Consider the following 46,584-nt stretch of genomic DNA (forward strand, 5'->3'; position numbering starts at 1 on the left):
TCAATGACCAATAGTTTGCGCCGTGGCCGGCCATCAAAAAATGCGCCGACGCCGGGACAGGATTTACAACCGGCCCGTGGCACCACGGGTATGAAACTCATGAAGCTCCTCGCCGCCGCCGGCCTCAGATTGCACGCAGCTGCCCCATATCCGGAACCAAGATTGGGTTTCCCGGTCTTGACATTGACACCCCCGGGCAGCCCCAAGATCGCCCCGCGCTGCGGGTTGGGTGCGATCCGAAGCGACGCCACCAGCGCCGCCGTCTCGGCCTCAGCAGCCCGATCCCTGGAAGCGTCGAAAAACCACAGGATCCGGAACTACATCAGTGCGGCGTAGCAGTAGGACCGCATTGTGCAGACACTTAGGTCAGCAACGGCCAGGTACCCAACACCAATGCCGCAGCCCGTGACCGCCGCGCGCGCCGGGTCATCGACCTGAGCCACACGATCGCAGTAGGAAGGGCCACTTATACCGGGGTGCCCGCGCCGACCATCAGCTCCTATCTCTGCGAGAGGAATCACCGAGTAGGTTTTCCTAAGGATCGGATTTTTCGCTCGACACGGTCACCATGATCGGCAGCGCCGGTAGAACATCGACAGACCGCTCCACTGCTTCTCGGGGCCCCGATCTTGCCGGACCGGAGCTCGAATGACTTGTCGACCTGCAGCCGAGGTAGTACGTCTGCCCCAGACGCGGCAATCTTCCCTTCTCTTCGGCATTGCGGAGCAGGCAGAGAACACGTTACTGTACGAACGTTCGCATATGTAGTAGGAGAGGTGTTATGAGCGTGCCTGGCTGGATGGTTCCCGTAGCGATGCGGTTGTTGGACGCAGTAAGCCCTTACATCGCTGCCCGCCTAGCGTCAGTGCTGTTTTGGCATCTTGGCAGGCCATCTTCCGTCCGAGCCGTAGAACGAGAGGTCCACGAGTCCGCCGCCGTGGAACAGGTGGTGTTCGGCCGCACTGCAGTGACGGTATACACCTGGGGCACCGGTAACTCGGTTGTTCTGCTTGTGCACGGTTGGCGGAGCCGGGCGTCCCGGTTCAGTCATCTTGTGGAGGCACTGGTGAGCCGTGGTCACATGATCGTTTCGTTTGACGCTCCCGGCCACGGGGCGTCCGGGAAGGGACCTTCCAACGTAGTCGAATGGGCAGGCATCATTCGGGAACTGGAAGCACGCTATGGTCATTTCGACGCGGTTGTCGGGCATTCATTCGGCGTTCTTGCCGCTTTCCACGCGGTGCGGATGGGGGTCACCACGGGCCGAATGGTAACAATCGCTGGTGTGCATAGTCTTGAGCACCTCGTGACGTCCTTTACCCGAGTGATCCGGCTGCCGAAGCGGGCCCGTGTCCGCTTCCGAGACCGGATCAATCAGCAGGTGTTTGTCGACGGCACCTCCGAATGGGGGCAGATTGTGTCCCAGCTTGAGTCAGACAGCAGCTGGATGCCTCTTCTCGTGGTTCACGATTACTCGGATGCTGTAGTCGGCATCGATCAGGCTGGTCTCATTGCCGAGGGTCACGCTGATTCCGCTTCGGTGATGTACACCGAAGGGCTCGGTCACAACCGCCTGCTGGCCGATCGATGTGTTGTGGATGCCGTCACCGAATTCGTTTCAACTCAAGTCGAATCGCGAGTCCAAAACCCTGTACAACAGGAAAATGGAGTCTCGAACGGACCACCCCGGATCACGGAGGAGCCCGGCGTCGACGGCGCGTACTTAGGCGGCGCTGTCCGATGTACTGACACCAGGAAGAAACCAAGGCTGTGAAAGTAGCACTTTGTCTAGTTGACGGGAAAGTATGGACGACTGTAGAGCTCGGTGCGATTCCTTCATCGACGAGGCGGGCGCTGCGTGCAGGACTTGTCTGCCTCGGTTGCGGAGCTACCGTGGAGCTCCAGCGAGGACGCAATATAGGGCCTGCCAGGTTTTGTGCTGAACATGACCCGACCTGCCCTGCAGTGGCGTCTACGGCGAGCGTTTTCCGATTTCTGCAATAAGGACGCACTTCCACCATGCCCTCCTAGAGCCAGAAATACTTGACACAGTCACTCAGCCCAATCCGGCAAATACCAAGGAAGCGATACATTGAAAGAAGACCCCCTGAACACCCACTATGACGTTGTAGTCCTCGGCGCCGGCCCTGGAGGCTACGTCGCTGCAATCCGCGCCGCACAACTGGGTAAGAGTGTTGCCGTCATCGAAAAGCAGTACTGGGGAGGCGTCTGCCTAAACGTCGGCTGCATCCCGTCCAAAGCACTACTACGTAACGCGGAACTGGCGCACATCTTCACCCATCAAGCCCAACAGTTCGGCATCTCCGGCCAAGCCCTCTTCGACTACGGCGCTGCCTACGATCGCAGCCGGCAAGTTGCAGACGGCCGGGTCAAAGGCGTTCACTTCCTAATGAAGAAGAACGCGATCAGCGAGATTAACGGCCACGGCACCTTCACCGATCCCCACACCATCCAAGTAGCCCTCACCACCGGCGGCACCCGCAAGGTGACCTTCGACGATGCCATCATCGCCACGGGATCCACTGCCCGTCTCGTGCCAGGCGTCCAGCTCAGCGAGAACGTCGTCAACTACGAGACACAAATCCTCACCCGAAAACTACCAAATTCCATCGTGATCATCGGTGCCGGCGCCATCGGTATGGAATTCGCCTATGTCCTGGCAAATTACGGTGTGCAGGTCACCATCATCGAATACTTAGACCGAGCCCTCCCCAACGAGGACATCGAAGTGTCGAAGGAGATCGCCCGACAGTACAAGAAACTCGGCATCAGCCTCCTCACATCAACCAGAGTCGAGACGGTCACCGACGATGAAACCTCGGTCACCGTGACCTACTCGGCGCCAACCGGCGAACGGTCGCGCATTCGCACGGATAAGGTCCTCATATCGGTGGGCTTCGCACCCCGCACCACCGGATATGGGCTAGAGAACACCGGCGTAGAACTCACTCAGCGCGGTGCTATCGCAATCGACGACTACATGCGCACGTCTGTCCCCCACCTGTACGCCATCGGGGACGTCACTGAAAAGCTCCAGCTCGCACACGTGGCCGAAGCTCAGGGTGTCATAGCCGCCGAAACAATCGCCGGCGCCGAAACCTTTCCCATTGGCGACTACCGCATGATGCCCCGAACTACCTTCAGCCAACCGCAGGTCGCTTCCTTCGGCCTTACCGAACAGCAGGCTCGCGACGAAGGCTATGACGTCATCATCGCCAAGTTCCCCTTTACCGCCAATGGCAAAGCGCAAGGTATCGGAGACCCGACCGGGTTCATCAAACTCATCGCTGACACAAGGCACGGAGAACTCCTCGGAGCCCACCTCATTGGCGCCGACGTCGCGGAACTCCTCCCTGAACTCACCCTCGCCCAGAAATGGGATCTCACCGCAACCGAACTCGCACGGAATGTCCACGCTCACCCCACGCTGGGCGAAGCACTCCAAGAAGGATTCCACGGACTCACGGGGCACATGATCAACCTCTAGAACCACATCGAATACTCCCGGCTGGCCGGCGCACTACGTCTACTTGCCGAAGAACTGGACTTTGGCGAAATGCCCATGAGCTGGGGAGACCTTCTCAATAACGGTGTATCCGGCAGTTTCCTTTAGTTGTTCTCAGCTGCCGGGAATCGGTCGCCGAGGTGATGGCGAAGGCGTTCAAAGCGGGCTTCCAACGCAAGGCCCATCGCGTTCTTCCGGCACCGGCCGGATCGAGTGACCGGGTGACCAGATACATGAACTTTTGAATCGCCCCGGGTTTGCTTGACTCGGGCCACAACAAAACGGGCTGTTGCCTAGCAAATCGGACCACTCTAACGCCCGCACTCAACATACCAACGTGACAGCGAGGTTCACGATGACAGCTACAGGCTGGAGGGAATTCACCGCAGCACGATTCCTCCTTTGTTTCCAGCAGCAGGGACATGTCCGCCACCAGGTCTCCCGTGGTGCGGGAAGGCAGCACCTGGGCCATGAGCCAGCGCGAATAGCCGGAGGCCACGGTGAGCACACGAGGTGAATGCATGGCACCGTGCCCCGGTGGGAATGATTCGCTCGGTGGGAGGCAATAGGTCCCACGGGATCATTTCCCTGGGATCGAAGCTGCGGTGATTTGAGAGATCCGGGCCCTAATTTCGGCTGTCTTGGCGCGAAAGACCGAACGTCCTCCCGTGTAGCCAACCGACTGGCGATTTCGCGCACACACAGGCCTCCAGCCATAGCTGTCAAAGTTTCGCGGTTAGCTGGCGGAGGCTTTATGTTCCCGGGGTGCATCCCTTCGGGCCTGGGCGACCTCGATCCGTGCGGTGGCTTTCGCCTGGCGAATCGACGACGCCAGCCAGCTGCTGGAAGAAAATGACGCATCCATAGCGGAGATTGCCTTGACCGTCGGGTTCGCGACACCAGTGACCTTTTCGCCAGCGATTCCGGGCGGTCACAGGTGTGGCGCCGCTTGAATATCGCAGGGCGTTTCAATTGCGAAACTAGGCTCCCGCCCGCTTACCCCAGTCGTGATGCGGGCGCCGGCCGTTCAGGCCGTGTTCGTAGGCGAAGATGACGGCGTGCACGCGGTCGCGCAGCCCGAGTTTCATCAGGATACGGCCCACATGGGTCTTCACCGTGGATTCGGCCACGAACATGCGTTCCCCGATCTCCGTGTTTGTAAGTCCTCCGGCGATGGCCGAGAGGATTTCGCGTTCCCTCGGGGTCAGGGACGCGACAGCTTCATCGCCTCCGGCGGGTGGACCGGCGGGAAGCCGTTGGCTGAAGAGGTCCAGCATCCGGCGGCTGACCCTGGAGGAAATGGCGGCGTCTCCTCCGGCGACAGCCCTGATGGATGCAAGCAACTCGGCTGGTCCCACATCCTTGAGCAGAAAGCCGCTGGCACCGGCCCGGAGTGCCGCGAAGGCATACTCGTCGAGATCGAACGTCGTGAAGACAATAACCCGGGACCGCGGACACTCCTTAACAATCGTGCTGGTGGCCCCGATGCCATCCATGCCAGGCATCCGCACATCCATCAGCACCACATCCGGCGCAAAGGTGCGACACATTTCGATTCCCATCCTGCCGTCGGCGGCTTCACCAACGACCTCGATTCCGTCCTGGGCGTCGAGGACCATGCGGAATCCCATGCGGATGAGAATCTGGTCATCGACAAGCAGCACCCGGATCGGTCGCCGGGGTGAGGCAGTTACCGGTTCCATGAGGCTCCCTCCTGCGGGACGAACCGCGCGGTCACGGACCATCCACGGCCTACCATTGGGCCTGCCTCCATCGTGCCGCCATACAGTGCGACGCGCTCACGCATTCCCACGAGGCCGCGTCCGAGGTGGCCTGCGGGAATGACCTCGTGTTGGCCGTCGTCGGTCACCGAGACCGTAATCTCCTCGGCGCTGAACTGCAAGCCAACAACCACCGCCGATGCTTCCCTCGCGTACTTAAGCGCATTGGTGAGCCCCTCCTGGACGACGCGGTAGATTGCCAGCTGGATCCCGGGGTCGGCCGGAGGAACACCGGCTGATCGCAGGACCACTGGAAGGCCCGTGGAACGGAAAGGCTCCACCAGGGCCGGCACGTCCCCGACCCCGGGCGCTGGCACCACCGTGCCGGGTGGTTCCCCGGTGGTACCTACGTTCAGCACTCCGAGCATCCGGCGCATGTCCGACACCGCGGTGCGGCCCGTCTCGGCCACTTGACGCATGGCCGCGGCGGCGCGGGCAGGATCAGAGGGGGCAATCTCTGCAGAACCATGGGCGAGGGAAATCATCACCGCCAACCCGTGCGAGACGATATCGTGCATCTCGCGGGCGATCGCGTTCCGCTCCGCGGCTGCGGCGATACTGGCCAGGTGCTGCCGTTCCCGCACCAGCCGGTCCGCGCGGTCCACGAGAGCGGCCACGTAGCTGCGGCGCGAGCGGACGTTAAAGCCGACCAATGCCGCGATCACGAGCACTGCGATTGCCTGGCCGGCCTGGCCCGGGTCAACTATTGACCCGGGCAGGACCGCGGCCAGAAGGAGGACGCCGCTGGTCCCCAGCAGAGCACAGGCTGCATGCCGGGTCGACCTGTAAACGGCGACGGCGTACAGTGCCATGGCTGTCGCCACCGCTGCGAAGCTTGTCGGCGCCGGGAACGTGAAGAGCATGATGCCCGCGGCGACGGCCAACGAAAACATCGGAGCCCGCCGGCGGAAAAGCAGGGCAGCTCCGGAAACCACCACCGCGAGCAACTGAAGAATGAACCCCAGGCCATTCGTCTCGTGAACGATAGCGGTCGCGGCCAGCGCCGGCCCTGCATACGAGGCAGCGATCAGAAGGTCTGTGATTCGCGGGCCGGAGCGCCATCCGCGTTGCCGGATCGGTTCGTCCGGGGGACCCGCCGTCGGCAGAGCCAGTTCCTCCTTGCGCTCCCTGTCACCCGTCCCAGTCATGCCCCGGACTCTACCCGTCGTGACGTGCATAAATGGCCTCCTGTCCTCAGTCGGCGGGTACGGGTAGTTCCAGCGTGGAAAATCATTGGAGCGCAAGGACCAGGTACAGGGCTGCGAGGGCAGCTGAAACGGGGGTCATGACCAAGCGTTCGGGTTTGCTGCGGGAGATGGCGTTCATCAGGACGCCGAGCGCGAAGTATGCCGTCATCACCCATATGGTCACGGACGTAAAGGATTCGCCTATCAACGGCGGGGCCAGGTTGGCCTTGGCCAGCGCGGCATATGCGAAGAGGACGTACAAGCCTATGGAGACCGCACTTCCGATTCTGAGGTTGGCCGGGAGGACACGGTGTTGTCCGCCCCACGCCATCCTCCCGAGCGGGGCCCCATTTATTAGCGCTCCCTGGAAGACGGTCAGGCCTGCCAGAAGCGCGCAGGCGAGTATTGCGGAAAGCTGATCCAACGGCATTACAAACCACTCTCTTGTGCAGTGGCGGGCAATCGATGCGCCGGCTTGTGTCCGGCATATTCGCGAAAGCGGAGCATCATGGCGACCGCCATCAGCGGAATCATTGCCGCATGGCTGAGAGACATCATTGTCCCGGCTGTCATAACCCCCAGGAGGTAGGGGACCGCGGTCAGGGCTGCGGGAAGAAGCATCGCTGCCGACATTTCAGCGATAGCCTGCCAGGTGTGGCGCCGATGGCGCATGTACAGGACCATCGGCACGCTCATGTTGAACGCCATGATGATATTCGAGAGGACGGGCAGCCGGACCCACGGGTGGTCGACTCCGGCAAGGGCCACCGTCATCTCGTAGACGGGGTCAAGCACGAACATTCCCCCGTACATCAACGCAACCATCACACCGAGGTGCTTGGCGAAGTAGACGTATCCCGTCCGGTTCTTCGGGACGGCCTGCTGGGCCCCGCCAAGGGAGGCGGCCGGACGCTGATCGAGTTCGTGGATGTACCGGGTCATTTCATCTGTCCCTCTGCGCGACGGCTGATGGCGGAGCGAGTAACCACCGGCAGGGCGCCGATGAGGGTGGCAAGCAGCAGGCCGAGCACGATCAGGACCGGAACGCGTACATAGGTTTCACCGGCCGGCAGGTTCAGATGGGCAGTGGGATAGTCGATCATCTTGGCCGCCGACACGGCGGTGGCGCGGTCGGTATGTTGCGCCAGATATTCGAGGGCGCCGTCGAATCCGAGAGCTCCGTCGGCGCCGGCAAAGGCGTCGGCGGGAACATTGCGGGACGCGGCCCAGTCCCTCAACTGGGGGTCGATGTCCTGGTCCCGCGCCGCGCCGGGGGCGATGACCCTGTCCACCTGGGGTGCCTGGGTTTCCGGGACGGTGAGGAGGACCATACCGTGTCTGGTGGTGACGGCCTCCGTGGCAGCAACCGGCACGGCGCGGGCTGCGAAGGACATGTTATAGACCTCGAACGCGCTGGCGACGTCGGCTTCTCCTACTCCGTTGAAGAGCCCGACTGCGATCGTCGGCCGGAACCACGGGACGAGGGCGTTGAGTCCGACGGGGAGGTCAGCGGTGGTGAAGGACTGGACGGGTATTGATGCAGATGCCATGAGCGACCAGCCCGGGTAATTCATCAGGCGGCCTACGCGTTCGGCTTCGTCAGGGCCAGCCAGGTCCTCCATGACTTTCAGCGCGCCCGGAATGCCGGACGTGACACCGGCTGTGGTGGTGATCATGCCGTCCTGAACGTATCGCAGGCCTTCCGACCAATGAACCTGGGGATGGCTCTTCTTCAGAGAACCCAGACGTGACCAGTGGCCTGTCGCCCTATGGCCGTCGAGGACACCGCTCCCTGCCAGAACGTTCGATCCGTTGCAGACGCCCAGGATGCGGGCCCCGCGGCCTGACTGCTCCACGATCCACTCCCGCATCGCGGTTTCCTCCGGCCCCTCCGGAGCACCGACTGCGGGGACAACGACGACGTCCGGCTTCCGAGCCTTGCCTGATCGAACGTCCTCGAACGTGTACGTGGGCACTATCGCGGGGCCTCCGTCAATCGCTGCAGGAGCCGACTGCGCCGCAATTGTGTAGACGGAGAATTCGGGGGAGCTGGCAAACACCTCGTAGGGCGCAAGAACGTCGCTCCCCACGGTGCCCGACGAGCCCAGGACAACGGCGACAACGATCGCGCCCGAGGAGGACGGCCGGTTCACCGGGAATCCCTGCAGGCTCTGCTGAGGCGGCGCCACGTGGCTTTGTGCATCAGCCACCGCTACGCCCGCGAAGGCCAGCGCAGACACAGCGGCCAGGGATAATGCCACCGAGAGAGCGGTGTAGAAAAAGAGTCGTGAGCGGGAGGCCATGAGCGGGGTCTCGATTCTGTAGACGCGAGCTGCCACCGTGCGTGCGCCCTGCGTTGCTCTCACGCTACGGATTGCCCGTTTCCCAAACATCGGTCCAAGGGATACTTCCCAGCAAGTGCATGTGGTACCGGGGTACTACCCGTGTGCCATTTCGGCTCCGCCGGCTTACGAATGCCTGTGGCCGCCAGGTTGTTGCACGGCGTTGATGCGATGTCACCACCGGCATCCCGTTAGGTCAGGCAACTAAAAGAGACGTATGCCAACGTTGCACCAGCAACGAAATCGACAGTGGCGGTGCTCAAGAGCATCAGCTTAGGCAATCGGGCCTGACTCACCCGGGGCAGTCCTTTCGGCGATCAGGGCCGACGACAGTCGAAGTTTTATCGAGGCCGAGGAAGAGGCGGTGATGGCCATGAACCGACTACGGCAACATTGTAGGGACGGCACCGGCGGGACTAAGGACGGCCGCGGTCCGGATTCGGACGATACAGTCGCCGGTAGCTGGTGGGCGTCATTAAAAGCTCGCGCATGAAATGCAGGCGCATGTTTGTCGAAGTCCCAAGGCCACAGCGGTGGGCAATGGCTTCCACGGTCAGATCACTATTTTCTAGGAGCCTTCGGGCCTCCGCCATCCTTTGCCCCGTTAGCCACCTCAGCGGTGTCACGCCCGCTTCCGCCACAAACCGGCGGGCAAACGTGCTGGGTGCCCATCCGGCATGACCAGCCAAATCTCGAACCGAAATAGGCTCGGAGAGGTTCTTCCGAGCCCACACACAAGTCGCTCCGAAGAGTCCAATCGGGGCAGCGACAGGATTCTCGATGAACTGAGCCTGTCCGCCTTCCCTGTGGGGCGCAACAACCATGCGGCGGGCAATTCTGTTGGCAGCCTCGGTTCCGAAATCGTTTCTGACCAGATGGAGGCAAAGATCTATGCCAGCGGCAACACCAGCACTGGTACTAACTCCGCCCTCATCTACGTAGAGCACGCCGGCCTCGACGGTCGTCGACGGATACATCGCGGCCAGCCGTTCAGCATTCCGCCAGTGAGTTGTGGCCCGCTTCCCATCCAGGAGTCCCGCGGCTGCCAGAGCGAACGCACCCGTGCAGACGGAAATGATTCGCGCTCCGCGACGACTGGCCTGGCGCAGCGCATTACTCACCTCCTCCCGAGGGTCGTCCAACGGACTGAAACCCGGAACAACCACAGTGTCAGCAGCGCGAAGTAGGTTGAGTCCATGGGTTACTTGGATGGCGTAGCCCGTCGTCGTGGAAACGAGACCAGGTTCTGCGGCGCACACCTTGAAGGAATACCGCTCTCGCTCGTCTAGGTGGCCGAATACCTGGGCGGGTATAGCTAGATCGAATGCCACTACGCCCGGCAATGCCAGAGCCACGACGTTGTGCATGGCCATCACTGTACAGGTGAAAGAGGCGGTCGGCAGAATACTTTCGATATGCGGCAATTCTGCCCATTATTTTTCCAGAACTCGGCTGACAGGGTCGTACGTATGGAAATTTTCCCTCTTACAGCTCCGAGTAACAGCCGACGCGTCGTGGACCTGAGCCACACCATTGCAGAAGGCGTCATCACCTATCCTGGCCTCCCTGCCCCAACAATTGAGTCCTACCTTTCCCGAGCCGATTCGCCCTCCCGATTCGCCCCTGGAACGGAATTCTCGTTGGATACGATCTCTCTGATCGGCAACACGGGCACCTATTTGGATAGCCCGTTCCATTGCTTCGCAACGGGAGCAGACTTGGCCTCCTTGAACTTGGAGACCCTGGTAGGCCTTCGAGCTGAGGTAATCCATGTTCCAATCAAGTCCGGAAGGGGCATAACTCCTGCCTTGCTTCAGAACAGGGATCTGAAGGGCGCGGCAGTACTCTTCTACACCGGCTGGGATCGCTATTTCGGCACACCGGAGTATGGAGTTGGCGCGCCTTTTCTGACAGAAGACGGTGCCAGGCATCTGGTCCAGGCGGGGGCTGCACTCGTCGGGATCGATTCATTGAACATCGACGACAAGGATTCCAGCGGCGAAAGACCGGCCCATACACTTTTGCTGGCTGCTGGTATTCACATAGTCGAGCACCTCACCAACCTCGGAAACGTACCCGAGCAAGGGGCACGCTTCACGGCCGCACCTCCAAAAATCGAGAATTTCGGAACGTTCCCAGTCCGAGCCTACGCAGAAATCTGATCTCGCACCTGCGACGGCAAGCCGCTACTGACTGCGGTGTTTAGCCGTGGCAAACATTGACTCCTGAGGGACTTCAGCACGCTAGGACCTAGCCGCAGTGAAGCTGGAGCAATCACGCGAACGGCCCGCTCGCCTGCACATGTCCCGACGGCTGCCGTGGTGTGGGGGGGTGATCATGGGAACAGGGCAGGTCGCTTCACCGCTGGCGGTATGGTGGCTCACACCGTCCACTGTCTGTGCTTTCGCTCTTGCGGTTATCGCCTCGGTTTACATCGGTTTTGCTGTAGCGGACGGGCGTACCAAAGTGCTCGTGGTGGAAACCGGCGTTGCCGCCGTCTTTATTGTGGGCGCTGCATCGGCGATCACCGGCCCTGCCTGCATTTGGGGTCGCGTGGTTGGCAACACACGGGCTGAAGGACCTGTGGCAGCATCGTACGCAGTTCGTACGCAACACCCGGTGGTGGCCACCTTTCTGCGCCACTGTCGACTTCGTCGCCGCAACAGTTCTTGCGGTATTCCTCGTTACGGGAACAGGCTTCCATGCCTGACCGCGAGTCCAGTACGCATCAGCTGCCCCCTATTGGCGAGGAACCCACGCCTTTAGGATGGGGTGAGATCGTCAATCTGAGTTGCGACATCAGGAGGGCCGGTTTCTGCGCCCGGCTTTTGGCCGATGCCCCAGTTGGAGGGGCGGGTCCACGCAAACGTCTAAAAGAGGAAGACCACAGATGAGCAACGACATTGACCACATGGCCGACAATGAAAGCACCACAGGCCGGCGCCTCGACCGCAGTCAATATATTCTGGAGTTCTGTGACACTTTTGAGGGACCCGATCTGCAGAGCACGAAATGGATTCCGAGCTACCTCCCGCAATGGAGCAATACCGAACGAGCACGGGCCAGGTATCGCCTCGATTCCGGGGTACTGGCCTTAATGATTGAAGAGGACCAGCCTCCTTGGTCCCCAGAACACAATGGCGGCCTCCGCGTTTCCAACCTTCAAACCGGGCTGTTCTCAGGGCCACTGGGAAGCACCGCAGGCCAGCACAAGTTCACAGAGGGACTAATAGTCTGCGAGGCCCAGACTGAGCAGCGGCTGTACACCCCTCACTACGGACTCATTGAAGCCCGCGTTGCTGCCATCGCCGATCCCGCCTGCATGGTTGCGTTGTGGATGATCGGCTTTGAAGACGTCCCGGAACAATCGGCAGAAATATGTATCTTCGAGATCTTCGGCTCTGACATTGGCACTGACACCGCAATAGCAGGACTCGGAATACATCCTTTCGGCGACCCCCTCCTGCACGATGAGTTCCTGAAAATCCAGTTGGATGCTGACGTAACCGATTTTCACACTTACAGTGCTGATTGGACCCCGGACTGCGTCAACTTCTACTTCGACGACCAGTTCGTTGCCAAAGTCGAGCAGTCGCCGAACTACCCGATGCAGCTCATGCTCAATGTCTACGAGTTCGAGGGCGCACCCCCCTCTCCGTATCCAAAGAAGTTTCTGGTTGACTGGGTCCGCGGCTACCAACAGGCAGACCCGGCTGCGGCACGCGCAAAGCCCGCATCCACGGTAAACGTCTGAAGTTCAGAACGTGAAGTCGGGCCACGCTCTGGCGATCATCCAAACGCTCGAACGCCCGGAAGCGGTCGGCATCAATCCGGAACCGGGCACGAGCAGATGGCAAGTATGAAACTTTTAGCCACGGGATGGCCCAGGCGCTCTATCAGGGCAAGCTTTTCCACACCGAACTCAACGGCCAGCGCAGCATCAAGTTAGACCAGGACCTGGTGTTCGACCACTGCGACCTGCAGAACGCATTCGCCCTGGTGGACCTGCGTGAAAACGGCGGACCCGACAGCCGGCCCCGCCTTCGACTGTCCGCGGCACTTCGACTACAAACCCAGCCGCGCCTAGGACATCGACGGCGCACGGGACTCCCGTCGCCGCCAACATGCAGATTTGCCCTCAAACCCACCCTTCCGGACGAACGGCCTTACGCGAAACCTTCAGCTCAAAACCCGAACGCCAGACCTGTTACGAGTTGCATCATCCGCCAGCCGTTTCACCAACTAGCTGGGTTAGAACGGCTAGCCCGCGCCTTCCTCGTTCAGACGGGCCAGCAGCAGGGCCTCGGCGACGATCGCGTTCCGAAAATCGCCCAGGTGCAGCGATTCATTAGCGCTGTGGGCGCGGGAATCGGGATCCTCGACGCCAGTAACCAGGATCTGCGCATCCGGGTAAACCTCGGTCAGGTCCGCGATGAACGGGATGGATCCGCCGATCCCCATTTCAACCGCGGGTACGCCCCAAGCCTCCCCCAGAGCCCACATGGCAACGGACGCGGCCTTCGAGCTGGTGTCCGTCAGGAAGGAGTTGCCGCTCCCCCCCGGTGTGAACACTACCTGCGCGCCGAACGGCGCGTTGTCTTCTACGTGCCGGCGGACCATCTCCATTGCTGCCGCCGGATCCTGTCCGGGGGCAAGGCGGAGGCTGAACTTGGCCTGTGCGCGCGGCAGTAGGGTGTTAGAGGCGACGTCCACGGCAGGGGCGTCAAAGCCGATGATGGACAGTGCCGGTTTGGTCCACATGCGTGAGGCAATGCTCCCGCTCCCGGCGAGCTTCACGCCCTCGAGCACGGAGGCGTCGGCGCGGAACTCCTCCTCAGAGAGGTCCACGGCGACGTCGTCCCGGCTCACCAGGCCCTCGATCGCGACGCTGCCGTGGTCGTCGTGGAGGGTCGCGATCAGGCGGGCCAGCAGGGTCGGAGCGTCGAGTACCGGGCCGCCGAACATGCCCGAATGCACCGCGTGGTCCAAGACTTGGACTTCGATGGTGCCGTCCACCATGCCGCGCAAGCTGGTGGTCAGGGCAGGAATGCCCACCTTCCAGTTACTGGAGTCGGCCACGACGATCACCTCCGCGCGCAGCAACTCGCGGTGGGCCTCGAGGAACGACCGGAACGTAGGCGATCCCGCCTCCTCTTCGCCCTCAAAGAAGAATGTCACGCCCAGGCCCAGTTCATCCCCGAGCAAACGTGTCAGGGCCGAGTAGGCGGCAATATGAGCGAGGACGCCGGCCTTGTCGTCCGCGGCACCGCGGCCGAAGAGCCGCCCGTCGCGTTCGACTGCGGTGAAGGGTTCAGTTTCCCAGAGTGCGAGGCTGCCTGTGGGCTGGACGTCGTGGTGGGCGTACAGCAGCACGGTGGGCTTTCCCTCGGCGGCCGGGCGACGGGCGATGACGGCGGGCCCGCCTGGCGTCCCGTCCTCCTTGTCGCAGCGGAGAATCCGGACGTCGTCGAATCCGCTGGCCCGCACCAGGGCCGCGACTGCATCGGCGCTGCGGTTCAGCGGGGCCGGGTCGAAGCCTGGCCAGGCGATGCCCGGGATGGCCACAAGGTCCTTCAGCTGGCTGATCGTTTGATCGAACGATTCGGCGACGGCCTGACGGACCGCTACGGCATCGATGGTGGTGGTCTGCGGGTTCCCCGCGATGGATGAAGTCATGGCCAACACACTACCCGTGATCAATCAAATTTGCGTGCCAGCGCACATATATCTCACGGCAGAAGCTTTGTCGTCAGAGTCACCCGGACTGTTGATCTTTTTGACAACGAGTTCTTGGAGAGGGGGTTCAGGGTTGCTGACGGAAGCTTTGTTGCTGCGAAATCTGAGCTGATCTACGAGATCTCGACGGGGTGGGGGCCGGTACGGGGCCGTATACTTCGCCTGCGGCTTCCTTGGTCTTGGGAAGAACAGGGAAGATTGCAGAGTCCTGGCCAGTCGGCCTCGTTCAGACTCGGAACCGGCCCGTTAATAGCACCCAACCCTCGGAAGTCGGTATCGCCGAGTTCGGGGACTCTGACTTTACGAAACTAGCCGGATCATCCGCGGTAAATCGAGATTCAGCCATCGCTCGCTTTGAAGACCTTGAACGCGTGGCCACAGAGTTGTGCGAACCCATTGGGTACCGGTTTCCGCCCCTCCCTCAAGCGGAGGACGACACTGATGGCGACTATATCGAAACCATTGCGACCCAGATTCCACCAGCGCTCAAGCTGGAGTCACAGGACCTCATTTTGAACCTGGCTAGCCCGATGGAACGCCGTGGCATAGTTGTGGCCGTGAATTCGTGAAGGGCATGACGGCGCGTCACGAGCTTCTAAGCGACTTCAGCGACCAGTCATTGCCTTGGCTGATGGCTCGCCCCATAGCTGGGCCTCCGGAGCGGGGTAGTCCTAACCCTCGGACTCGATGCAGCACGAGGGGCCGTCCTTTTCGCGCGCGAGCTCGGACCGTTGCCGGACTAGGAAACAGGAATAGCAGGTGAACTCGTCCTCGGCTTGGGGAATGATCTGAACAATGAGTTCTTCGGAGACAAACTCCCCGCCGGGATTCAGGCCTCATCCAGTGCGTCGGATTCGTCCAGCTCCCGGCCGACGCTCTGGGCGTTCGGTGCATTGGCGGACTGCAGCGCCTCAAGGGAGCGGTCCTGGGATTCCTAGACGTCGGAACGTACTTCGTCGTAATCGGTTGCCACTTAGGTCATTCTCTTTTCTGGCGTTCTTAGCTGGTGAGATTGCAACGGACACCTTGCTCGGGTTTGAACTTGCCAGCCTTCAGTTCTGCGACACGTAACGGTCAGAAGGGACGTGGAAAAGCATGAGGTCGATGAAGAAGTCATCTCCATCGACGTCGAGGTGGTATTGCCGGCCGATGAAAGCGAAGCCGGGCCCGAACTCGCCAGCGTCTGCGCCATGCGCAGCGTCATGGCCTCCTTGATGGCATGTTCCTGGGCGTCTTCGATGAGACCAAGGAAGTCGAGTACCAGAGGGCCCTTGGCAACCTCCCGCGCCAGGTCGTTACCCTCCCCGGGCTAGTCTTGCCTCGAGGTTGTTCGGGGCCGCACCGCTCCGCGTCTGGAGGCGGGTTAGGATCTGATGTTCCAGCGCGGCCACCGACCAGCCATGCCCGGCAGCTCTGGCCGCGTACCACCGGGGCAGCTCATGGTCGTCCAGCTAGCTCAGGAGCGCGACGTTGTGGCTCCAGCTCAATTGTCCAGACGGTGTCTGGACAATTGAGTCCGGGCCGTTCCATGCCGCAGCGAACGCACGCACGTTCTAGAGATTTCTTCTGGAGAATCCTTTCATGTGGGAAAACTTCGTCCTAAGGTCGCGTGCCAGCCGGTCCAGGACCTTACTCCCCCCATGGCTCGCTCATCTGCCTGTCCAGGATCGTCCGCCCAATGCTCCAGTAAAGCTCGATCATTGCTGATTCACCACGCGCTGCGCCCGGTATTGAGCTTCGCGTACGAGCCCTTTCAGGGTCGTGAGGGCAGCGGCATAGTCTCGTGCGGCATTGCTGGAGGCCCTTCGACCCCGTCAATATAGGGGTGGATTGTGAAAAAGTGAATCATCTCTAGGGTTTTTGCTGTGCGCCGTAGTGGCCTGTAACCGTCGAGTTTGATCGTCTAGCTCGGTGGGTCACCGACTCAAGGATACCGGTGCTCACAGTTTGCGTCCGTTCGCGGCTTGCGACGAACTGCTTACGGATTTCGCCACGACGGCGGTTTGAACGAGCGGAACTTGGCCTCTAGACCAGCCGCTTGTGAGCGTTTGCGAGGCCGGCCGCGAGAGCGTGCATGCGTCCGGCCACGAGTTCGTCAATCGCCACAGTGGTATCCATGGGGCTGTCGGGTGCGGCTACCGACAGGGTGACCGCACCCGACCGCTTTCATTGGCGAGTGGCGATGGTTTCTTTTTCGATCACCGGCGCGGGGGCGGGCGCATGCAGCGTAATCGCAGCCAGCAGGGCGCCGGCGAGGGCAATCACGGCTGCGCCGATGAATGCTGAAGAGAATCCCGTGGTCAGCGCCGGAAGGTTCCCGCTCTCCGTCGCACCGTTCGCGGCTGCAATGGCCGTCATCGCCGCCAGGCCGAGTGCGGATCCGACCTGGTAGCTGGTGCTGACGAGGCCGGAAGCGAGACCGCCCTCCTGCGGCGGGGCGCTGGAGATCGCCGTGCCGAGGGTAGGGATGAACGCCAGGGACATCCCGAGTGCGGCCAGGAGCGACGCCGGCAGGACATCCACCCAGAAGTTTCCGTCCACGCGGGCGAAGGACAACCACATCAGGGCGCCTGCGAGGGCGATGAGACCGCTCACGCTCATCGCTTTCGGCCCGAATCGCGCGGTGAGTCGCGGTGCAAGCACGATCATGGTGATCATGATGAATGCGGTCATTGGCAGGAGCGCGGCACCGCTGGGGAACGCCGAGTAGCCCAGGACTTGTTGCAGGTAGAGATTCAGGAAGAACCACATCGGGATCCAGGCGGCGGCGAGCAGCAGCTGCGCTAGGTTGGCCGCTGCCAGATTTGGGATACGGAAGATCGACAGTCGCATCAGTGGCTCCTTCCGGCGGGCCTGAACGAGCACGAACAGTGCGAGCAAGGCTGCGGCTCCGGCGAGAGTTCCCCACGTTTCTACACTGGCCCATCCGGCCTCGGGCGCTCGGACAATCGCGAAGACACCGAGGGCGAGTCCTGCGGTGACGAGAAGGGCGCCGGCGATGTCGATGGAGCCGCGAATGCGCGGTCCGTCTGCCGGGAGTGCCTTGGCGACGAGGGCCACAACCACGAGGGCGAGCGGGATGTTAATGAAGAAGACCCACGGCCACGACATGTACTCGGTTATGACCCCGCCGAGGAACACACCCGCTGTTCCCCCTGCCGGTGCGGCCGCACCATAGAGGGCCAATGCACCACCGAGCTCCTTCGGGCTCGACCCGAACGTCTTCATCAGCAGCGTGAGTGCCGCGGGTGCGATGAGTGCCGCACCGGCTCCCTGTACGCCGCGTCCGATCAACTCGAACGCGACGTTCCCGGCAAGCCCCGCGACGGCGGAACCGGCGAGCAGTACGACCCAGCCAGTGGTGAACATCCGTCGGGCGCCGAAGGCATCCCCTAGACGCCCGCCGAGCAGTAGGAGCCCACCGAATGTGATGACGTAGGCGTTGAAAACCCAGGACAGGCTCTCGGGGCTGAAGCCCAGTTCCTCCTGGATTCGGGGCAACGCTACCCCCACGATTGAGGTGTCCATGATCACGACGAACTGCGCGAGTGCGATGAGGAAGAGCGCGAGCCTCTTCTTCCCCGGCCGCGGTGTTGATTGAGACATTCCAGATTCCCTTCGATTGCGTTGTTGGCGATTTCCCAACTCGATTTATACCCTACGGGGGTATGGTATCCAAAATACCCCCCATGGGTATATGGTTGAGCATACCAGTACCCCCTAGGGGTATATTTCGGACCAGCAGAGGAGAATTCGGATGACAACGAGCGAATATCAGGTGACCGGAATGACCTGCGGTCATTGCGAGACGTCGATCCGGGAAGAGATCGGTCAGATAGCAGGCATCCAGTCGATTGACGTGAGCGCCAAGACCGGCAGGCTTGTCGTGACCAGCCAGGCCGAACTGGACGACGCAGCAGTCCTTGCAGCGGTCAGCGAAGCCGGCTACGGGGCGGTGCGTGTCCCGTGAAGGTCCCCGTAAAGCTCGGACTCTTTGGAGCGGGACTGGCGGCCTTATTCACAGCTTCATTTGCTGCCGCAGGCGCAGTGGTCCCCGCCCAGACCGCGGCGGCCTGGGCACAGTCAACGGAAGGACATGTCATGGACAGCAACGACACACAGCCTGCCGCCTCAGTGAAAGGCCTGTCGATGGAGCAGGACGGGTTCCTCTTGGGGAATGTCTCCTCCCCCGGCACGGCAGGTCAAGAGGGAACCCTCTCGTTCACGATCTCCGACGCCAAAGGAAAGCCGGTCACCGACTTCGAGGCCTCCCACGACAAGAAACTCCACCTGATCGTGGTGCGCACGGACGGAACCCAGTTCCGCCATGTGCATCCCACCATGGACGCCCATGGCGCATGGTCACTGCCCTGGAAGTGGAACGCCGCCGGCAGCTACCGGGTCTATGCAGACATCGTCCCGGCAGCAACGGGACAGAACATCACTCTGACCCGTACGGTCCAGGCGGCCGGAGAATTCACCCCCGCCACGCCGGCTCCGGCGTCCGCCGCGGAAACGGTCGACGGCTACAACGTGGACCTCACCGGCACGCTGAGCGCCGGTGAACATGCCATGCTCACAGTCTCGGTTTCCCGTGACGGGAAACCGGTCACTACACTGCAGCCGTACCTGGGTTCCTACGGACACCTTGTCGCACTGCGCGAAGGGGACCTGGCTTACCTGCACGTCCACCCCGAGGGCGAGGAACCCCGCCCCGGCGCCATCTCCGGCCCGGACGTGAAATTCATGACCGAGGCCCCGACCCCGGGACGCTACCTGCTCTACCTGGACTTTCAGGTCGACGGACAGGTCCACACGGCCGAATTTGTCCTCAACGCCACCGGAACCACGGCCGCTCAGCCCGCAGCTCCGGGCAAGTCCGCCGGGCCCACCGAGTCGGCGGATCCGGGCGAGTCTGCCGGACATTCCGGCCACTGACCACCATAGACACCACGAGCCTGGTCCATCCCGTGATCAGGAAGCGCACCACCGAGGAGGACCCATGTCTGCAACATCGGCCCAGGCGCAAGAGCTGGGCAACATCATCGAGCTTGAGATCGGAGGGATGACCTGCGCCTCGTGCGCGATGCGGATCGAGAAGAAACTGAACAAGCTCGACGGCGTGATCGCGACCGTGAACTACGCCACTGAAAAGGCGAAGGTCACCGCGCCCGCCGGCCTGGACCCGCTGGCGCTGATTGCCGAGGTCGAAAAGACCGGTTACACGGCGGCACTCCCCACGCCGAAACGGACCCAGGAGGCGAACGCCGATGCGGAGCAGCCCGACACGGACCTGATATCGCTGCGGAACAGGCTGATCGCTTCAATCGTGCTGTCGGTGCCGGTCATCCTGATGGCCATGATCCCGGCGCTGCAGTTCAACTACTGGCAGTGGGCGTCCCTGACGCTCGCCGCTCCCGTGATCGTGTGGGCGGCCTGGCCGTTCCACAAGGCCGCGTGGACCAACCTGCGCCACGGCGCGGCCACGATGGACACGCTGGTCTCGGTCGGCACGTCCGCTGCGTTGCTATGGTCACTCTTCGCACTGTTCTTCGGAACAGCCGGACAGCCGGGAATGACCCACGGGTTCTCGTTCACGATCAGCCCCTCGGACGGTGCCGGGAACATCTACCTGGAAGTCGCCGCCGGGGTGACCATGTTCATCCTGGCCGGGCGTTACTTCGAGAAGCGGTCCAAGCGCCAGGCGGGGGCCGCCCTGCGCGCCCTGCTGGGGCTGGGGGCCAAGGAGGTCGCGCTGCTCCGGGACGGGGTCGAAACCCGGATCCCCGTCGAGCAGCTGTCGGTGGGCGACGAGTTCGTCATCCGCCCGGGTGAAAAGATCGCCACGGACGGGGTGATTGTCGCGGGCACCTCGGCGGTGGATGCGAGCATGCTCACTGGCGAGTCAGTCCCGGTCGAAGTCGGCGAGGGCGATGCAGTGACCGGCGCGACCGTCAACGCCGGCGGCCGCCTGGTCGTGCGCGCCGCCCGGATCGGCTCGGACACCCAGCTGGCACAGATGGCCAGGCTCGTTGAAGACGCCCAGTCCGGCAAGGCCGAGGTCCAGCGCCTTGCCGACAAAATCTCCGGGATTTTCGTGCCGATCGTCATCGCCGTGGCCGTCGTGGTGCTCGGAGCCTGGATCGGTGCCGGCTTCCCGCTCAGCGCCGCGTTCACGGCCGCCGTCGCGGTCCTCATCATCGCCTGCCCCTGCGCCCTCGGACTCGCAACGCCGACCGCGCTGCTGGTCGGCACCGGACGGGGCGCCCAGCTGGGCATCCTGATCAAAGGCCCGGAAGTACTCGAGTCCACCCGCAAGGTCGACACGATCGTGCTCGACAAGACTGGAACGGTCACTACGGGCAAGATGACGCTGCTTGACGTGTTCACCGCCGACGGAACCACCCGCGAGGACGTCCTGAGGCTGGCCGGCGCACTGGAGGACGCCTCCGAACACCCGATCGCCCAAGCCATCGCCCAGGGCGCAACCCAGCGGATCGGATCACTTCCGGTACCGGAGTCGTTTACGAACGTCGAAGGCAAAGGCGTGCAAGGCACCGTCGAGGGCCATGCCGTGCTCGTCGGGCGCGAGAGCCTGCTGGCGGACTGGTCCCTGCACCTTCCCGGCAAGCTCGCCCTCGCCAAAGCCACAGCGGAAGCCCAAGGCAAGACCGCAGTCACGGTCGCCTGGGATGGTGAGGCCCGCGCAGTGCTGGTCGTCGCCGACGCGGTCAAGGCCACCAGCACCGAGGCGATCGCCCAGCTCAAAGCACTCGGGCTGACTCCGGTTCTCCTGACCGGAGACAACCGGGCGGTCGCCGAGCAGGTCGCGGCCGAGGTCGGAATCACCGAGGTCATTGCCGAAGTGATGCCCAAAGACAAGGTCGACGTCGTCACCCGCTTGCAGTCCGAAGGGAAGGTCGTGGCGATGGTCGGCGACGGCGTCAACGACGCCGCGGCCCTCGCCCAGGCCGACCTGGGCCTGGCGATGGGAACCGGGACGGACGTCGCGATCGAAGCTGCAGACATCACACTGGTGCGCGGGGACCTCCGCTCCGCCGCCGATGCCATCCGCCTGTCCCGCAAGACCCTGGGCACCATCAAGACAAACCTGTTCTGGGCCTTCGCCTACAACGTCGCAGCCATTCCGCTGGCCGCGTTCGGACTGCTGAACCCGATGCTCGCCGGAGCCGCCATGGCGTTCTCCAGCGTATTCGTCCTCAGCAACAGCCTTCGCCTGCGGTCCTTCAAGTCCAAGGCGAACACCACGGCGTCCACGTCAGCACCGCACACTCCCGTGCGGCAACTGCAGGGCGTCTGACCATCCCCACCCAAAGAAAGATCAATTATGTGCCAAAATCACGCACCCGCCTCACAGCCTGCCCGTCACTTACAGGGGGACCGCTCCGAGTGTCCAGGTATGCCAGGGAGCACGGCCGTCAAGACCAATCCGAGGCAGCCGGCCTCGTCCGGGACCACGAGAGCAATCACTACTAGCTCTGCTGCGCCTCTTCCGGACCCCCTCGACACCGGCCCCGCAAAGTACAACAAACGCGGGCTAACCGGCAGCCGCCCCCGCCCGGACAGCGCCACCTGGCGCCAATCCAACGGGGCTCTTCACGCCGGCCTGAAATATACCCCCTAGGGGTATATTGTAATTGTTATTCGCCTCAGCTCATCCGAGCACTCCCGTTCCACCGAAAGGAAACCCTTCCATGAGCAACAGCTGTTGCAGCACCAGCGCCACCGACAACGGCAAGGCCCCCGCCGCCGCCATGTCTCCTTCAGCCGAGAACCTCCTCGGGGTCAGCAGCGATGACCTCGCCGAGTGCCCCGTCATGACCGGAAGCCGGGTCGCGAAGGCAGACGCCGAATCCGCAGGCCTCTTCCGCGACTACGAGGGCAACCGCTACTGGTTCTGCTGCGCAGGCTGCGGACCCCTGTTCGACGGCGACCCGGCAAAGTACGCCACGGCCGCCTGAGCGTCTCGGGGTGGTGCCGGGCGGAGCCGGCACCACCCCGACCACTCTTGTCAGAGACCCATCCAGACCAGCCAGAGGGTAAAGACCATGAACGAGCACCAGGAACACGGCGGCCACGGAATGCACCCCGGCCCCGCAGGTCCGGACGCGGCCGCCCTTCACCACGACGGTACCGTCTCAACCGTGCCTGAACACCCCTCCGCAGAGGCCGACTCCGGTCACGCCGGACATGACATTGCTGGCCACGGTGGGCATGGTGACCACGTCGGGCAGTTCCGGCGGCTGTTCTGGATCATGCTGGTCCTGGCGGTCCCGGTGGTGGGTTTCTCCGGAATGTTCTCGACGATCCTCGGATACACGATTCCCGATGTGCCCTGGATACCGTGGATCTCCCCGATCCTGGGCACGGTCCTGTATGTGTGGGGCGGCAAGCCGTTCCTCACCGGCGCCGTGGATGAACTCCGCTCGCGCAAACCCGGGATGATGCTGCTGATCGCCCTCGCGATCACCGTCGCTTTTCTCTCCTCCTGGGGTGCAAGCATTGGCCTGCTGCACCACGAGCTCGACTTCTGGTGGGAGCTTTCGCTGCTGGTCGTGATCATGCTGCTGGGCCACTGGATCGAGATGCGCTCCTTGGCCCAGACCACCTCGGCTCTGGATTCCCTCGCCGCGCTCCTGCCGGACGTTGCCGAACGCGTCGACGGCGATACGACCGTGCCGGTACCGCCGTCGGATTTGGAGCTCGGTGACACCGTCGTCGTTCGTCCGGGAGGCCGGGTGCCCGCGGACGGCAGGATCGTCTCCGGCTCGGCAAGCATGGACGAGTCAATGATCACCGGCGAGTCCCGCACCGTGCGCCGCAGTGCAGGGGGCCACGTCGTTGCCGGAACCGTCGCCACCGACTCCGGGCTCCGGATCGAGATCACCGCCGTCGGCGAGGACACCGCCCTGGCTGGAATTCAGCGCCTGGTCACCGACGCGCAGAACTCCAGCTCCCGCGCCCAGCGCCTGGCCGACACTGCCGCGGCCTGGCTGTTCTGGTTCGCGCTCGGTGCCAGCGTCATGACCGCCATCGTATGGACCATGGTCGGCCTGCCCGACCTCGGTGTCGTGCGGACCATCACCGTCCTGGTGATCGCCTGCCCCCACGCGCTCGGCCTGGCAATCCCGCTCGTCGTCTCCATCGCCACCGAACGCGCCGCCCGCGGCGGTGTGCTGATCAAGGACCGGCTCGCGCTGGAGAGCATGCGCACCGTGGACACGGTCCTGTTCGACAAGACCGGCACCCTCACTAAGGGCGAGCCCACCGTCACCGCCGTCGAAACTACCCGCGACCTCAGCGAGGACCGGATCCTGGCGCTGGCCGCGGCCGCCGAGGCCGACTCCGAGCACCCGCTGGCCCGGGCGATCGTCAATGCGGCAAAGAGCCGTGGACTTGCCATCCCGAAGGCGTCCGGTTTCGTATCGTCACCAGCGGTCGGCGTCACCGCCACAGTGGACGGAACCCGCATCCAGGTCGGCGGACCCAACCTGCTGGCGCAGCAAAGCGGCAGCGAGCTGGCCATCGCCCGTTCCTGGCGCGGGGAGGGCGCGATCATCCTGCACGTCCTGGCCGAGCGTGCTGTGATCGGCGCCCTGAGACTCGCCGACGAGGTCCGCGAGGAGTCCCGCCAGGCCGTCCAGGCGCTGCACGCACTGGACGTGCAGGTCGTCATGATCACCGGCGACGCCGAGGCTGTAGCCCAATCGGTCGCCGCCGAGCTGGGCATCGACCGCGTCTTCGCCGGGGTCCGCCCCGAAGACAAGTCAGAGAAGGTCAAAGAGCTCCAACACGAGGGACGGAAGGTCGCGATGGTCGGCGACGGCGTCAACGACGCCCCCGCCCTCGCCCAGGCCGACGTCGGCATCGCCATCGGCGCCGGCACGGATGTCGCCATCGCCTCGGCAGGCGTAATCCTCGCCAGCGATGACCCCCGCTCGGTACTGTCCGTGATCGAACTGTCCCGCGCCTCGTACCGCAAGATGAAACAGAACCTCTGGTGGGCGGTCGGCTACAACCTCGTCTCCGTACCCCTCGCCGCGGGCGTCCTCGCCCCGGCCGGCTTCATCCTGCCGATGTCGGTCGGCGCGATCCTGATGTCGCTGTCCACGATCGTCGTCGCTCTCAACGCCCAGCTACTGCACCGGCTGGACCTGCGGCCCGAAACCAGCACAAATGCGGCGCTGAAGCGCTAACTCTGCAACCATGTAGCAAAGAACGGAGAACAAAGGACAACGCCATGGAAACAATCACTCCCGCCGAGGCCACCCCAGAGTCGTGCCACACCATGCACGGCTACATCGGTGACAAAAGCAAATACCTCGCCCGCCTCAAACGCATCGAAGGCCAGGCCCGCGGCATCCACCGCATGGTCGACGAGGAAACGTACTGCATCGACATCCTCACCCAGATATCGGCCCTCACCAAGGCACTGGAAGGCGTCGCACTCGGACTCCTCGATGACCACCTCAAACACTGCGTCGTCGACGCCGCAAAGCTCGGCGGGGAGCAGGCAGACATCAAGATCAAGGAAGCCTCCGACGCCATCGCCCGGCTCGTCCGCTCTTGAAGGCTGCCAGCCCAATTCGCTAAGTCACGAGCAGTCGCGCGGACGGACGCAGCCCCTCGGACTGCTATTAAGCGTCGGCGTGATGGATCAGGCCTCCAGCACGGGGTGCCAGCCTGTTGGCGGCACCGCGCTCCCCGCCCAAGGGCCGACGACGCCGGCGGACGATGATGACGGCGTTGGCCAGCGCGATCCCGGCGTTGATGCCCGGGCAACCACCGGGCATCTCTTCGGCGAGGTCGTCGCCAACACATAAACCGGGCCAGCGCCGGTGCCACTCCTGACCCGAGGCCTTCGGCAATATATTGAAGAATGTCAATGTCGCGGCCATGGCCTTCAAGGCGCTGGCCGATCCGAACCGACTGCGGCTGCTCTCCATCGTCAAGGCACAAGCCTCCGGTGAATCCTGCGTGTGCGACCTGACCGAACCGCTGGACCTGGGCCAGTCCACCGTCTCCCACCACCTGAAGATCCTGGTCGACGCGGGTCTGCTGCACCGCGAAAAGCGCGGAACCTGGACCTATTACTCCCTGGTTCCCGGGGCTCTGGAGCTAACGGCCGGACTCCCGGCTATCCTATGACCGCGCCGAAACAGTCCGCGGTCACGATCCGCCCCATGAGCGACGACGACTGGCCGGCCGTTCAACGAATCTACCTGAAGGAACCGCCATCGGCCGCGCCACCTTCGAAATCAGAAGCGGCAGACTGAAAACAGATCAACACCTCGAGACTGCCCTGCCTCCGGCTTGCCGCCGAAACCTCAGAGGGATCCTTGGCTGGGCTGGCGTCTCGGCCCGGTCCCCGTTTTCCCGCGGCTCTTCAACCCGGCACTACGGACCCAGCCGGCACATGTCGCGGCGTCGAATCCGAGCTCCCTAGCGGCCTCGAAAAACGCCTGCTACCGATCCTGCCCATACCGCACCCGCCCGGACGGATCCCTGCTCAGACGGACCACGGTCGTTGCAACGCCCAAAGGTCTGGGTGTTGCAACGACCGCTAGAACCCGCATCTGGGCACGTCGACGACAGGACGCTGATCATCATTTCTTGGGGCGGCATCTCCTGTTCTCAGTCGCTCCGGGTTTGCTTATTGTCTCGCCATTCTAGGAAATGGCGTCTCTGCAGGCTCCGCCACTTAGGCCCGTTGCATCGGTGGCCTCCACGGAAGTCAGGAAGATGCCGGAGTCACGGCGAAGGCCGGCATGATTGGGGACATCGTTAGGCGTTGACGAACGCGCCAGACTCGATCGGCAGGCCCGCTTCTACCCAGTCCTGAATACCTTCGCGGTACTTGCGCACATTGGTGTACCCAGCTGCCGCCAATCGGTTCGCTACGCTCTGACTATTCGGGCAGGACTCATTGGAGCAGTAGGTAACGATCGCAGCGTTCTTGTCCGGGAGCAGGCTCGATGCCCGTGCCGCCACGTCGGCTTCCACGAGTGGCAGCGCCTTGGGCAGGTGCTGCTGCTCGTAGTACATACCCCCTAGCGCGTCGATTACAGTGACAGTTCCCGAGTCGATTGCCAACTGGAGTTCGTCGCGGCTGATGAGTTCGACCATGATGCCTTCTTTCCATAGTTATGTGCGTGTGCACACAACTATAAAGGAGCGTGCGTGTGCACGCAACATCGAATACGATTAACTCATGCCCTCCCGCAAGAAGCTCGCCTCCGATGCTTGGGGCGCACTGCTCCAAGTACACGCTGCCCTTGTCCCAATCCTGGACAAGGAAGTCCAAAGTCAGACCGGACTACCGTTGTCGTGGTACGATGTTCTGCTCGAACTGGCAACCGAACCAGAGGGCCGACTGAGGATGAGCGACCTCGCAGAACGAGTGGTCCTTAGCCGAACCCGGGTCAGCCGGCTCGTAGACGACTTGGTCGCCCGAGGCCTGATCACCAAAGAGGGCCACCCTGACGACCGCCGCTCGGCGTACGCTGTCATCACGAAGGCCGGATTGGCCGAATTCCGCGCCTCGGCCCCGGTTTACATCAGCGCGATCGAGAGTAAGTTCGCGTCCAACCTCACCAACGAGGATCTCCTGCTAGTGTCGCGAGTCCTCGGCAAGATCCAGAAACCCACAGCGTGACTCCATGATGGACGCACGCCCCCACAGAAGCAGCCGATCCGTCGGCCTCCTCTCGCCAAAATCAGCCGATGCCCTCACCCGGACTTGCTGGGCCCCGTTCCAATCCGGCGTCTACGCGATAGCTAATTGGTTTTCTTGGGTCCAGGCTTCCCATTACCGTTTGGCTTCGACCATGGGGACGATGGTTTCTCCGGAGTATCCCTTCTGAAGTGGGCGTTGAATGATTTGGCGGCGCCGTCCTGCCTGGGCGATCCCGGGTCGATGAATGTGGTGGAACGACCGGCACGGGATGTGCGCCAGCGGCGTGCGCGTGTATTCGTCGAAGACGTTTGAAGAACCGGATGTGCCGCCCACAGGGGGGTCCAGTGGACCGAAAGTCACAGCTGAGAGCTCTCGTGAACTCGCAGCCTCCTTATTAGAGCCGGAAACCGGCGCCCACAGACTGTTGACGACTGACGGGACAGATCTGATCGAGGCAGAACATTTTGCACGTGACGACCTCGGCTTCCTCGTGGGGCGCGACTCTTCCCGGGCCTGTGGTCGCTGTCCGCGATGCGACCCCACCGGGCGTTTCCCTGCCTCGAAGGTGAGCGTGGCGTGAGCGTCGGCCAGGAGTCACCCGGGCAGCGGGGAAGGCGGCATTGAGATCACGATCTTGCCGAAGTGCCGGCCATCTTCCAGGTGCTGGAGTGCCTCGTGGATCTTGTCGGCTGTGTATGTCGAGTCGACCAAGGGGCGGATGGAGTGTTCGTCGATGAACGCACCCATTTCCTCGTACATTTCACGCGATCCGGTTTCGACGCCATGAATTGTCACGTTTTTGCTGACGAACTCGTAGGTGTTGATAGGCGCCGCCAGACCGGCGATGAGCCCGATGAAGGCGATGGCTCCCCCAATTTTCACGGCCCCCAGGGAGTGGTTCAAGTTCTCGCCGCCAATCGTCTCGATGACGTGGTCAACGCCCTCCCCGCCAGTAAGTCTGAGGACTTCCGAGGCCACATCGGGAGTCTTCCGGTAATTGATCGCTTTGAGGGAACCCAGCGCGTGCAATTTGCGGATTTTTTCGTCGCTGCTGGAGGTGATGATGGGGACCGCTCCAAGTGCAAGAGCGAACTGCAGCGCGAACAACGAAACGCCGCCGGTGCCGTGAATGAGAACCGTTTGGCCTGGCTGGATGCGTCCGCGGCGCACGACGGCGTGCCAGGCGGTAAGGGCAGCGACCGGCAGCGTGGCGGCGTGCTCGTCGTCGAGGGTGCGTGGTGCGCTCACGGCCTCGTCCTGATCGATCGTGACGTATTCGGCAAGCATGCCGCGGTTAGCCGGGCCGCCTATAGGGGTCACGTAAGTCTCACGCGTGAGCGGTCCGGACTGCCACTTGGGTAGGAATATCGCCGAGACTCGGTCCCCGACGGCGAATCGGTCTGTGCCCTCGCCGACGTCGACAACCGTGCCCACGGCGTCGGAAACTGGCACCACACGGTGGGCCGGCTTCCAACCACCCTTACCGCCAATGACCAACAGGTCCCGATAGTTAAGGGACAGCGCCGCGATCTTCACGAGCACTTCCCCAGGGCCGGGTGTCGGTATCGGCACTTGGCGTGGTGAGATCTTGTCGATCCCGTCACCTTGGGTGGTCCAGGCAGTCATGGGGCCGGCGTGCCCGTACATCATGGTCGGGCCGGCGGCTGGTTGAGTAGTCATGCTAGCAATACTCCAGCGTCAAGCTCTGCAGCGACAGTGGCGTAAACGCTGTTTATGGACAAAATCCGGCCATATGATGGTGAGGTGCTGAAGAAGATAGCGGTCATCCTGCAACCACCGGTGTCTTTGTTTGAGTTGGGCGTTGTGGCGGAGGTATTTGGCGTCGACCGTTCTGCCGATGGCGTACCAAGATTCGAATACTTGGTGTGTGCCGAAACACCGGAGGAGCCTCTGTCGGCGGGGGCAGGTGCCTTCGTCACCGCGACCGGTGCGCTGGCCGATGCCGCGGACGCTGACCTGGTCGCAGTTCCCTCGTCCTCGCTGATAGCGCCGCCAAGTGAGGCCATCCTGAACGTGCTGCGGGACGCGGCCGGTCGCGGCGCCTATGTGATGTCACTTTGTTCCGGGGCCTTCGCCCTGGCGGCGGCGGGTCTTCTTGACGGCCGCACTGTGGCCACGCACTGGCGTTACGCCGATCGGCTAGCGAGCGATTACCCCGATGTGCGAGTTGATCCCGATATTCTCTACTCCCACGACGGCACAATACTCAGCAGTGCCGGCACGGCCGCAGGAATCGATGCCTGCCTGCACTTGGTGCGAAAAGAGCTTGGCACCGCCGTCGCCAACCGGATCGCCAGACGTATGGTCGTATCACCGCATCGGGACGGCGGACAGAAGCAGTTCATCGAGAGGCCAGCAATTGCCCGTTCCGAAAGAAGCCTGCAGCCCACGCTTGACTGGATCACCGAGAATATCAAGCACAGCATGACAGTCTCTGAAATGGCGCGCGTCGCCGGCATGCCCGAAAGGACCTTCGGCCGCCGTTTCGCGGCGGAGATGGGCTGCGCACCACATTTGTGGCTTCTCCGTCAGCGAGTTGCACGGGCCCAGGAACTGCTCGAGGAGACTCGCATGTCGGTGGAAGATGTCGCCTCTGAGTCTGGTTTCGGCGCGGCTCCGCTGCTACGGCATCACTTCATGCGGACGATCGGCATCACACCCACTGAATACCGCAGAGAGTTCTTTGACCTGAAGGATATCCGGTACTAAGACCCGCCCGGAGAAACGGCGCTTCGAACCGGGATTTTCCCCTCACCAGCACGCCTCCTGTCATGTGGCCAGAGCGCCGTGTGGTCACGTGTTGCGAAGTTCCTCCAGCGTCCCGTCGAGCAAGTGCGCGCGACGTGCTGGCAGCGCCCACACAACGCCGGAGGCCAGTTGGTAGTCGACCGGATTCCGGCCCACCGCCTCGCCCCGTGCCCAATACTCCTCCGCCCGGAACCGGCCGATCTGCCTCCGCCAGGCGCAGGAAAGTCGGATGTCCGGGGCGGTCAGGCGTTGGTGCTCACATCTTTCCACTAGTCCTGGGCGGCATTTTCGTCTGATCCACGAGCAGATCAGGGTCCGGCGTATCGCTTATGGTGCCGGCGGCGATGCTTTGCAGGGCCAGCGGCTGCATCTGGTCATCTCTACCAACCATATGTGAGGACCTGGTCCATCCATTCCTTCAGCATGCCGGGGACGGAGTACCAATGCTAGGGGAACTGCAACACGATCGTGTCATGCCGACGCAATAGCTCCTGCTCCCGGATTGCGTCGACACGCCGGTCCGGGTAGGCGGCGGAGAGTTCATGGACCGTGACGTGTTCCAAGTCCTTGACCCTCGAGCCCTTCGATTGAGGCCATGTTCACCGCTTCCTCCAGGACACTTTTTTCGATTTCAGGCCTCTGGCCGTTCTGCCATCCATGTTGACCGCTCTTCGTGCACTTCACAATAATTCTACTGTACGATCGTCCGTATAGTTGAATTGGCGGCTCGCATATCACCCATCCAGCTTCGCCCCCTGATCGTGTCGCTCACGCCGGTCGCCAAATAACCCTACCGAGCCCCGGGAGGGCTGGCTGACATCGAATGCGGACAGAGGCGAGCTGAATGGATACCGACTACAGCAGCGACCCGGGTTGCGGCAGGCACCCGCAGTAAGAACGGCCACACCTACGGATGAAACAGAGGAAACCATGGATTCGACAAAGAGCCTTCCCGTTGCCGTGATCGGCGCCGGCCCGATCGGCCTGGCCGCCGCGGCCCACCTGATCGAACACGGCCTAGAACCACTGATCTTGGAAGCGGGGCCCTCCGCGGGCGCCGCGATCGAGCAGTGGCGCCACATCCGGCTGTTTTCGCCGTGGCAGTACAACGTCGATGCCGCCGCCGTCCGCCTGCTCGCAGCCTCCGGCTGGGAATCACCCGGGCCCACGGCCCTTCCCTTCGGCGGGGAACTCATCGACCAGTACCTGACCCCGCTGGCCGCGCTCCCGGCCATCAGCTCCCAGCTGCAGACCGGCGTCAGGGTCATCGCCCTGACCCGCGCCGGGATGGACAAGACCCACACCCGCTACCGCGAGAACACACCGTTCATCGTCCGGGTCGAGCACGCGGACGGAGAAACCCGCGACCACGCCGTGGCCGGGGTCATTGACGCCTCCGGTACCTGGTCCACCCGCAACCCGCTGGGAACCTCCGGGCTTCCCGCCATCGGCGAAGACACCGCCGCGGACCGGATTTCCTCGCCCCTGCCGGATGTCACGGGCCGTGACCGGGCGGCGTTTGCCGGCCGCCGTGTCCTGGTGGTCGGCGCCGGGCACTCCGCCGCCAACACCCTGATCAACCTCGCCGACCTCGCCAAGGAAGAACCGGGCACCCGGATCCTCTGGACGGTCCGCGGCGAGTCCGCCTCGAAGGTCTACGGCGGAGGGGATATGGACGGACTGCCCGCCCGCGGCCAACTCGGCGCCCGCCTGCGCCGCCTCGTCGAGGCAGGAACCATCGAACTGCACACCGGCTTCGGCATCAGCTCGCTGAAATCCCTCGCCTCGCACGTCACCGTTGGATCCGTGGACGGCCGGACCCTCGAGGCCGACGTCGTAGTTCCCTGCACCGGGTTCCGCCCGGACCTGGACATCCTCCGGGAACTCCGGCTGAACCTGGACCCGGCCGTGGAGGCCCCCACCGAACTCGGCCCGCTGATCGACCCGGAGTTCCACTCCTGCGGCACAGTCCCCCCGCACGGCGCAGCATTGCTCGCGCACCCGGACAAGGACTTCTACATCGTCGGCATGAAGTCCTACGGCCGGGCGCCGACCTTCCTGCTCGCCACCGGCTACGAGCAGGTCCGCTCCGTGGCCGCCGCCCTGGCCGGGGACCGCGAGGCCGCGGACACCGTCCAGCTCGAACTCCCCGAAACCGGCGTCTGCTCCTCCGACGCCGGCACAAGCTGCGACGTCCCGGCAGCCGCCGCCGTCGCATCCGAGTCCTCGTGCTGCGCCGCTCCCGAGCCGATGCTCGTCGGCTTCCCCACCGGGCTGTCGCATGGCCGCTCCGGCGACCACAACTGAACCGGACTTCCCTTCCATGAACCACGTCCCTGGAGTGCTGAGATGACTGAAGACCACGACGACATCCTGTACGCGGTCGATGTCGTCATCGACCCTGGCAACGAGGCGAAAGTCGCTCCAGGCGATGGCACCCGCCGTGACGTCTGGGATCGTGACGTCTGGGATACGGGCGCGCCCTCCGGTCGCGGCATCGAAGGCATGGATCGCATGCGTCGGGTCCGGGACGACATTAAGGGCCGGGTCCAGAAGCTGTATGCACTGCTGACGGGGAATTAGGAAATGACTGCCCCGGAGATATCCCGGACACTGGTCGCGGAGGGTGCACCGCGCGGCGGACTGGCCGCGCTGTGTATTACCCAGACCACCGGAGGGGGCATCCTCTACTACGCCCTGCCCGCCGCGGTTCACCCGATCAGCATGGACACGGGCTGGGACCCCGCTCTCGTCACCGGAGCCTTCTCGGCCGCGCTGTTCGTCTCCGCCGCCGCCGGTATTCTCGTTGGCCGTGTTCTGGACCGGACCGGGCCGCGCAACCTCATTGTCGCAGGCTCCGTCACCGGCGTGCTGGCCCTGGTCGTGGTGGGACTGGCACCGAGCCTGCCTGTGTTCTATGCGGCCTGGCTGGTCGCCGGCATCGCGCAGGCCGCGGTGCTATTCCAGCCGGCGTTCACGATGATCAGCCGCTGGTACGGACCCGCCCGCATCCGGCCCCTCACCGTCCTGACCCTCACCGCAGGATTCGCCTCCACCATCTTCGCCCCCCTTACCGCAGCCCTCAGCAACAGCATTGGCTGGCGGGCCGCGTTTCTGGTTCTCGCCGGCCTGCTCGGTGTCATTACAATTCCACTGCACGCCCGTTACCTCAACCGATCATGGACCTCAGCTCCGCGCCGGGACCTTAACGCCACCGATAGGACAGAGCTCGGAGCCGTCCGTCGCAGCCCTGCATTCATCGGTCTGCAGGCCTTGATGGTCCTGCTTTGCCTCGGTCTCTACACCGTGACGCTGAACATCATCCCTGTGCTGATGGAAAAGGGCGCCGACTACACCACGGCCGCGCTCGGCTTTGGACTTGTAGGAGCAGGAGAGGTCGGCGGCGGCCTGCTCTTCGCGACCATCCCGGCCACTGCACGTATATCTGTCATCACCGGAACCGCCACGGGTGCCATCCTCGTGCTGGCTCTCCTGCCAGGACCGGCACCCATGCTGGTCGCCGCCGGCATGCTCGCCGGTGCCGTCCGCGGGTGCCAGACACTACTGCAAGCCACGATCGTGGCCGACCGGTGGGGAACAGCGAGCCTCGGCACCCTGCAGGGAAGCTTCGCCGCACCCATCACTGCCGCCGCCGCCCTCGCCCCGGCAGCCGGCTCAGTAATCGCAACCTGGCTCGGCAGCTACACCTCCATGGCCTACGCCATGGCGGCCGTCACCGGAACCGCTGCACTCATCGCAGCCACGCACGTCTCCAGAGGCCCTAAAAGTCAGATGAAAGATGGTTTGACGGACCAATCGCGCTCGGAGCCGGGTGGAAGTGCGCATTGCACCTGATCGGCTTCCGCCACGACGTTCGCAGCTGCCTCGAACAGAATCTGAGATTCCTGACCTACCGGCTATGTGTCGATTCGCTGGTCCGCATCGGATACAGTCTCCATGGATATCAGCACCACCACGGCACAGCAGCAGCACGACAAGGTGCCCCGGCCGGAGGATTGAACTGGTCCCCGAGTATTGGACTGGCCAAGTAAGACCCTAAGCCGCGAGAGCCTGAGTCCGGTATTGCACCGGGCTCAGGCCCTCCAGCTTTGTCGAGATCAGTTCGGTGATGTACCAGCGGATGTATTCCTTCAGCTGGGCCGGCAGCACGTCGGTGCTGAGGAACCGGATACGGGAAGAGCTCTTCCTTGAGGTGGCCGAGGAAGTTCTCCATCACGGCGTTTTCGTAGCAGTTGCCCTTGCGTGACATCGGCTGGATCGCACCGGTGCCTTGCAGAAGGTTCCGAGACGAGACGTGCTGGTGCCGGAAGCCCTGGTCCGAATGCAGGGGCGGTTGCTGCCCGCCCTAGAGCGTGGCCGGCACCTTGCGCAGTGAGGTGGTGGTGAGCTCCAGGTTCGGCGACGTCCCAATGGAGTAGGAGATGATCTGCCGGTCGAAGAGGTCCATGACTGGTGGTGGGTAGAGATTCCGGTCAACGAGGCTGAATTCAGTCACATCCGTTACCCAATTCCGGTTCAGGGCGTCAGCTTCGAACTCCCGGTTCACTCCGTTCTGGGCGACCCTGCCCTACTCGCTCTGGTAGGAGTTGTAACGCTTCTTCCGCCGGACTTTGCAGACGAGCCGCAGGGAACGCATCAGCTTCAGCACGGTCGTCTTCGCGACCGTCCACCCTTGCTTGTGCATCTCGGGGTGGATGCGCCGGTGCCCGTACCGGCCATGGTTCTTCTGGAAACTTTCCGTGACCGCCGCCTTGATCGCCTCTTCCGGATCAGGGGCCTGGAGGCGGGTCTGGTGATAGAAAAACGTCGACCGGGCAAGACCGGCCACCTGCAGCGGAACCGGGAGAGGAAAGTCGGCCTTGAGGCCTCACCGCCGTTCTTGCGCACTCAAGGCCCGCCATGTTCCCACGTAAGCCACTTCCGCCAGCAGCCGTTCGTTCTCCAGCCGCAACCGCTCCAGCTCGGTTATCTCCACGGCCGGCGGGGCATCGGGTGCCCTGGGTCTGCCTTTAGGCTTGGGACGCAAAGCATCTGGGCTTTCACGGCGATACTCACGCGCCCACCTTTTTTGTATCCCGGGCGAGGACAGGCCAACCTCCGCCGCGAGATCCGGGGCAGCCTCACCCGCGATGAAGGGTTCGACCTATGCGAGCTTGAAGCCGAACGAGTACACCTTTTTCCGTTGGCTTGGCCCCAGCGCTCCTCGACCATGGATCTTCCATCGCCGATAGAGAAGCCTTACCGGTCCACAAGACACGCCCAGTACCTCGCGGCCGCGCTATCCGCGATGCCCATCTCAAACCACGCTACAGCGGCCTCGCGCTGATCCTCCGAATACGAACTCCCTGCATGCATAAGACTGCTCCCCGAGAGTCAGAACTGATTTCTCAGTCCAACTTTCGGGGAGCAGTTCAGATCCGGCCGGGGCTCCTCTTGCATCAGCTCACCTTGTATCAGCGCTCCTTTGTCGCAGCGCTAGGATCAGGCCGCCGCGCGGACCTCCTCCTGTGAGCGGACGGCCTTCCATTCCACAATCCGGGCCTGCTGGAGCGGGGTTTTCCGGTTGAAGTGCCAGGCCGCACCCAGCAGCAGGAACCACACGGGGGTCACGAAGAGTGCCATGCGGGTGTCATCGGCCTGCGCCAGAGCCATCAGCATGAAGACGAAGAACGCGAGCACCACGTACGGCATGAAAGCGGAGCCGGGCATCTTGAAGGCCGAAGCCTCGTGCAAGGGCGGCCGGCGGCGGCGGAAGGCGATGTAGCTGATCAGGATCATGGACCACACAAACATGGTCAGCACGGACGCCACGGAAGTGACGATCGTGAACGCGCCGATCACGGAGTCGCCGGAATAGAGCAGGATGAGACCGGCCAGCAGAAAGATGCAGGAGAACAGCAGCGCGTTCTGCGGTACCTTACGGGTGCTGAGCTTTCCGAATGCCTTGGGCGCATTCCCGTCCTGGGCGAGGCCGTAAACCATCCGGGACGTTGAGTAGATTCCGGAGTTCGCGCTGGAGGCGGCGGAGGTCAGGACCACAAGGTTGATGACCACTGCTGCGATCCCCAGCCCGGCCAGCGTGAACATGCCGATGAACGGGCTGCTCGCGGGGTCGATGGTGCGCCACGGATTGACAGCCATGATGACCACCAGGGCACCCACGTAGAAGAGGAGGACACGGACCGGGATGGAATTGATGGCCCGCGGCAGGTTCTTCTCCGGGTCCTTGGTTTCGGCGGCGGCGGTACCCACCAGTTCGATCCCGGCGAACGCGAAGATGGCGATTTGGAAGCCGAGGACGAAGCCGAACATGCCGTGCGGGAACATGCCGCCGTCGTTCCACATGTTGGCCAGGTTGGCTTTCGCGCCGTTCGGGGACGTGAAGTGGGTGGTGATCATAACCGCGCCGGTGATGATCAGGGCCACGATGGCGACCACTTTGATGATGGCAAACCAGAACTCCGCTTCACCGAACGCCTTCACCGTGGGAAGGTTCAGGAGGATCAGAACCACGGGGGTGAGCAGTGCCGGGATCCACAGGGGCGTGCCGGGCGCAAGCTTGTCCACGTATCCGGCAATGGCGACGATGTCCGCAACGCCAGTGACCACCCAGAAGAACCAGTAGGACCAGCCGGTGAAGAAGCTGGCCCAGGGGCCGAGCAGATCGCCGGCGAAGTCACTGAAGGATTTGTAGTTCAGGTTGGAGAGCAGAATTTCGCCCATCGCACGCATCACGAAAAACAGCATGAAGCCGATGATCATGTAGACGAAGATGACGGACGGCCCGGCCAGCGAGATGGTCTTGCCGGACCCCATGAACAGGCCGGTGCCAATTGCTCCACCGATGGCGAGCAATTGGATGTGACGGTTGCCGAGGGCACGAGCGAGGTGCGGTTCGCGGTTCCCGGCGCCGGAGTCACCGTGGGTGGGGGCGGCAGTGTCAGATTCAGAAATGGCCGGAGCGGCCGAGGTGGTGCGTTCAGACATGAGGCTTCTTCCTTGTCACAGGCGGTCGCAGCGGGCGGGGGCGCAATGCGGGCCGCACGGATCCGTCAGCGTGTGACGGAGATACAGTATTGGCGGGTAATTCAAGGTTAGGGAATGGCGGGTAAGTCGAGGTTGGGGCGGGTATAGTACGCCCCGATAGCTTGCCCTAGAAACTCTCAAGGATCGTTTGGGTCGTCACGACGGCGGCAAAGTCTCCACCCCACAAGTTGGTCGCTGTGACCTTAGATAGGTCCGCCGCTTTCATCACCACACCGTCTGGACCTAGAAGGTCAAAAGTATGGCAAGCGTCGATGGCAACAACCGTGCTGAATCCCAGGTTGTCGGACATGCGTGCCGTGGTCTCGACGCACATGTTGGTTTGTATTCCGCAAAGGACGACTTCCGTAATTCCGCTGGTGGTGAGCCAGTCAGCAAGGTCGGGTGACCCATAGAATGAGGAATTTACCGTCTTGGTGACGGCCAAAGTCGGTTGGACGCCAGCCAAGAATGGTTTGAGTTGGGAACTACTCCGGCCCGGGTGAAACGTTGATTCACGACGCTCGGACGTGTGTGTCACCATGACAAAGGGAAGCCCACGTTCTTGCCAGCGTTCGACCAGGCGGAGGATGTTCTTTTCGGCGTCAGGGTTGTCTCGTTCTCCCCAGTAGCTGTGATCATCAAAAGTCTGTTGCACGTCGATGACGATGAGTGCCGCATTAGTTGACAGTCGGAGATCCCAGCTGCTGGCCAGCGACCTCTGCGCCGATATGTGCACTGCGTTTGTGTGAGTAGCATTATGCAAATCAGCTGTATTCATGGGTAATACTCTGCCTGCGCTCATTCGCCACAGGTGAGTGGCAGTCATGGCATTGTCCGATTGTTTCCAGCCATATACTGATCTCATGCTCTCCGTCGCCCTTCTCCTCCTTCCAGGCGCTCGGCTGTTTGATGTTGCCATCATCACCGAAACATGGTCACCAGAACGCCTTTCTTCGCCGCCCCTGGCCATCGATCTCCGCCGCTGTTCCGACGAAACCGGCCTCGTTCCGCTTACCGAAGGAGCCCTTTGTGCCGCGGACGCACCCTTGGCTTGGGCTGAGACGGCCGACGTCGTCCTGATCCCAGGCCTGGGCAACTCCAGCGTGGTCCCGGACGCCAAGTATCTGCGAGCGATCACGGAAGCGCACCGCCGCGGCGCCGTTATCGCGTCCCTCTGCTCGGGTGCGTTTGTCTTGGCAGAAACAGGCCTATTGAATGGTGAGACCGCAACGACCCACTGGGGACTAACCAGCGCACTGGCTGCACGTTACCCCGAAGTCCACGTTGACCCGTCGGTGCTCTTCGTCGGCAACAACCGCGTATGGACCTCTGCCGGCGTCGCTGCGGGAATCGACCTGAGCATCCACCTCATAAGAATGCTCTGCGGCGGGCAAGCGGCAACGGCGGTAGCGAGATCGATGGTCATGGCGCCCCATCGGGCGGGGGGGCAAGCACAATTTGTGCGTTCCCCCGTGGCCGTGAAAGAACCCGACGGGGAAGCCTCGGATGTGGTTCGGTCGTTATTGGCGGCCGACCCCCGCCGAACGCGGACGGTGGCAGAGTTTGCCCGGAACGCATGCATGTCGGAGCGCACATTCGCTCGACGGTTTATGGCCGAAACTGGAACGACACCCCATCAATGGGTGATGAACTGGCGCATCGACGAGGCCAGCCAGCTGCTGGAAGAAAGCGACGCGTCCATAGCGGAGATTGCCAGGGCCGTTGGGTACGCGACGCCGGTGACTTTTCGCCAGCGATTCCGGGACGTCAAAGGTGTGGCGCCGATGGAATATCGCCGAGCGTTTCAGATGCGAAGCTAGGATCCCGCCCGGCGCCCACAGTCGTGAAGGGATTCTTCACGCAGAGGAATCACAGGACGTGGATGCGGCCACTTTGGTGTCGGATGCCGTCCTTCATTCGATTCATCGCGACAGACCCAATGCGCGAAAGGAATGCTGGCATATGCAACGGGCTTGTGTGCACTTTGCGGACGCCCAGCGCGCATAGCAAAACGGACAAAAATGGCGAAGGCGAATTTCGGTTATCTCGGATGTTGATGGAAACCAGCGCGCCCTGAACGCTGACCTGGCTGATCTGCCTGCCCGCGACGTCGATCTCACCGTGAATCTGGCCGACATCCTATCGGGCGTACTCCAACCGAAGAGACGGCGGATCGACTCATCCCCTTGGATCCGCCAACAGTCCAGGGCAATCATGAGGGTCAGGTCCTCACGGATTCCCCCGACAAAGTGGGCCTGGCGGACCGCCTCGCCCGCGACGCAATGACAGCCGAACTCTAACTGGTTCGAATCCTTGCCCTCGCCGTTGGAGATTTCCAAGGACGTCCTCGCATTCCATGGCTCGCCCACCGATGGCCTCACCTACTTGCTCGAGAAGGTTGACCCAGATGGGGTGCGGCCCGCGACCGAGAGAGAAGTCATGGATCGTCTGGGAGACGAGTCGGAGAGGAAACTCCTTCTCTGCGGCCATACCCACATTCAGCGGTCGATGAGGCTCTCCACGGGCGCGCTCGTCTTGAATCCCGGAAGCGTCGGATGGCCCGTCTATGACGACGACGCACTCTTTCCACACCTAATGGAATCCGGCACCCCACACGCCAGATACGCAATCGCGGAGGACTCGTCAGGTCGGTGGCTTGCCGAGATTTAAGGGGTCGTCTACGACTGGGAATTGGCAGCTTTAGCGGTGGAAGGCTGTGCCCGATTTGACATTGCCCGAGCCCTCCGCACCGGCCGCGTTTAGGAACCACCGTCCAGATGACGGCTCACCACTCGGGTGCCGCCGCGCCGCCCTTCCGTCTACTTGGTCATCAGCCAAAGGCCGATCCGAAGAATGAGTGATCGCGGCCCGTCGTCCGTTGCCGGGAGCTTCTAGACGATGGCCTGGGTGAGCGCCGCGATGGCGCCGGACATCGATCGACGAATCAGTTCGTCGCGGACTAGTCCATGTTCATCGATGGATTGCCTGGGTACGGGGACGTCGACGCAGGCGCCATCTATCAGGGTCGCACCCGTATACCCCAGCACGGTCGCCAGCGAAGCATATGTCTTTTCCGCCCTGAGGGGGGTTGTCGATGGATTGATCCACCCTGTTGGCTTATCTGAAATCTCGGCGCCGCCTATCGTCCACTCCAGCAGATTCTTGAGGGCACCAGGCATCGCCCCAGCATATTCAGGAGTGCTGACCAGCAGTGCAGACGCATCTCGAATTGCCGCCCGCAGTTCTGCGACCTCCACCGGGAGGGCATCGTGATCCAGGTCCGGATTGAAATGCGGAAGACCACCTAGTCCGTTGTAAGTATCGGTGGCTAATGGGGTCCTCACCAGATCGGCAACGGTCGCGATGACCGCCGCGTTGATGGAACCGACCCTGACACTCCCACAGATCAGCAGGATTGAATGAACCACGTCTCGTCCTTAGAATCTTCAAGTTCAACGTCCCGGCTTTTGACCGGCACCAGGGCATACGTAGTGAGGAGCATACGGGTACCCGAGCATGAATGGCCTCAACGCACAGCTTCACCCAAGCCGGGAGGGAGATAATCTGCGTCGATAACTATACGGACGATCGTATAGTACAATCGCGAATGTGAATACTTCTTCCTCGCCCCTCACCCTTGATCCCCGCGCCGCACTGGTGATCGTCGACGCCCAAAGGGCCTTCGATGACGCCGCCTACTGGGGTCCGCGCGATAACCCCTCCTGTGAGGCAAACATCGCTGCCCTGCTGACGCGGTGGCGAGAAACCAGCCGCCCCATCGTTTTCGTACGCCACGACTCCACCGCCCCGTCCTCGCCCCTGCACCCGGACAACCCAGGCAACGCGTTCAAGGACATCATCACCGGCACCCCGGATCTCTTGGTGCGCAAGAGCGTCAACTCCAGCTTTCACGGCACTCCCGATCTACACGCCTGGCTGCAGGAAAACGGCATCGAGGAACTGGTCGCCTGCGGAATCACCACCAACCACTGTTGCGAGACCACCGCCCGAGTCGGGGGCAACCTCGGCTACGGGGTGTTCTTCCCCCTGGATGCCACCCACACCTTCGACCGCATTGCCCTGGACGGTGAGAACGTCGCCGCAGCTTCCCTGTCCCGGATAACCGGGGTGAATCTACACGGGGAGTTCGCCACGGTAGTGACCACCGCCGGCTTGCTCGAACAGGTACCGCAACTCGCAACCGCGCAGTAGCCGGAACGGACGGGACTGTCCGTTCAACACTCCTCTATCGGTATTGATAGACACCTTCGGCGGCTTTTCCGGAGACGGCTCAATCCGACGACGCGTCTCAATCTCGATCCCCCCTTCGACGAAAGTGAGTCCATCTCAATGGGCAACGAAACAGAAGGATTTTCAGACCCTCTGATACATGTCTCCGTTGATGGCCCGGCGGCGCAGGCCGTCAGCGTGCTTTTGATTGAGCAACTTGTGACCGCGCCGGAAGCGTCCGCGGCCACGATCCGTCCCATGTGCGACGGCGACTGGCCGGCCGTGCAACGGATCTACCGTGAAGGCATCGCCACCGGCCACGCCACATTCGAATCAGAAACGCCCGACTGGGAGCAGTTCAACACCTCGAGACTGCCCGGCCACCGGCTCGTCGCCGAAACCGCTGAAGGGAGGGTCGTTGGCTGGGCCGCCGTCTCCCCCGTCTCGGCCCGCCCCGCGTACTCGGGTGTGGTCGAACACTCTGTCTACATCGCAGCCGTTGCACGCGGGCAAGGCCTGGGCGCAGCGCTGCTGCGGGCCTTGGCAGACTCCACAGAGGGTGACGGGATCTGGACCATCCAGGCCAGTGTCTTCCCCGAAAACGAAGCCAGCCTCAGACTCCACCTCGCAAACGGCTATGTCGTCATCGGGCGCAGGCAGCGTATCGCCAGGATGACCCACGGGCCGCTTACCGAACAGTGGCGCGACACCATACTGATTGAGCGCCGCTCCCCCACCATTTGAACGCCGGCGCGTCCCGGCCCGCCTCAAATCACCGGCGAAAACTGACGTCCCCCAGCCGTCAAGAGCTCCCACGCCCGAGCACAAGGAGCACGCCGCCGTGATTGGGCGCGACGGGCATCCGGTGCGCATCCACGTGATCGATGGCGCCGGCCACCACAACCATTGACGCACCCCGATGCAGTGGCGCGGCTCATCGACGTCGGCCTCGAGCGTCAATAGACGCCGACCCCTCTGCCGGTCCTACCGCCCCATTGTTGGGGAGATCAATGGAACGCAAGGATGAGGTACATAGCCGCGAGGGCGATCGTGGTGGGGGTCATGATGAGGCGTTCTGGTTTGCTGCGGGAGATCCCGTTCATGAGAACGCCGAGCACGAAGTATGCCGTCATCACCCACATGGTGATTGCAGTAAAAGATTCGCTGACCAATACCGGGACCAGGCCAGCCTTGGCCAGCGCCGCATACGCGAAGAGCGCATACACGGCTATGGATACGGCGCTCCCGATTCTCAGTTTTGCGGGGAGGACGCGGTGTTGACCGCCCCACGCCGCCCTGCCCAGCGGAGCTCCGGCGATAAGCACGACCTGAAAGACGGCCAGGCCAGCCAGAAGTGCGCAGGCGAGTATTGCGAAAAGCTGATCGAACGGCATCTAAATCCATCCTCTTGTCCGGTGCCAAGCAATTTATGGGGCGCGTCTCTTGCCGTCCCTGCCGGTGCCCTTGGCGGTGGTTCCGAGCGGTTCGATCTTTCCCGGCTTCAGCCCTCTTGGCGTCCTGCCATCCATCTTGAACTTTCCTCGTGCACCTAGCAGCAATCATACTGTACGATCGTCCGTATAGTTATGACTTGGCCTCATAGCTACACCGCTTCTCCCGGCTCGCCCATCGGCGGACCGGTCCGTGGCGGCAAAAAAGACCGCACGTTGAAATTAAAGAATCTAAGGAAGACCCATGCAGACAACCCTGACGCATATCGGCACCGCAACGATGCTCGTTGAATTCGGCGGCCTCACATTCCTCACCGATCCGGTGTTCGACCCCGCCCCCACGGAGTACGTGTCGGGGCCGGTGGTCCTGCGGAGCACCATTGAGCCCGCGATATCCGCCAGCGAACTGCCGCCATTTGACGCCGTGCTCCTCAGCCACGACGAACACCCGGACAATCTCGACGAGGCCGGCAGGAAGCTGCTGGAGGGAAAGCCCGTCATGACCACACAAAGCGGTGCGGGCCGGCTGGGCGGCCAAGCGGTCGGCATCGCCCCCTGGAGCAGCCACACATTCTCTGTGGGGGAGAAGTCCGTGATCATCACAGCGACGCCGGCGCATCATGGTCCGGCCGGTGACGTGGTTGGATTCATCCTCCGGGTCCCCGGGGAAGAAAAGGTTCTCTACGTCTCCGGTGACACCACTTACGAAAGCGACCTTGACCAAATCGGGGAAGAATTCTCGGTCGGAGTGGCGGTGCTGCACCTCGGCGCGGCAAAGTTCGCCATACTCGGGGACCAGATGATCAGCATGGACAGCGCGAACGCAGCGAAGTTCACTGCCTCCCTCGGCGCTCACACGGTGGTGCCGATCCATTTCTCTTCGTGGGAGCACTTCACAGAAACGGAAGACGAGATCGCGGCTTCATTTGCCGGAGCCGGTCTGACTGACCGCCTGGAATGGCTCACTCCGGGCGTGCCACGGGTCCTTGAGTTCTGACCACCAGGGCAGCGAAGGAATCCCGCCTCGCAAGCACCGCGGACAGAGGTCAGGAATGCCCTGCTTCTCGGCATGCGCTACGCGAACTGGGTTCAGAAGGATCCTGCGGGGCAGCACGTGGACTCCGTCCGCCCGATCCGCGACGAGATAGTGACCCGTCTCGAGGCCCTGACCGCCTCCTTCGCGCCGATCGCCAAGTACGCCCTACCGAGCCCCCGGAGACCCGGCCCCGAATGGGAAAGGCGGGTGCTCAAAGAAGACCGGATGTAGCAGTGACTCGAGTTGCCACCACGACTGCCCGGATGACATGCAGGGCTGCTGCTAACACCCTCCCACCGGCGCCCCTTTCCCCCCGGGGGCCGGCAGGCGGGGGGCGTTAGCAGCAGCCCTACGGATGAGACAGGGGAAACCATATGGATTCAGCGAACAATCTTCCAGTTGCCGTGATCGACACCGGCCCGCTCGGTCTGGCCGCCAAAGGGCACCGCCATCGACCAGGGGCGCCACATCGGGCTGTTCTCCCCGCCAAACCGGGGGGCGCAATAAACGACACCCATAAGGCGGTTCTTCAGGTCACGGCCACAGACCGTGCCAGCATGGACTTCGTCCTAGACCGGGCCGAGAAAAGGCTAAGGGATCAAGCCATCAAGGTGCGTAGGGGCGGCATCCTCATCACCAGGGAAAGCATGTCGTCGTTTTCACTCGAGATCAGCGACGAGGTCCCTTTCGGTTTTACCGTGGAGCGCCAACGGTGGTCACAAGTCTAGAAGATTACCAACCCACCAATAATCCCGGCATTTTTCGCAGGAGACGAGGAAAGCGGGTCGATGGCAAAAAGAGCCTATGAGCAGAAATACTCGCCAGACCGCTATGGCCGACTCAGCCAGCATCGGTGGCGGAGGTTGCGGCGTTTGGCATACCAAGGGGAAGCAGAACCAGCTCCAGCGCGGCATCGACCGGTCCCGCCGCCAACGCAGGAATCAGAGGGTGGATACGCCTGACGTTTGGTCTAGGTGGAGTCGTGAGCGGACTTGTTCGCGGCGATTCCAAGGGACGCCAGGCGTCTTATTTGCTCGACGAGTGCGGGGCGGTCCGTCGTCGTTTAAGCAGGCGTCCCGACGCTTGTCATTGGCGTCATGCCGCGCCGCCAAAAGCCATCCATGAATGACCGGAAGAATCTTCGCTGTTTGTCATTCTGATCCCCCATCATCGCTGGGCGGGCCCTCCGCGCAACCAGGGCGCGATGCGCCGATCGCGATCCAACATTTCGTTCGGCGCTCCTTCGTCGCTTATTTCCTCGCAAAATCTTGGACCGTGCCCGGTTCCCCAAGTTGCACTCCGGCCCCTCGTACCCAGCGGTGAATCCTCTATCAGAATGACACCAAAATCTGACATGCACGGCCGGTGCCCGCCAGCCGCTGTAAGGAGAAGAATCATGGACACGTTCACGATCAAATCACTCGCAGACGTTCTCAGTTTCATCGGACACACCCTGGGGTTCTGGCCCCGCGAAAGCCTCGTCTGCATCACCCTCGTCGACAACCACGTCGGGGCCACACTGCGCGTTGACCTGCCGAAGCACGGAGCGGAGAACAGCTACGCACAAACCATCGCCGGATACTTAGCCCATGACGCTAAGGCCGCCAGCATTGTCTTCGCCCTCTACACTTCGTTGCCCGCCACACCCGGGCGTGCCAGGCCTCACGCCGCAACCATCGCCGCCCTAACGGGGGCCTTGGCCGAGCGGGGAATCACCATTCGTGAAGGGCTCCTCGTAGGAGACGACGCAGTTTCGCAATACGACGGCGACCCCGAGGGCGGACCATCGCTGCCCCTAACCTCAACGCAGTCCAGCCAGATCAACGCCGAGTTTGTCTGCCGCGGCAGCACCATCGCCCCAACTAACCGCATCACCTTGCCGGCTTCGACCAAGGAAACACAGACCGCGGACGCCGTCGAAAGCTGCGTGGAATCGATGCAGAGCCTGAACAGCCGAGATGCCATAGACCGGGCCCGGACGCTGTGGACGGAAATGCTGGAATCAATATCCTTCCCGGCCGACGAGCAAATCGTCAGCCTGATCGCGGGCCTGCAGTTCCCCACCATCCGGGATCAACTCATGGCGGACATCCCCGGAATCGACGAACCCATGGACCGTGTCCTCCTGGCCCAGACAGACAGCAAGCCGCACTGGTCCCGGGTCGAGTGGGCGGAACAGCTGCTGCTACACGCTTACACGTACAGCAACACCCAACACGCGGCGCCGATCCTCACCGCCATGGACTTCATCAATTGGTGGGAAGGCAGAGGCAGCAAGGCCCATCAGCTCCTGCAACTCGTCTTCGAAGCCGGCCGCACCTGTGTTAACGCCAACCGAAAATAGGGCCAGAAACGCCAACTGAAAATAGGGCCACCGACCATCATGGAAGGTGATCAATTTGGATGATTGGGCTGAGATACGCCACCTGTTTTCGACGGGCAAGCACTCGAAGCGTGAGATCGGCAGGATCGTGGGGGTTTCCGCGGAACGGTTGACCGGGCGCTGGAGTCGGACCGGGCTCCGAAGTACCAGCGGGCGGCCGGAGTATCGAGTTTTGATGCGTTTGCTCCCAGGGTGCGGGAGCTGTTGGTGAAGACGCCGACGATGCCGGCCGCAACGCTCGCGGAGCGGGTGGGCTGGTCCGGTTCCGCGTCGCTGTTCCGGGCGAAGGTCGCCGCGATCCGGCCTGAATATGCGCCGCCGGACCCGGCTGACCGTCTGGTCCACGAGCCGGGGTTCCAGGTCCAGTGCGATCTCTGGTTCCCGCACGAGCCGCTGCCC

General features: G+C 62.6%; 44 protein-coding genes and 5 pseudogenes. 26 read left to right on the forward strand and 23 right to left on the reverse strand.

Annotated elements, in window-relative coordinates:
* Nucleotides 1-937: 937 nt before the first annotated feature.
* Nucleotides 938-1,774 carry an alpha/beta fold hydrolase gene (locus BJG92_RS17220; RefSeq protein WP_232085204.1) on the forward strand — a complete coding sequence of 279 codons (837 nt, stop codon included), beginning with the start codon at nucleotides 938-940 and terminating at the stop codon, nucleotides 1,772-1,774.
* A 333-nt stretch (nucleotides 1,775-2,107) separates the two neighbouring features.
* Entirely contained in the window at nucleotides 2,108-3,508 is a 1,401-nt protein-coding gene (lpdA, locus tag BJG92_RS17225; RefSeq protein ID WP_232085297.1) for a dihydrolipoyl dehydrogenase, read from the forward strand.
* Nucleotides 3,509-3,630: 122 nt separating this feature from the next.
* Here lpdA and BJG92_RS17230 read toward each other — a convergent pair.
* The 7 genes and pseudogenes from BJG92_RS17230 to BJG92_RS17260 all read right to left on the reverse strand — a co-directional run.
* Nucleotides 3,631-3,776, reverse strand: a pseudogene (locus BJG92_RS17230) (IS256 family transposase); the annotation flags it as partial.
* A 730-nt stretch (nucleotides 3,777-4,506) separates the two neighbouring features.
* Nucleotides 4,507-5,229, reverse strand: a complete 723-nt coding sequence (locus BJG92_RS17235) for a response regulator transcription factor (RefSeq protein WP_232085205.1) — start codon at nucleotides 5,227-5,229, stop codon at nucleotides 4,507-4,509.
* The gene (locus tag BJG92_RS17240; RefSeq protein WP_232085206.1) at nucleotides 5,217-6,455 is read right to left on the reverse strand and encodes a sensor histidine kinase; all 1,239 of its coding nucleotides are present in this window, start codon (nucleotides 6,453-6,455) and stop codon (nucleotides 5,217-5,219) included. The genes BJG92_RS17235 and BJG92_RS17240 overlap by 13 nt, the downstream gene beginning before the upstream one ends.
* Nucleotides 6,456-6,537: 82 nt before the next feature.
* Entirely contained in the window at nucleotides 6,538-6,756 is a 219-nt protein-coding gene (locus BJG92_RS18580) for a hypothetical protein (RefSeq protein WP_308011683.1), read from the reverse strand.
* Nucleotides 6,757-6,923: 167 nt separating this feature from the next.
* A complete protein-coding gene (locus BJG92_RS17250) occupies nucleotides 6,924-7,436 on the reverse strand; it encodes a hypothetical protein (RefSeq protein ID WP_232085207.1) in 513 nt (170 codons plus the stop codon).
* Nucleotides 7,433-8,860 (reverse strand): DJ-1/PfpI family protein, encoded by a 1,428-nt coding sequence (locus BJG92_RS17255; protein WP_232085208.1) that lies wholly within the window; start codon nucleotides 8,858-8,860, stop codon nucleotides 7,433-7,435. Before BJG92_RS17255 ends, BJG92_RS17250 begins: the two co-directional genes overlap by 4 nt.
* Before the next feature lie 392 nt (nucleotides 8,861-9,252).
* Nucleotides 9,253-10,203 carry a helix-turn-helix domain-containing protein gene (locus tag BJG92_RS17260; protein WP_232085209.1) on the reverse strand — a complete coding sequence of 317 codons (951 nt, stop codon included), beginning with the start codon at nucleotides 10,201-10,203 and terminating at the stop codon, nucleotides 9,253-9,255.
* A gap of 102 nt (nucleotides 10,204-10,305) precedes the next feature.
* Here BJG92_RS17260 and BJG92_RS17265 point away from each other — a divergent pair, with 102 nt between their 5' ends.
* The 3 genes and pseudogenes from BJG92_RS17265 to BJG92_RS17275 form a co-directional block, all read left to right on the forward strand.
* Nucleotides 10,306-10,998, forward strand: coding sequence for a cyclase family protein (locus BJG92_RS17265; protein WP_232085210.1), 693 nt, complete (start codon nucleotides 10,306-10,308; stop codon nucleotides 10,996-10,998).
* Nucleotides 10,999-11,726: 728 nt separating this feature from the next.
* Nucleotides 11,727-12,590, forward strand: coding sequence for a glycoside hydrolase family 16 protein (locus BJG92_RS17270; protein WP_232085211.1), 864 nt, complete (start codon nucleotides 11,727-11,729; stop codon nucleotides 12,588-12,590).
* Between the two features lie 19 nt (nucleotides 12,591-12,609).
* Nucleotides 12,610-12,917 (forward strand): annotated as a pseudogene (locus BJG92_RS17275) (xylose isomerase); the annotation flags it as partial.
* Nucleotides 12,918-13,096: 179 nt separating this feature from the next.
* Here the strand turns inward: BJG92_RS17275 and BJG92_RS17280 are convergent.
* The 4 genes and pseudogenes from BJG92_RS17280 to BJG92_RS17290 all read right to left on the reverse strand — a co-directional run bounded on the left by BJG92_RS17280 (nucleotide 13,097) and on the right by BJG92_RS17290 (nucleotide 18,178).
* Nucleotides 13,097-14,512 (reverse strand): dipeptidase, encoded by a 1,416-nt coding sequence (locus BJG92_RS17280; protein WP_232085212.1) that lies wholly within the window; start codon nucleotides 14,510-14,512, stop codon nucleotides 13,097-13,099.
* A 731-nt stretch (nucleotides 14,513-15,243) separates the two neighbouring features.
* Nucleotides 15,244-15,545, reverse strand: a pseudogene (locus BJG92_RS17285) (DUF4193 family protein).
* A gap of 79 nt (nucleotides 15,546-15,624) precedes the next feature.
* Complete coding sequence (locus BJG92_RS18655) at nucleotides 15,625-15,723, reverse strand: hypothetical protein (protein WP_374199825.1); 99 nt, start codon at nucleotides 15,721-15,723, stop codon at nucleotides 15,625-15,627.
* Nucleotides 15,724-16,738: 1,015 nt separating this feature from the next.
* Entirely contained in the window at nucleotides 16,739-18,178 is a 1,440-nt protein-coding gene (locus tag BJG92_RS17290; RefSeq protein ID WP_232085213.1) for an MFS transporter, read from the reverse strand.
* Nucleotides 18,179-18,329: 151 nt separating this feature from the next.
* Between BJG92_RS17290 and BJG92_RS17295 the strand changes: the two genes are divergently transcribed.
* From BJG92_RS17295 to BJG92_RS17320, 6 genes are all read left to right on the forward strand, one after another.
* A complete protein-coding gene (locus BJG92_RS17295; protein WP_232085214.1) occupies nucleotides 18,330-18,542 on the forward strand; it encodes a heavy-metal-associated domain-containing protein in 213 nt (70 codons plus the stop codon).
* 131 nt (nucleotides 18,543-18,673) lie between these two features.
* A complete protein-coding gene (locus BJG92_RS17300; protein ID WP_232085215.1) occupies nucleotides 18,674-19,510 on the forward strand; it encodes a hypothetical protein in 837 nt (278 codons plus the stop codon).
* Nucleotides 19,511-19,574: 64 nt separating this feature from the next.
* Nucleotides 19,575-21,893: a cation-translocating P-type ATPase gene (locus tag BJG92_RS17305; protein ID WP_232085216.1), complete on the forward strand. Its 2,319-nt coding sequence runs from the start codon at nucleotides 19,575-19,577 to the stop codon at nucleotides 21,891-21,893.
* A 394-nt stretch (nucleotides 21,894-22,287) separates the two neighbouring features.
* Nucleotides 22,288-22,554 carry a YHS domain-containing protein gene (locus tag BJG92_RS17310; protein WP_374199824.1) on the forward strand — a complete coding sequence of 89 codons (267 nt, stop codon included), beginning with the start codon at nucleotides 22,288-22,290 and terminating at the stop codon, nucleotides 22,552-22,554.
* 87 nt (nucleotides 22,555-22,641) lie between these two features.
* Nucleotides 22,642-24,789 (forward strand): heavy metal translocating P-type ATPase, encoded by a 2,148-nt coding sequence (locus BJG92_RS17315; RefSeq protein ID WP_232085217.1) that lies wholly within the window; start codon nucleotides 22,642-22,644, stop codon nucleotides 24,787-24,789.
* Between the two features lie 44 nt (nucleotides 24,790-24,833).
* Nucleotides 24,834-25,163, forward strand: coding sequence for a metal-sensitive transcriptional regulator (locus tag BJG92_RS17320; RefSeq protein ID WP_269462136.1), 330 nt, complete (start codon nucleotides 24,834-24,836; stop codon nucleotides 25,161-25,163).
* Nucleotides 25,164-25,230: 67 nt separating this feature from the next.
* Here BJG92_RS17320 and BJG92_RS17325 read toward each other — a convergent pair whose 3' ends face one another.
* Nucleotides 25,231-25,479, reverse strand: coding sequence for a hypothetical protein (locus BJG92_RS17325; RefSeq protein WP_232085218.1), 249 nt, complete (start codon nucleotides 25,477-25,479; stop codon nucleotides 25,231-25,233).
* A gap of 10 nt (nucleotides 25,480-25,489) precedes the next feature.
* Between BJG92_RS17325 and BJG92_RS17330 the strand changes: the two genes are divergently transcribed.
* A complete protein-coding gene (locus BJG92_RS17330; RefSeq protein ID WP_232085301.1) occupies nucleotides 25,490-25,741 on the forward strand; it encodes a metalloregulator ArsR/SmtB family transcription factor in 252 nt (83 codons plus the stop codon).
* A gap of 636 nt (nucleotides 25,742-26,377) precedes the next feature.
* On the opposite strand, the gene BJG92_RS17335 is transcribed toward BJG92_RS17330, so the two are convergent.
* Nucleotides 26,378-26,719 carry a rhodanese-like domain-containing protein gene (locus tag BJG92_RS17335; protein WP_232085219.1) on the reverse strand — a complete coding sequence of 114 codons (342 nt, stop codon included), beginning with the start codon at nucleotides 26,717-26,719 and terminating at the stop codon, nucleotides 26,378-26,380.
* Between the two features lie 85 nt (nucleotides 26,720-26,804).
* Here BJG92_RS17335 and BJG92_RS17340 point away from each other — a divergent pair, with 85 nt between their 5' ends.
* Nucleotides 26,805-27,248 (forward strand): MarR family winged helix-turn-helix transcriptional regulator, encoded by a 444-nt coding sequence (locus tag BJG92_RS17340; RefSeq protein ID WP_232085220.1) that lies wholly within the window; start codon nucleotides 26,805-26,807, stop codon nucleotides 27,246-27,248.
* A gap of 615 nt (nucleotides 27,249-27,863) precedes the next feature.
* On the opposite strand, the gene BJG92_RS17350 is transcribed toward BJG92_RS17340, so the two are convergent.
* A complete protein-coding gene (locus tag BJG92_RS17350) occupies nucleotides 27,864-28,949 on the reverse strand; it encodes an NAD(P)-dependent alcohol dehydrogenase (RefSeq protein ID WP_232085221.1) in 1,086 nt (361 codons plus the stop codon).
* 84 nt (nucleotides 28,950-29,033) lie between these two features.
* On the opposite strand from BJG92_RS17350, the gene BJG92_RS17355 reads away from it, so the two are divergent.
* On the forward strand, nucleotides 29,034-29,999 hold the full coding sequence (locus tag BJG92_RS17355) for a helix-turn-helix domain-containing protein (RefSeq protein WP_232085222.1): 966 nt from the start codon (nucleotides 29,034-29,036) through the stop codon (nucleotides 29,997-29,999).
* 419 nt (nucleotides 30,000-30,418) lie between these two features.
* On the opposite strand, the pseudogene BJG92_RS18660 reads toward BJG92_RS17355, so the two are convergent.
* Nucleotides 30,419-30,601 (reverse strand): annotated as a pseudogene (locus BJG92_RS18660) (NAD(P)H-dependent oxidoreductase).
* A 367-nt stretch (nucleotides 30,602-30,968) separates the two neighbouring features.
* Here BJG92_RS18660 and BJG92_RS17365 point away from each other — a divergent pair.
* From BJG92_RS17365 to BJG92_RS17375, 3 genes are read left to right on the forward strand one after another with little or no spacing between them, the layout of a single operon-like run.
* Nucleotides 30,969-32,345, forward strand: a complete 1,377-nt coding sequence (locus BJG92_RS17365) for an NAD(P)-binding domain-containing protein (RefSeq protein ID WP_232085224.1) — start codon at nucleotides 30,969-30,971, stop codon at nucleotides 32,343-32,345.
* A 42-nt stretch (nucleotides 32,346-32,387) separates the two neighbouring features.
* Nucleotides 32,388-32,621: a hypothetical protein gene (locus BJG92_RS17370; RefSeq protein WP_232085225.1), complete on the forward strand. Its 234-nt coding sequence runs from the start codon at nucleotides 32,388-32,390 to the stop codon at nucleotides 32,619-32,621.
* A gap of 3 nt (nucleotides 32,622-32,624) precedes the next feature.
* A complete protein-coding gene (locus BJG92_RS17375; RefSeq protein ID WP_232085226.1) occupies nucleotides 32,625-33,893 on the forward strand; it encodes an MFS transporter in 1,269 nt (422 codons plus the stop codon).
* Nucleotides 33,894-34,094: 201 nt separating this feature from the next.
* Here BJG92_RS17375 and BJG92_RS18665 read toward each other — a convergent pair whose 3' ends face one another.
* The 6 genes from BJG92_RS18665 to BJG92_RS17395 all read right to left on the reverse strand — a co-directional run bounded on the left by BJG92_RS18665 (nucleotide 34,095) and on the right by BJG92_RS17395 (nucleotide 37,863).
* A complete protein-coding gene (locus BJG92_RS18665; protein WP_374199826.1) occupies nucleotides 34,095-34,229 on the reverse strand; it encodes an IS3 family transposase in 135 nt (44 codons plus the stop codon).
* Nucleotides 34,230-34,404: 175 nt separating this feature from the next.
* Nucleotides 34,405-34,554: a hypothetical protein gene (locus BJG92_RS17380; RefSeq protein WP_232085227.1), complete on the reverse strand. Its 150-nt coding sequence runs from the start codon at nucleotides 34,552-34,554 to the stop codon at nucleotides 34,405-34,407.
* 72 nt (nucleotides 34,555-34,626) lie between these two features.
* Nucleotides 34,627-34,887 (reverse strand): IS3 family transposase, encoded by a 261-nt coding sequence (locus BJG92_RS17385; protein ID WP_232085228.1) that lies wholly within the window; start codon nucleotides 34,885-34,887, stop codon nucleotides 34,627-34,629.
* Between the two features lie 39 nt (nucleotides 34,888-34,926).
* Nucleotides 34,927-35,190, reverse strand: coding sequence for a helix-turn-helix domain-containing protein (locus tag BJG92_RS18670; protein WP_374199827.1), 264 nt, complete (start codon nucleotides 35,188-35,190; stop codon nucleotides 34,927-34,929).
* 350 nt (nucleotides 35,191-35,540) lie between these two features.
* The gene (gene cycA, locus BJG92_RS17390) at nucleotides 35,541-37,046 is read right to left on the reverse strand and encodes a D-serine/D-alanine/glycine transporter (protein WP_232085229.1); all 1,506 of its coding nucleotides are present in this window, start codon (nucleotides 37,044-37,046) and stop codon (nucleotides 35,541-35,543) included.
* 166 nt (nucleotides 37,047-37,212) lie between these two features.
* Nucleotides 37,213-37,863 (reverse strand): isochorismatase family protein, encoded by a 651-nt coding sequence (locus tag BJG92_RS17395; protein ID WP_232085230.1) that lies wholly within the window; start codon nucleotides 37,861-37,863, stop codon nucleotides 37,213-37,215.
* 85 nt (nucleotides 37,864-37,948) lie between these two features.
* On the opposite strand from BJG92_RS17395, the gene BJG92_RS17400 reads away from it, so the two are divergent.
* Together BJG92_RS17400 and BJG92_RS17405 are read left to right on the forward strand one after the other, a co-directional pair.
* A complete protein-coding gene (locus BJG92_RS17400; RefSeq protein WP_232085231.1) occupies nucleotides 37,949-38,905 on the forward strand; it encodes a GlxA family transcriptional regulator in 957 nt (318 codons plus the stop codon).
* 505 nt (nucleotides 38,906-39,410) lie between these two features.
* Nucleotides 39,411-39,755 (forward strand): metallophosphoesterase, encoded by a 345-nt coding sequence (locus BJG92_RS17405; RefSeq protein ID WP_232085232.1) that lies wholly within the window; start codon nucleotides 39,411-39,413, stop codon nucleotides 39,753-39,755.
* 221 nt (nucleotides 39,756-39,976) lie between these two features.
* On the opposite strand, the gene BJG92_RS17410 is transcribed toward BJG92_RS17405, so the two are convergent.
* On the reverse strand, nucleotides 39,977-40,513 hold the full coding sequence (locus BJG92_RS17410) for an NADPH-dependent FMN reductase (protein ID WP_232085233.1): 537 nt from the start codon (nucleotides 40,511-40,513) through the stop codon (nucleotides 39,977-39,979).
* A 181-nt stretch (nucleotides 40,514-40,694) separates the two neighbouring features.
* On the opposite strand from BJG92_RS17410, the gene BJG92_RS17415 reads away from it, so the two are divergent.
* Nucleotides 40,695-41,297, forward strand: a complete 603-nt coding sequence (locus tag BJG92_RS17415; protein ID WP_232085234.1) for a cysteine hydrolase family protein — start codon at nucleotides 40,695-40,697, stop codon at nucleotides 41,295-41,297.
* Between the two features lie 276 nt (nucleotides 41,298-41,573).
* Entirely contained in the window at nucleotides 41,574-42,059 is a 486-nt protein-coding gene (locus BJG92_RS17420) for a GNAT family N-acetyltransferase (RefSeq protein WP_232085302.1), read from the forward strand.
* A 263-nt stretch (nucleotides 42,060-42,322) separates the two neighbouring features.
* On the opposite strand, the gene BJG92_RS17425 is transcribed toward BJG92_RS17420, so the two are convergent.
* The gene (locus tag BJG92_RS17425) at nucleotides 42,323-42,709 is read right to left on the reverse strand and encodes a hypothetical protein (RefSeq protein ID WP_232085235.1); all 387 of its coding nucleotides are present in this window, start codon (nucleotides 42,707-42,709) and stop codon (nucleotides 42,323-42,325) included.
* A 301-nt stretch (nucleotides 42,710-43,010) separates the two neighbouring features.
* On the opposite strand from BJG92_RS17425, the gene BJG92_RS17430 reads away from it, so the two are divergent.
* From BJG92_RS17430 to BJG92_RS17450, 5 genes and pseudogenes are all read left to right on the forward strand, one after another.
* Nucleotides 43,011-43,763, forward strand: coding sequence for an MBL fold metallo-hydrolase (locus tag BJG92_RS17430; RefSeq protein WP_232085236.1), 753 nt, complete (start codon nucleotides 43,011-43,013; stop codon nucleotides 43,761-43,763).
* A 72-nt stretch (nucleotides 43,764-43,835) separates the two neighbouring features.
* Nucleotides 43,836-44,033 carry a hypothetical protein gene (locus tag BJG92_RS17435; protein WP_232085237.1) on the forward strand — a complete coding sequence of 66 codons (198 nt, stop codon included), beginning with the start codon at nucleotides 43,836-43,838 and terminating at the stop codon, nucleotides 44,031-44,033.
* Nucleotides 44,034-44,176: 143 nt separating this feature from the next.
* Nucleotides 44,177-44,530 carry a hypothetical protein gene (locus BJG92_RS17440; RefSeq protein WP_232085238.1) on the forward strand — a complete coding sequence of 118 codons (354 nt, stop codon included), beginning with the start codon at nucleotides 44,177-44,179 and terminating at the stop codon, nucleotides 44,528-44,530.
* Between the two features lie 668 nt (nucleotides 44,531-45,198).
* On the forward strand, nucleotides 45,199-46,146 hold the full coding sequence (locus BJG92_RS17445) for a DUF4192 family protein (RefSeq protein ID WP_232085239.1): 948 nt from the start codon (nucleotides 45,199-45,201) through the stop codon (nucleotides 46,144-46,146).
* Nucleotides 46,147-46,392: 246 nt separating this feature from the next.
* A pseudogene (locus BJG92_RS17450) lies at nucleotides 46,393-46,584 on the forward strand (IS21 family transposase); the annotation flags it as partial.

Source organism: Arthrobacter sp. SO5 (genome assembly GCF_020532805.1).
Lineage (GTDB): Bacteria > Actinomycetota > Actinomycetes > Actinomycetales > Micrococcaceae > Arthrobacter.

Excerpts from the sequence above, each read along its gene's own strand:
- BJG92_RS17365 (WP_232085224.1), top strand. The coding sequence starts at position 30,969 with ATGGATTCGACAAAGAGCCTTCCCGTTGCCGTGATCGGCGCCGGCCCG.
- BJG92_RS17300 (WP_232085215.1), top strand. The coding sequence starts at position 18,674 with ATGGACAGCAACGACACACAGCCTGCCGCCTCAGTGAAAGGCCTGTCG.
- BJG92_RS17320 (WP_269462136.1), top strand. The coding sequence starts at position 24,834 with ATGGAAACAATCACTCCCGCCGAGGCCACCCCAGAGTCGTGCCACACC.
- BJG92_RS17235 (WP_232085205.1), bottom strand. The coding sequence starts at position 5,229 with ATGGAACCGGTAACTGCCTCACCCCGGCGACCGATCCGGGTGCTGCTT.
- BJG92_RS17280 (WP_232085212.1), bottom strand. The coding sequence starts at position 14,512 with ATGACTTCATCCATCGCGGGGAACCCGCAGACCACCACCATCGATGCC.
- BJG92_RS17375 (WP_232085226.1), top strand. The coding sequence starts at position 32,625 with ATGACTGCCCCGGAGATATCCCGGACACTGGTCGCGGAGGGTGCACCG.
- BJG92_RS17400 (WP_232085231.1), top strand. The coding sequence starts at position 37,949 with ATGCTCTCCGTCGCCCTTCTCCTCCTTCCAGGCGCTCGGCTGTTTGAT.
- BJG92_RS17250 (WP_232085207.1), bottom strand. The coding sequence starts at position 7,436 with ATGACCCGGTACATCCACGAACTCGATCAGCGTCCGGCCGCCTCCCTT.
- BJG92_RS17260 (WP_232085209.1), bottom strand. The coding sequence starts at position 10,203 with ATGCACAACGTCGTGGCTCTGGCATTGCCGGGCGTAGTGGCATTCGAT.
- BJG92_RS17445 (WP_232085239.1), top strand. The coding sequence starts at position 45,199 with ATGGACACGTTCACGATCAAATCACTCGCAGACGTTCTCAGTTTCATC.
- BJG92_RS17305 (WP_232085216.1), top strand. The coding sequence starts at position 19,575 with ATGTCTGCAACATCGGCCCAGGCGCAAGAGCTGGGCAACATCATCGAG.
- BJG92_RS17330 (WP_232085301.1), top strand. The coding sequence starts at position 25,490 with ATGGCCTTCAAGGCGCTGGCCGATCCGAACCGACTGCGGCTGCTCTCC.
- BJG92_RS17395 (WP_232085230.1), bottom strand. The coding sequence starts at position 37,863 with ATGAATACAGCTGATTTGCATAATGCTACTCACACAAACGCAGTGCAC.
- BJG92_RS17440 (WP_232085238.1), top strand. The coding sequence starts at position 44,177 with ATGGATTCAGCGAACAATCTTCCAGTTGCCGTGATCGACACCGGCCCG.
- BJG92_RS17370 (WP_232085225.1), top strand. The coding sequence starts at position 32,388 with ATGACTGAAGACCACGACGACATCCTGTACGCGGTCGATGTCGTCATC.
- BJG92_RS17240 (WP_232085206.1), bottom strand. The coding sequence starts at position 6,455 with ATGACTGGGACGGGTGACAGGGAGCGCAAGGAGGAACTGGCTCTGCCG.
- cycA (WP_232085229.1), bottom strand. The coding sequence starts at position 37,046 with ATGTCTGAACGCACCACCTCGGCCGCTCCGGCCATTTCTGAATCTGAC.
- BJG92_RS17315 (WP_232085217.1), top strand. The coding sequence starts at position 22,642 with ATGAACGAGCACCAGGAACACGGCGGCCACGGAATGCACCCCGGCCCC.
- BJG92_RS17270 (WP_232085211.1), top strand. The coding sequence starts at position 11,727 with ATGAGCAACGACATTGACCACATGGCCGACAATGAAAGCACCACAGGC.
- BJG92_RS17265 (WP_232085210.1), top strand. The coding sequence starts at position 10,306 with ATGGAAATTTTCCCTCTTACAGCTCCGAGTAACAGCCGACGCGTCGTG.
- BJG92_RS17340 (WP_232085220.1), top strand. The coding sequence starts at position 26,805 with ATGCCCTCCCGCAAGAAGCTCGCCTCCGATGCTTGGGGCGCACTGCTC.
- BJG92_RS17350 (WP_232085221.1), bottom strand. The coding sequence starts at position 28,949 with ATGACTACTCAACCAGCCGCCGGCCCGACCATGATGTACGGGCACGCC.
- BJG92_RS17290 (WP_232085213.1), bottom strand. The coding sequence starts at position 18,178 with ATGTCTCAATCAACACCGCGGCCGGGGAAGAAGAGGCTCGCGCTCTTC.
- BJG92_RS17430 (WP_232085236.1), top strand. The coding sequence starts at position 43,011 with ATGCAGACAACCCTGACGCATATCGGCACCGCAACGATGCTCGTTGAA.
- BJG92_RS17295 (WP_232085214.1), top strand. The coding sequence starts at position 18,330 with ATGACAACGAGCGAATATCAGGTGACCGGAATGACCTGCGGTCATTGC.
- BJG92_RS17425 (WP_232085235.1), bottom strand. The coding sequence starts at position 42,709 with ATGCCGTTCGATCAGCTTTTCGCAATACTCGCCTGCGCACTTCTGGCT.
- BJG92_RS17435 (WP_232085237.1), top strand. The coding sequence starts at position 43,836 with ATGCGCTACGCGAACTGGGTTCAGAAGGATCCTGCGGGGCAGCACGTG.
- BJG92_RS17420 (WP_232085302.1), top strand. The coding sequence starts at position 41,574 with ATGTGCGACGGCGACTGGCCGGCCGTGCAACGGATCTACCGTGAAGGC.
- BJG92_RS17310 (WP_374199824.1), top strand. The coding sequence starts at position 22,288 with ATGAGCAACAGCTGTTGCAGCACCAGCGCCACCGACAACGGCAAGGCC.
- BJG92_RS17335 (WP_232085219.1), bottom strand. The coding sequence starts at position 26,719 with ATGGTCGAACTCATCAGCCGCGACGAACTCCAGTTGGCAATCGACTCG.